This window comes from Aeromonas sp. A600620, assembly GCF_029479985.1.
GTDB classification, from domain to species: Bacteria; Pseudomonadota; Gammaproteobacteria; order Enterobacterales; family Aeromonadaceae; genus Aeromonas; species Aeromonas veronii_A.
Genome location: NZ_JAAKXB010000002.1, coordinates 288,356 through 346,026, shown reverse-complemented (window position 1 = coordinate 346,026; position 57,671 = coordinate 288,356). Strand labels below are relative to the sequence as shown.

The 57,671-nt window shown below is 58.5% G+C and carries 50 protein-coding genes and 1 pseudogene (2 of these 51 running past the window's edge); 27 read left to right on the top strand and 24 right to left on the bottom strand.

What is annotated here, in order from left to right; all coding sequences use genetic code 11:
* The 3 genes in view from G5533_RS04195 to gloA are tightly spaced (at most 56 nt apart) and all read left to right on the top strand, a layout consistent with a single transcriptional unit that may run on beyond the window.
* On the top strand, window positions 1-565 hold the 3' portion of the coding sequence (locus G5533_RS04195) for an electron transport complex subunit E (protein WP_421254901.1). It extends 197 nt beyond the left edge of the window; the window shows 565 of its 762 coding nt (coding positions 198-762); its start codon lies beyond the left edge, outside the window; the stop codon is at window positions 563-565.
* Window positions 566-578: 13 nt separating this feature from the next.
* Entirely contained in the window at window positions 579-1,220 is a 642-nt protein-coding gene (gene nth, locus G5533_RS04190) for an endonuclease III (RefSeq protein ID WP_005337609.1), read from the top strand.
* Between the two features lie 56 nt (window positions 1,221-1,276).
* Entirely contained in the window at window positions 1,277-1,690 is a 414-nt protein-coding gene (gene gloA / locus G5533_RS04185) for a lactoylglutathione lyase (protein ID WP_005347113.1), read from the top strand.
* Window positions 1,691-1,776: 86 nt separating this feature from the next.
* Here the strand turns inward: gloA and G5533_RS04180 are convergent, their stop codons facing one another.
* The gene (locus G5533_RS04180) at window positions 1,777-2,652 is read right to left on the bottom strand and encodes a flagellar protein MotY (protein ID WP_005337611.1); all 876 of its coding nucleotides are present in this window, start codon (window positions 2,650-2,652) and stop codon (window positions 1,777-1,779) included.
* A 68-nt stretch (window positions 2,653-2,720) separates the two neighbouring features.
* Window positions 2,721-4,694, bottom strand: coding sequence for a methyl-accepting chemotaxis protein (locus G5533_RS04175; protein ID WP_421254902.1), 1,974 nt, complete (start codon window positions 4,692-4,694; stop codon window positions 2,721-2,723).
* Window positions 4,695-4,986: 292 nt separating this feature from the next.
* Here G5533_RS04175 and G5533_RS04170 point away from each other — a divergent pair, with 292 nt between their 5' ends.
* On the top strand, window positions 4,987-5,904 hold the full coding sequence (locus G5533_RS04170; protein ID WP_227343024.1) for an autotransporter domain-containing protein: 918 nt from the start codon (window positions 4,987-4,989) through the stop codon (window positions 5,902-5,904).
* Between the two features lie 106 nt (window positions 5,905-6,010).
* On the opposite strand, the gene katG is transcribed toward G5533_RS04170, so the two are convergent.
* The gene (katG, locus tag G5533_RS04165) at window positions 6,011-8,197 is read right to left on the bottom strand and encodes a catalase/peroxidase HPI (protein WP_441254531.1); all 2,187 of its coding nucleotides are present in this window, start codon (window positions 8,195-8,197) and stop codon (window positions 6,011-6,013) included.
* 257 nt (window positions 8,198-8,454) lie between these two features.
* On the opposite strand from katG, the gene G5533_RS04160 reads away from it, so the two are divergent.
* Window positions 8,455-9,312 carry a nuclease-related domain-containing protein gene (locus G5533_RS04160; RefSeq protein WP_421206484.1) on the top strand — a complete coding sequence of 286 codons (858 nt, stop codon included), beginning with the start codon at window positions 8,455-8,457 and terminating at the stop codon, window positions 9,310-9,312.
* A 48-nt stretch (window positions 9,313-9,360) separates the two neighbouring features.
* Here the strand turns inward: G5533_RS04160 and G5533_RS04155 are convergent, their stop codons facing one another.
* Entirely contained in the window at window positions 9,361-10,542 is a 1,182-nt protein-coding gene (locus G5533_RS04155) for a DUF1615 domain-containing protein (RefSeq protein ID WP_421254904.1), read from the bottom strand.
* 257 nt (window positions 10,543-10,799) lie between these two features.
* Between G5533_RS04155 and G5533_RS04150 the strand changes: the two genes are divergently transcribed.
* Complete coding sequence (locus tag G5533_RS04150) at window positions 10,800-11,834, top strand: sterol desaturase family protein (RefSeq protein WP_421206506.1); 1,035 nt, start codon at window positions 10,800-10,802, stop codon at window positions 11,832-11,834.
* Between the two features lie 124 nt (window positions 11,835-11,958).
* Here G5533_RS04150 and carB read toward each other — a convergent pair whose 3' ends face one another.
* From carB to dapB, 3 genes are all read right to left on the bottom strand, one after another.
* Window positions 11,959-15,183 carry a carbamoyl-phosphate synthase large subunit gene (carB, locus tag G5533_RS04145; RefSeq protein WP_033113583.1) on the bottom strand — a complete coding sequence of 1,075 codons (3,225 nt, stop codon included), beginning with the start codon at window positions 15,181-15,183 and terminating at the stop codon, window positions 11,959-11,961.
* A gap of 20 nt (window positions 15,184-15,203) precedes the next feature.
* Window positions 15,204-16,340 (bottom strand): glutamine-hydrolyzing carbamoyl-phosphate synthase small subunit, encoded by a 1,137-nt coding sequence (gene carA, locus G5533_RS04140; protein WP_368157317.1) that lies wholly within the window; start codon window positions 16,338-16,340, stop codon window positions 15,204-15,206.
* 671 nt (window positions 16,341-17,011) lie between these two features.
* Complete coding sequence (dapB, locus tag G5533_RS04135; protein ID WP_005347132.1) at window positions 17,012-17,824, bottom strand: 4-hydroxy-tetrahydrodipicolinate reductase; 813 nt, start codon at window positions 17,822-17,824, stop codon at window positions 17,012-17,014.
* A gap of 273 nt (window positions 17,825-18,097) precedes the next feature.
* Here dapB and G5533_RS04130 point away from each other — a divergent pair, with 273 nt between their 5' ends.
* From G5533_RS04130 to serA, 5 genes are all read left to right on the top strand, one after another.
* A complete protein-coding gene (locus tag G5533_RS04130; protein WP_139407246.1) occupies window positions 18,098-19,078 on the top strand; it encodes an alpha/beta hydrolase in 981 nt (326 codons plus the stop codon).
* A 438-nt stretch (window positions 19,079-19,516) separates the two neighbouring features.
* Complete coding sequence (locus tag G5533_RS04125; RefSeq protein ID WP_129503682.1) at window positions 19,517-20,851, top strand: Na+/H+ antiporter NhaC family protein; 1,335 nt, start codon at window positions 19,517-19,519, stop codon at window positions 20,849-20,851.
* Between the two features lie 211 nt (window positions 20,852-21,062).
* Window positions 21,063-21,659 carry a 5-formyltetrahydrofolate cyclo-ligase gene (locus G5533_RS04120; RefSeq protein WP_005337635.1) on the top strand — a complete coding sequence of 199 codons (597 nt, stop codon included), beginning with the start codon at window positions 21,063-21,065 and terminating at the stop codon, window positions 21,657-21,659.
* Window positions 21,660-21,820: 161 nt separating this feature from the next.
* Window positions 21,821-22,474, top strand: coding sequence for a ribose-5-phosphate isomerase RpiA (rpiA, locus tag G5533_RS04115; protein ID WP_005353106.1), 654 nt, complete (start codon window positions 21,821-21,823; stop codon window positions 22,472-22,474).
* 324 nt (window positions 22,475-22,798) lie between these two features.
* Complete coding sequence (serA, locus tag G5533_RS04110) at window positions 22,799-24,031, top strand: phosphoglycerate dehydrogenase (protein WP_005337639.1); 1,233 nt, start codon at window positions 22,799-22,801, stop codon at window positions 24,029-24,031.
* A gap of 81 nt (window positions 24,032-24,112) precedes the next feature.
* On the opposite strand, the gene G5533_RS04105 is transcribed toward serA, so the two are convergent.
* Window positions 24,113-24,493, bottom strand: coding sequence for a diacylglycerol kinase (locus G5533_RS04105; protein ID WP_005337641.1), 381 nt, complete (start codon window positions 24,491-24,493; stop codon window positions 24,113-24,115).
* 144 nt (window positions 24,494-24,637) lie between these two features.
* On the opposite strand from G5533_RS04105, the gene G5533_RS04100 reads away from it, so the two are divergent.
* The gene (locus G5533_RS04100) at window positions 24,638-25,702 is read left to right on the top strand and encodes a 3-deoxy-7-phosphoheptulonate synthase (protein WP_216953269.1); all 1,065 of its coding nucleotides are present in this window, start codon (window positions 24,638-24,640) and stop codon (window positions 25,700-25,702) included.
* A 6-nt stretch (window positions 25,703-25,708) separates the two neighbouring features.
* Window positions 25,709-26,167, top strand: coding sequence for an aminoglycoside 6'-N-acetyltransferase (gene aac(6'), locus G5533_RS04095; RefSeq protein ID WP_047437493.1), 459 nt, complete (start codon window positions 25,709-25,711; stop codon window positions 26,165-26,167).
* A gap of 22 nt (window positions 26,168-26,189) precedes the next feature.
* Here the strand turns inward: aac(6') and G5533_RS04090 are convergent, their stop codons facing one another.
* From G5533_RS04090 to G5533_RS04080, 3 genes and pseudogenes are all read right to left on the bottom strand, one after another.
* Complete coding sequence (locus tag G5533_RS04090; RefSeq protein ID WP_227342378.1) at window positions 26,190-26,987, bottom strand: ATP-binding cassette domain-containing protein; 798 nt, start codon at window positions 26,985-26,987, stop codon at window positions 26,190-26,192.
* A gap of 53 nt (window positions 26,988-27,040) precedes the next feature.
* The gene (gene btuC, locus G5533_RS04085; protein WP_227342376.1) at window positions 27,041-28,048 is read right to left on the bottom strand and encodes a vitamin B12 ABC transporter permease BtuC; all 1,008 of its coding nucleotides are present in this window, start codon (window positions 28,046-28,048) and stop codon (window positions 27,041-27,043) included.
* 99 nt (window positions 28,049-28,147) lie between these two features.
* Window positions 28,148-28,880: pseudogene (locus G5533_RS04080) on the bottom strand (substrate-binding periplasmic protein).
* Window positions 28,881-28,992: 112 nt separating this feature from the next.
* On the opposite strand from G5533_RS04080, the gene G5533_RS04075 reads away from it, so the two are divergent.
* Together G5533_RS04075 and tapW are read left to right on the top strand one after the other, a co-directional pair.
* The gene (locus tag G5533_RS04075) at window positions 28,993-29,349 is read left to right on the top strand and encodes a DMT family protein (protein ID WP_005353120.1); all 357 of its coding nucleotides are present in this window, start codon (window positions 28,993-28,995) and stop codon (window positions 29,347-29,349) included.
* 58 nt (window positions 29,350-29,407) lie between these two features.
* On the top strand, window positions 29,408-30,547 hold the full coding sequence (gene tapW / locus G5533_RS04070) for a type IVa pilus ATPase TapW (protein WP_139473595.1): 1,140 nt from the start codon (window positions 29,408-29,410) through the stop codon (window positions 30,545-30,547).
* Between the two features lie 94 nt (window positions 30,548-30,641).
* Here tapW and G5533_RS04065 read toward each other — a convergent pair whose 3' ends face one another.
* Window positions 30,642-31,091 (bottom strand): methyltransferase family protein, encoded by a 450-nt coding sequence (locus G5533_RS04065; RefSeq protein WP_421250393.1) that lies wholly within the window; start codon window positions 31,089-31,091, stop codon window positions 30,642-30,644.
* A gap of 173 nt (window positions 31,092-31,264) precedes the next feature.
* On the opposite strand from G5533_RS04065, the gene alr reads away from it, so the two are divergent.
* Complete coding sequence (gene alr, locus G5533_RS04060; RefSeq protein WP_043825627.1) at window positions 31,265-32,494, top strand: alanine racemase; 1,230 nt, start codon at window positions 31,265-31,267, stop codon at window positions 32,492-32,494.
* Window positions 32,495-32,556: 62 nt separating this feature from the next.
* Here the strand turns inward: alr and G5533_RS04055 are convergent, their stop codons facing one another.
* The 7 genes from G5533_RS04055 to G5533_RS04025 form a co-directional block, all read right to left on the bottom strand.
* The gene (locus G5533_RS04055) at window positions 32,557-33,501 is read right to left on the bottom strand and encodes a TerC family protein (RefSeq protein WP_005337664.1); all 945 of its coding nucleotides are present in this window, start codon (window positions 33,499-33,501) and stop codon (window positions 32,557-32,559) included.
* A 302-nt stretch (window positions 33,502-33,803) separates the two neighbouring features.
* Window positions 33,804-34,799, bottom strand: coding sequence for a murein tripeptide/oligopeptide ABC transporter ATP binding protein OppF (oppF, locus tag G5533_RS04050; protein WP_005337666.1), 996 nt, complete (start codon window positions 34,797-34,799; stop codon window positions 33,804-33,806).
* Window positions 34,800-35,780 carry an ABC transporter ATP-binding protein gene (locus G5533_RS04045; RefSeq protein WP_005337668.1) on the bottom strand — a complete coding sequence of 327 codons (981 nt, stop codon included), beginning with the start codon at window positions 35,778-35,780 and terminating at the stop codon, window positions 34,800-34,802.
* Window positions 35,781-35,834: 54 nt separating this feature from the next.
* Window positions 35,835-36,746 (bottom strand): oligopeptide ABC transporter permease OppC, encoded by a 912-nt coding sequence (oppC, locus tag G5533_RS04040; RefSeq protein ID WP_139407229.1) that lies wholly within the window; start codon window positions 36,744-36,746, stop codon window positions 35,835-35,837.
* 14 nt (window positions 36,747-36,760) lie between these two features.
* Window positions 36,761-37,681: an oligopeptide ABC transporter permease OppB gene (oppB, locus tag G5533_RS04035; protein WP_069555437.1), complete on the bottom strand. Its 921-nt coding sequence runs from the start codon at window positions 37,679-37,681 to the stop codon at window positions 36,761-36,763.
* Window positions 37,682-37,779: 98 nt separating this feature from the next.
* On the bottom strand, window positions 37,780-39,399 hold the full coding sequence (locus G5533_RS04030) for an ABC transporter substrate-binding protein (protein ID WP_266135098.1): 1,620 nt from the start codon (window positions 39,397-39,399) through the stop codon (window positions 37,780-37,782).
* Between the two features lie 278 nt (window positions 39,400-39,677).
* The gene (locus tag G5533_RS04025) at window positions 39,678-40,313 is read right to left on the bottom strand and encodes a YchE family NAAT transporter (RefSeq protein WP_005337678.1); all 636 of its coding nucleotides are present in this window, start codon (window positions 40,311-40,313) and stop codon (window positions 39,678-39,680) included.
* 839 nt (window positions 40,314-41,152) lie between these two features.
* On the opposite strand from G5533_RS04025, the gene adhE reads away from it, so the two are divergent.
* Entirely contained in the window at window positions 41,153-43,819 is a 2,667-nt protein-coding gene (gene adhE, locus G5533_RS04020; protein ID WP_441254530.1) for a bifunctional acetaldehyde-CoA/alcohol dehydrogenase, read from the top strand.
* A gap of 549 nt (window positions 43,820-44,368) precedes the next feature.
* Here adhE and G5533_RS04015 read toward each other — a convergent pair.
* From G5533_RS04015 to G5533_RS04005, 3 genes are all read right to left on the bottom strand, one after another.
* Window positions 44,369-45,109 carry a YebC/PmpR family DNA-binding transcriptional regulator gene (locus G5533_RS04015; protein ID WP_005337681.1) on the bottom strand — a complete coding sequence of 247 codons (741 nt, stop codon included), beginning with the start codon at window positions 45,107-45,109 and terminating at the stop codon, window positions 44,369-44,371.
* A gap of 101 nt (window positions 45,110-45,210) precedes the next feature.
* Window positions 45,211-46,977, bottom strand: a complete 1,767-nt coding sequence (aspS, locus tag G5533_RS04010; protein WP_441254529.1) for an aspartate--tRNA ligase — start codon at window positions 46,975-46,977, stop codon at window positions 45,211-45,213.
* 32 nt (window positions 46,978-47,009) lie between these two features.
* Window positions 47,010-47,261 carry an FmdB family zinc ribbon protein gene (locus tag G5533_RS04005; RefSeq protein WP_005337686.1) on the bottom strand — a complete coding sequence of 84 codons (252 nt, stop codon included), beginning with the start codon at window positions 47,259-47,261 and terminating at the stop codon, window positions 47,010-47,012.
* Between the two features lie 162 nt (window positions 47,262-47,423).
* Here G5533_RS04005 and G5533_RS04000 point away from each other — a divergent pair, with 162 nt between their 5' ends.
* The 6 genes from G5533_RS04000 (at window position 47,424) to G5533_RS03975 (ending at window position 53,620) form a co-directional block, all read left to right on the top strand.
* Window positions 47,424-48,272 carry a DUF72 domain-containing protein gene (locus tag G5533_RS04000; RefSeq protein ID WP_441254528.1) on the top strand — a complete coding sequence of 283 codons (849 nt, stop codon included), beginning with the start codon at window positions 47,424-47,426 and terminating at the stop codon, window positions 48,270-48,272.
* 275 nt (window positions 48,273-48,547) lie between these two features.
* The gene (gene cmoA, locus G5533_RS03995) at window positions 48,548-49,294 is read left to right on the top strand and encodes a carboxy-S-adenosyl-L-methionine synthase CmoA (protein ID WP_236768462.1); all 747 of its coding nucleotides are present in this window, start codon (window positions 48,548-48,550) and stop codon (window positions 49,292-49,294) included.
* Window positions 49,291-50,268 carry a tRNA 5-methoxyuridine(34)/uridine 5-oxyacetic acid(34) synthase CmoB gene (gene cmoB / locus G5533_RS03990; protein WP_441254527.1) on the top strand — a complete coding sequence of 326 codons (978 nt, stop codon included), beginning with the start codon at window positions 49,291-49,293 and terminating at the stop codon, window positions 50,266-50,268. The genes cmoA and cmoB overlap by 4 nt, the downstream gene beginning before the upstream one ends.
* A gap of 52 nt (window positions 50,269-50,320) precedes the next feature.
* A complete protein-coding gene (locus G5533_RS03985; protein WP_162895377.1) occupies window positions 50,321-51,109 on the top strand; it encodes an ATP-dependent zinc protease family protein in 789 nt (262 codons plus the stop codon).
* 3 nt (window positions 51,110-51,112) lie between these two features.
* On the top strand, window positions 51,113-52,651 hold the full coding sequence (locus G5533_RS03980) for an inactive transglutaminase family protein (RefSeq protein WP_005337699.1): 1,539 nt from the start codon (window positions 51,113-51,115) through the stop codon (window positions 52,649-52,651).
* A gap of 3 nt (window positions 52,652-52,654) precedes the next feature.
* Complete coding sequence (locus G5533_RS03975; RefSeq protein WP_005353164.1) at window positions 52,655-53,620, top strand: alpha-L-glutamate ligase-like protein; 966 nt, start codon at window positions 52,655-52,657, stop codon at window positions 53,618-53,620.
* A 302-nt stretch (window positions 53,621-53,922) separates the two neighbouring features.
* On the opposite strand, the gene G5533_RS03970 is transcribed toward G5533_RS03975, so the two are convergent.
* On the bottom strand, window positions 53,923-54,525 hold the full coding sequence (locus tag G5533_RS03970) for a peroxiredoxin C (RefSeq protein ID WP_005337701.1): 603 nt from the start codon (window positions 54,523-54,525) through the stop codon (window positions 53,923-53,925).
* A gap of 146 nt (window positions 54,526-54,671) precedes the next feature.
* Between G5533_RS03970 and G5533_RS03965 the strand changes: the two genes are divergently transcribed.
* The 4 genes from G5533_RS03965 to G5533_RS03950 all read left to right on the top strand — a co-directional run bounded on the left by G5533_RS03965 (window position 54,672) and on the right by G5533_RS03950 (window position 57,390).
* Window positions 54,672-55,580, top strand: coding sequence for a hydrogen peroxide-inducible genes activator (locus G5533_RS03965; RefSeq protein WP_005337702.1), 909 nt, complete (start codon window positions 54,672-54,674; stop codon window positions 55,578-55,580).
* Window positions 55,581-55,778: 198 nt separating this feature from the next.
* A complete protein-coding gene (locus G5533_RS03960) occupies window positions 55,779-56,228 on the top strand; it encodes a C40 family peptidase (protein ID WP_421254910.1) in 450 nt (149 codons plus the stop codon).
* A 311-nt stretch (window positions 56,229-56,539) separates the two neighbouring features.
* On the top strand, window positions 56,540-56,716 hold the full coding sequence (locus tag G5533_RS03955; protein ID WP_335862975.1) for a hypothetical protein: 177 nt from the start codon (window positions 56,540-56,542) through the stop codon (window positions 56,714-56,716).
* Between the two features lie 497 nt (window positions 56,717-57,213).
* Window positions 57,214-57,390, top strand: a complete 177-nt coding sequence (locus G5533_RS03950) for a hypothetical protein (RefSeq protein ID WP_005337712.1) — start codon at window positions 57,214-57,216, stop codon at window positions 57,388-57,390.
* Between the two features lie 72 nt (window positions 57,391-57,462).
* Here G5533_RS03950 and icd read toward each other — a convergent pair whose 3' ends face one another.
* A protein-coding gene (gene icd / locus G5533_RS03945; RefSeq protein ID WP_005347179.1) for an NADP-dependent isocitrate dehydrogenase crosses the window boundary here: on the bottom strand, window positions 57,463-57,671 show its final stretch. Its footprint extends 1,045 nt past the window's final position; 209 of the gene's 1,254 nt are visible here — the last part of the coding sequence; the start codon falls outside the window, past its right edge — the gene reads right to left on this strand; the stop codon is at window positions 57,463-57,465.

Genomic DNA, 57,671 nt, shown 5'->3' with positions numbered 1-57,671 from the left:
GGCAGTGCTGGTCTGCTCCAACCTCGCCGTCTCGCTGGTGCGCAAGTGGGTGCCGAAGGATATTCGCATCCCGGTCTATGTGATGATCATCGCCTCGCTTGTGACCAGCGTACAGCTGCTGATGAACGCCTACACCTATGGCCTCTATCAGGCGCTCGGCATCTTTATCGCCCTCATCGTCACCAACTGCGTCATCATCGGCCGCGCCGAGGCCTATGCCTCCAAAAACCCGCCGCTGCTGGCGGCCCTCGACGGCCTGATGATGGGCCTTGGCTTTACCCTGGTGCTGCTGGTACTGGGCGGCATGCGCGAGATCATCGGCATGGGCACCCTGTTTGATGGCGCCGAGCTGCTGCTGGGCGAGTGGGCCAAGTCCCTGCGCGTCGAGCTGTTCCACGCCGATGCCAGCCTGCTGCTGGCGATTTTGCCGCCGGGCGGCTTTATCGGGCTGGGGCTGCTGATCGCCGCCAAGAACGCCATCAACGACTGGCGGGACCGCAAACAGGCAACCACTGTGGCCCACTGCAACGTTGCCCCGGCTCGCGTCCGGGCGACCGAACTATGATCGGACGCAAGGCATGAACAACCAGAAACGCAGAGAAATCCTCGAGCGACTGCGGGAAAACAACCCCCACCCCACCACAGAGCTCAACTTCAACTCGCCGTTCGAGCTACTGATCGCCGTGCTGCTCTCGGCGCAGGCGACCGATGTCAGCGTCAACAAGGCAACCGACAAGCTCTATCCGGTGGCCAACACCCCGCAGGCAATGCTGGATCTCGGGGTGGACGGGCTCAAGGAGTACATCAAGACCATTGGCCTGTTCAACACCAAGGCCGAGAACGTCATCAAGACCTGCGCCATCTTGCTGGAGCGCCACGGTGGCGAGGTGCCGGAGAACCGCGAAGCGCTGGAAGCCCTGCCGGGCGTCGGCCGCAAGACCGCCAACGTGGTCCTCAATACCGCCTTTGGCTGGCCCACCATCGCCGTCGATACCCATATCTTCCGGGTCTCGAACCGCACCGGCTTTGCGGTAGGCAAGAACGTGGATCAGGTGGAGGAGAAGCTGCTCAAAGTGGTGCCCGCCGAGTTCAAGCTGGATGTCCACCACTGGCTCATCCTGCACGGGCGTTACACCTGTCTGGCTCGCAAGCCCCGTTGTGGTTCCTGTATCATTGAGGACTTGTGCGAGTACAAAGAGAAGGTCTATCCAGAAAGCTGATAGCCTCGCAACCGAGATTGAAAGCAGTACACATCACCAACCCGGAGAACTGAGCAATGAGAATTCTGCATACCATGCTGCGTGTCGGCGATCTGCAACGCTCCATCGACTTCTACACCCGCGTCCTTGGCATGAAGCTGCTGCGCAAGAGCGAGAACAGCGAGTACAAGTACACCCTGGCCTTCGTCGGCTACGGTGACGAGAAGGATGAAGCGGTGATCGAGCTGACCTACAACTGGGGGGTGAGCGAGTACGAACTGGGCTCCGCCTACGGCCATATCGCGCTGGAAGCGGACGACATCTATGCCACCTGCGACGCCTTGCGCGCCGCCGGTGCCAAGATCACCCGCGAACCGGGCCCGGTCAAGGGCGGCACCACCGTCATCGCCTTCGTCGAAGATCCGGACGGTTACAAGATTGAACTGATTGCCAAGAAAGATGCCGGTACCGGGCTGGGTGACAGCTTCTAAGCTGCCCTAATCTCACGGCCTAATGGCAGGATCAAAAAAGAGCGCAGATGCGCTCTTTTTTATGCTTCTCTGACCGGGCCGCAAAGCTAGATCTCGCCATTTCGCCCCATGCTGATCACCACCCGCCGGTTCTTGGCACGACCCTGTTCGGTTTCGTTGGAGGCAACGTGCTGCTTCTCGCCATGCCCCTCCACCGAGATCTTGCCGGGATCAATCCCCAGATCGACAAACACCTTCTTGATGGCATCGGCCCGCTTCTCGGAGAGTTTCAGGTTCGGCCAGCGGCCGCCATAGCTGTCGCTGTAGGCATCGATCACCACCACGTCGATGCTCTTGTCCGCCTTGATAAACTCGCTGATCATCGCCAGCCGCCGCTTGGAGGGGATGGAGAGCTGATCGCTGTTCTTGTCGTAGGTAAGCACGCTAAAGGCGATATCGTTGAAGCTGTAGGGCAACAGCCCGCTCAGACAGTCGATAAAAGCCTGATATTTCACCCGAAAGTTGACTGACGAGAGGGACACTCGCACCGCGCGGTTCTGGCGATACCAGTCCCGATACTGGAAGGTCGGCATCCGCCCCCCCTCCAGCTCGTCGAGCATGGTCCAGGCAGTCTGCCCCTCCACCAGTCCATCAAACTGCTGATAGAAGCGCAGTTGACTCACTTCTCGCCCGGCTATTCCCGGGCGCCATACCGGTGGCATGATGCCAAGGCTCACCGTCTGGGTCTGGGCCTGCGGCCGCTTGCCCTTGAGCTCGAAGTCGAGGTTTATCTTGCGCCCGGCGCGGCTGACAAAGGCCCCCGTTCCCCAGTTGGGAATAGGGTGCTCGAGGCGACACTCAATCTGGGTATCGGAGGTCAAACGCCAGACGGATTGATCCAGACCGGCACCAAATTCGGTGACCCCAGCCTGTAACTGCATACTCACGGATATGCTGACCAACCCCAACACCCAAGCGTTCAATTGCTTGCCCTCCACACGATCTCACAAGGGGTATCGGCCAGGGAGGGACAAGCTTTAGCGCAAATGGATCAGTGGGGAGAGGCTCTCTCTATCAACTTGAAGCTGGCAATTCGTCCAGCCAGCTCCCGAGCCAACTGATCCAGTTCGACACTATTCTGCTGCAGGGTGACCGAGTGCTGGCGATGGGCCTCGTACACTTCGCGGATGGTCATTACGTTGTGCTGGATATCGTCCGTTACGTAGCGCTGCTGCTCGGTTGCGGTAGCCACCTGTGCCGTCATGTCACTCACCTTGCGCACCTCATTGACGATGTCGGTCAGCTCGTGACCCGCCCGCTGCGCTTCACTGACACTGAGGCCCGCCTGCTCGCTGCCCGACTGCATGGCCACCACCGCCTGAAGGGCTCCAGCCCGCAAACGGGAGAGCATCTGTTCGATATCATCTGCCGCCTGCTGGGTACGGGCAGCCAGTGAACGAACCTCATCGGCGACCACGGCAAAGCCGCGCCCCGATTCACCGGCACGGGCTGCCTCAATGGCGGCATTGAGGGCCAACAGATTGGTGCGATCGGAGATCTGCTTGATGAGGTTGAGTGCCTCGACGGCGGACTCGGTATCCTGATGCAGGTTGTTGACCAACAGCCGGGTCTCGTCGAGGGTGCCAGCCACCTGCTCGATGGCGGCGATAGTCTGATCCACCTCCTTGTCCCCCTGCCGGGCACGGCCAATGGCCTGCTGGGTCGCCAGTGAGGTCTGGGTCGCATTGCGAGCAATTTCGGCCACCGTCGAAGCCATTTCCGTTGCGGCGGTGGCAACCAGTTCAACCTGACCGACGCCACGCACCACACCTTCATTCACTTCGGCAATCACCTCGCTGGAGTTGCTGGCACTACGGGTCAATATCTCACAGGAGCGGCGCACCTCCAGCAATAAGCCTTCCAGATGCTGCAGAAAGTGGTTGAGATCCCGCGCCAATGCCCCAAGCTCGTCACCCGATTGCCAGTTGACCCTCACCGTCAGATCATTGTCATTGACGAGCCGTGAAAAGGTGCGATGCAGAGCGACGAAGCCCAGATGCACATCCCGCAGCACCTTCCAACTGATGAGGGTAGTCAACAGCAGGCAGCACAGAACCGCCATAGCCCCCCACCAGAAGTTGCGCTGACTCTCTCCCTGCATCTGCTCAACCCGTTCGAACAACTGCTGGAAGAGCTGATCTTCGCCCTGTTTGAGCTGGTCGATCTTCTCGGTGCTCACGGCAAACCAGCGCTCCGGATCGACGCCAAAGCTCCCCTCGGTCATCTTGCCGAGGGCGAGCTGCTCATATTTCGCGACCTCTGCCATCACCGGACTCTTCTCAATTTGCTCAAGCAGGCGTCGCTGCGGCTCGCTTGCCACGGCGCGAAAACGCTCCAGATAGCTCTGCTGGGCAGCGAGCAGGGACATAAATTGCTGCAAGGTAGCCGGGGTGAAACTCCCTTTGGCAAAGACATTGCTGAGTGTCGCCCGCTCCATCCCCATACGCTCCTTGTTTTGCAAAAATGCGGCGTAGGCATTGGTCTGCAAGGCAATAGCGGCATCCTGGCTACGCAGACTAATCTCATCCACGACCTTGAGCAGAGAAGCAATCAACTGGCTATAAAAGGCGACCTGACGGGGGGCCTCTATGGCCAGTTTGTCCACCTGATCGCGGATCCCCATCAACTCGCGCAAAGCCAGATCCACCTGCTCGTGGGCAACCTCCCTCTCCAACCCCTGAAAGCGATGAATGGCTTCATCAACCTGTTGCCGCTGACGTGGCAGGGCATCTGCAAATTTGCGCCCTTCAGAGCCGATAAACCCCGCCGACATGCCACGCTCCTTTTGCAGCTCGTGCACCAACTGGGCGCTGCGTTCGACCACAGTCAGCTGCTGCAGGGCTTGCGTCATCTCATGGGTCACCCGATATCTGTCGTATGCGTAGTGGCTGGCGAAAAACAGCAGCGCCAATAACGGCAGGCAAATTGCCAGCAACATCTTGCCGGCCAATCCGAGTCTGTTCATCCCGCACTCCTGTCATTTTTATCAACGCGTTGATTATATCCGGCCTGCTCGCTTATGCCGCTGACGACATCTGCCATTGGCCAGAACCATGAGCTGCATCAACCATTTTCTGTAGATGGCCACGCAGCCCCCCCATAGCCCAGCCCAATGGTCAGGTCGAGACAGCCAGAGAGAAACTCGCTACAGTAGATCAGGGCGACAGGAGGTCGCTTTTTTGGGGAATCCAGCCATGAAACACCCGCTCTGCCCGCTTTACCGTCTGGGTTGCGCCCTCTTCGCGGCGACCCTGCCCATGGCGTCACTCGCGGCCAGTAACAACCTTGACGATCAGGAGGAGGACTGGGCGCAAAAACGGGCCAATGCGGTGATCTCGCTGATGACTTTCAGCGTGGTGCCGGACATCACCGCCAGCAACCTGGACATCGGTAGCAGCACTGGCCAATCTTCTGCGCTCAACATGGGGCAACTGGGAGGCGGCGCAACCCTGAGCGAAGCCGTGCCCATCTATCTGGAGGGGGCGCTGGGCTACAGCCGCTACGACCCCCAGTTTGTGATAAGCAATGGTACCGAAAGTCGCACCATACCGACCAAGTGGAATAGCCTGACCGCCTCGGGCGGGATCGGCTGGGATGTCACCCTTCACAAAGATCCGCGTGGCGGCCACTGGGTGCTGCGCCCCATAGCCAACGTCTCGCTCGGTACCATGGCCAGTGACCTGCGGATCGGCAACTGGCTGCTGGATCGTACCAAGGGCTACTCGCTGGACTTTCTCGATGGGGGTCAGCTCAATATGTACGGGCTGGGTGGCTCGCTGATGCTCGATTACGAACTCTTTTCACCGGCCCAGGACATAGATGCCGAACTGCGCTACTCCTATCAGCACCTGCAGAGCTTTGGCGGCACCTCGACCAGCGTCCGTGGTCACGCCGAGGCGGAGAACCTCGGCCTCTATCTGCGCCGCCGCGCCCCGCTGTTCCACTGGACCCTGCTCGACAGACCGGTGCGCTATGTACTGGAGGGGGCTCATACCGCATATCTGGGGGAGCAACGGGGGTTGCTTGGCTTTGACTCCCTCAACTCCATCGGCGCCGGTCTGGAGCTGGACAGCAGCAAGTACGACATCATTGTCACCCGTACCCGGCTGGTTGCCCGCTACATGTTCAGCCACAACACCAGCGGTTATTCCATCGGGCTGGCCATGAGCTTCTAACCCGGGCTGCCAGAGGGCCACCCTCCGAGTCGCATCATGCAGCTATCACCGCCACCATAAAAAACGCCAGCCTTGCGGCTGGCGTTCTCATTCAGGTTGAAGTGACTTATTTCAGATCGAAACGGTCATTGTTCATCACCTTGACCCAGGCCTTGACGAAGTCTCGGACGAACTTCTCCTTGCCATCTTGCTGGGCATAGACCTCGGCGTAGGCACGCAGCACCGAGTTGGAGCCAAACACCAGATCAACCCGGGTAGCAGTCCACTTCACCGCACCGCTCTGGCGATCCACGATCTGGTAACTGTTGCGGCCAGTCGGCTGCCAGCTATAGGCCATGTCGGTCAGGTTGACGAAGAAGTCGTTGCTAAGCACCCCGACCCGGTCGGTAAAGACGCCGTGGGCCGACCCGCCATGGTTGGTGCCAAGCACCCGCATACCGCCGACCAGCACAGTCATCTCGCGGGCGGTAAGCCCCAGCAACTGGGCACGGTCGAGCAGCATCTCCTCCGGCTGCACCTTGTAGTGCCCCTTCTGCCAGTTGCGGAAACCGTCGTGCACCGGCTCGAGGAAGGCGAACGACTCGGCATCGGTCTGTTCGGCGCTGGCATCGCCCCTGCCAGGCGCAAAAGGGACGACGATATCGACGCCGGCAAGTCTGGCCGCCTGCTCCACCGCGGCGCTGCCCCCCAGCACAATCAGGTCGGCGATGCTGACCGGCTTGCTCAGGGTGGCCTGCAGGGCGATCAGGGCGTTGAGCACCTTCCCGAGGCGAGCGGGCTCGTTGCCTTCCCACTCTTTCATCGGCGCGAGGCGGATGCGAGCACCGTTGGCTCCGCCGCGATAATCGGAGCCGCGGAAGGTGCGGGCACTGTCCCATGCGGTGGCGATCAAATCGGCTGGCGCCACGCCGCAGGCCAGCAGTTTGGCCTTGATCTCACTCACCTCTTTGTCAGAGAGCTGGTAATCCACCGCCGGAACCGGATCCTGCCACACCATGACTTCGCTCGGCACTTCCGGCCCCAGATAGCGGCTGCGCGGCCCCATGTCGCGGTGAGTCAGCTTGAACCAGGCGCGGGCAAAGGCGTCGGAGAAGAGCGCCTGATCCGCGGCAAAGCGCTCGGAGATCTCCCGGTATACGGGGTCAAAGCGCAGCGCCATGTCCGCATCGGTCATGATGGGGTTGCAGCGGATGGAGGGGTCTTCCACGTCCACCGGACGATCTTCCTCCTTGATGGCGACGGGCTCCCACTGCCAAGCACCGGCCGGGCTCTTCTTGAGCCACCAGTCGTGGCCCAGCAGCATCTTGAAGTAGCCGTTGTCCCAGCGGGTCGGGTTGCTGGTCCAGGCACCTTCGATCCCGCTGGTCACCGTATCACGGCCGATACCGCGGCTCTCGTGGTTGATCCAGCCAAGCCCCTGTTCGTGCACATCCGCCCCTTCGGGGGCTGGTCCCAGTTTGGCTGCGCTGCCGTTGCCGTGGGCCTTGCCGACGGTGTGGCCACCGGCGGTGAGGGCGACGGTCTCTTCGTCATTCATCCCCATACGGGCAAAGGTGACGCGCATGTCGTGGGCGGTTTTCAGGGGATCGGGATTGCCATCCACCCCTTCCGGGTTGACGTAAATCAGCCCCATCATCACCGCGGCCAGCGGGTTCTCCAGATCCCGTTCGCCGCTGTAACGGCTCCCTTCGCTACCGCTCGGTGCCAGCCACTCCTTCTCGGAGCCCCAATAGACATCTTTTTCCGGATGCCAGATATCCTCGCGGCCACCGGCAAAGCCGAAGGTCTTGAGCCCCATGGATTCATAGGCGACGTTGCCCGCCAGGATCATCAGGTCAGCCCAGGAGATCTTGTTGCCGTACTTCTGTTTGATCGGCCACAGCAGACGGCGCGCCTTGTCGAGGTTGCCGTTGTCTGGCCAGCTGTTGAGGGGAGCGAAGCGCTGGTTGCCGGTGTTGGCACCGCCGCGTCCGTCGGTAGCGCGATAGCTGCCGGCGGAGTGCCAGGCCATGCGGATCATCAGGCCGCCATAGTGACCCCAGTCTGCCGGCCACCAGGGCTGGCTGTCGGTCATCAGGGCATGCAGATCGGCTTTGAGGGCATCGTAATCGAGGCTGTTGAAGGCATCGGCATAATCGAAAGTCTCATCCATCGGATTGGTCTTGCTGTCATGCTGGTGCAGGATGTCGAGGTTAAGGGCATTGGGCCACCAGACTTGATGCTCCTGGCTGGCAGAGGTATTGGCACCGTGGGCAAAGGGGCACTGACCGGCCCCGCTAGCGTGTTTGTCCATCTATCAGATCCTCATTGTGGTCATAATGACGGCGAAACCCTTCGCTTCGCAGTAGAGACTAGCCTACCCCCCACCAGTCACTTAAAAAACCGAATAAAAAAGTTCAATTCAATCTGGTTTTGCGATTGAACTATCTCGTCACCGGGTAACAAACAGAACAATGCAGGCGCTGGCAGAGTAGTAGTGGCATAGATCACACACGCTTGTTGAACCCACTGTTAACATGTTGCCATTGCACATCAGACGACAGCGTTGAAATGGACTTCACACCCGTTATTGCGATTCTACTGGGCCAGTTCTGGTATCTGCTGCCCCTGTTGTTGATTGCCACCCTGATCAAAACGCCCAGGTTCAAGGGGATGGTTGGGGAGGCATTTATCAACTTGGGCATCCGGCTTTTTCTCGACCAGCGGGAGTACCACCTGCTCAAGGATGTGACGCTGCCAACCCCGCAGGGCACTACCCAGATCGACCATGTGATCATCTCGCGCTTCGGGCTATTTGTGATCGAAACCAAGAACATCAAGGGGTGGATATTTGGCAATCCAGCCCACAAGAGCTGGACCCAGCAGCTCTATCGCCGCAGACATACCTTTCAAAATCCCCTGCGCCAAAACTATCTGCACCTGATGACGCTCAAATCCTTGCTGGGTCTTGCTGATCATCAGCTCCATTCGATTATTTACTTTACTGGCGACTGCACCTTTAAAACCCCCATGCCGGATAACGTGATGAACCGCGGGCTTATTCGCTATATCAAGAGTAAAACCACGCAGGTGTTGACCTCTGCCGAAGTCACCAGAGTGATCGACACCATCCAGCGGGGACGACTGGCCGCCAATTGGCAGACCCATAAACAGCATGTGGCGCAGCTAAAGGCGCGCCACAACCAACCTGCCATTCCCTCTTCCCCAAGCAATAACGTCAGCATGGTAAAAGAGGAGCTCCCCATCCTTCATGACACGAGTCACGCCCAGCAGCGTTGCCCGAAATGCGGCAACGCCATGGTGCTTCGCACCGCACGTCGTGGCAGCAACAAGGGGGAACAGTTCTGGGGATGCAGCGCTTACCCGAAATGCCGGCAGATAATCACGCGGCAAGCTGAAGAGCGGTAAACATCGGAAACAACAAGGGCGGCCAATTGGCCGCCCTTGTTGTGTTTCTTAGCGAATGGTCGCCATCTGCCGCACGCAGCGCTGCTCCCTGTCATCCACCCGCTTGGCAAACCAGGCGGTGGTGAGGTTGCGGGTGATCTTGGGGCTTTTCAGCTGAATGCCCGGCAGGATGGCGCGGGGCAACCGCTTGCCCGCTTTCTGGTCTGCCAGCGTGAACACGCGATGATAGAGGTCGCTCTGGCCAAATTCGGCGGTATCGCCGAGTTTCAGGCTCTGATGGATCGCCTGCTGACTCATGTTGATCCGGCTGGCAATGGTATAGACCGCGAGTTCCGTCTTGCCCGGCAGGTCGGAGTCATAGCGGATCAGATCGCCATCCAGAGCCAGCGTGGTACCGCTCAAACGGCTGACGGCGGCCTGAAAGGCGGCGTTGCGACTGGCATACCAGCCGGCGTTGAAGTCAGCGAAACGGTAGAGGGTATCGGGGTACTCCGCCTCATAACCGAAGATATGTTTGGTGCCAAACCAGATACCGCCGCGACGGGTAAAGACTTCGTGGCGGATGGACTCCTTGACCGGATAGGGGTAACCACGGGTATTGGCCTCGGCAAAGGCGATGCTCACCTGCATCGGGCCGCCGGTGTGCACCGGGTTCATGTTGCCAAACAGGGTCTTGCCCATCGGCAGCATGCTGATCATGTCTTCGAAAATTTCGCTCATCTCCCGCTCGGTGCGAAGCGCATCGATGCGCTCGGCATAGCTCTTGCCTGTCGGCGAGTTGATGGAGAGCGCGGCCCGCACCATAAACTCGGGGATCAGCAGCTTGGCCGCCCGCGAGTTGATCTCCTTCCAGGCGATCTTGCCAAGGCCCGGCACCACGGGATCGGCCTGATAGGTCGCCTCCTGCTCCGCTACCGCCAGCACGGTACAGACGTTGTGGTCATTGACTGTCACCCCCTGGGTAGTGAGCGCCGTCACCACATCGTTGGCCCACCCCTGCTTGTCGACCACATGGCGGGGCAGAAACCTCACGATGCGGCTCTTCATATCCGCCGGCTTGCGCGGCTGCATGGCTGGCGGGGTCGCCTTTTTGGCGGGCGTAGTTGCGCCCGTTGTGTCGCCAGGCGCCGGGGCAGAAGCGGGATCGCTGGCACAGCCGGCCAGCAGCAAGGGGATCAGCAGCGCCAGCGTGCGCATGGCGGGGGAAACAGAAAAGAGAGAGAGCGTCATCGGATATCCGGTACTGAGGCTGGAGGCAAACCCGCCAGGCGGCGGGCGCACACATGATGGCTCATTGTAGAGAATTGATCCACAAGGCTAAAGTCCCATCACCTCGCCCCTCTTCCTGACCAGACAGGGGTTGCCGCAACAGGAGCGCCCCCAGATATGACCAGATAACAGGTATGACCCGACAACAGACATGGGCTTTTATCGAGAGTTGTTTACATTTAGAATGCTGCCGCCAGGATGCTCACGGTATGGACCCTATGGATACGCTCGCCCATCTCTTTGCTTACGTGCAGCAGTGGCTGCTCACTCCGATCTGGCACTGCCTGACCGGACTGTTTGACTTCAACGGGCGGCTGGGCCTCCCCTTTCTGCTGATATCCGGCCTCATTGCCTACCTCCTCTACCGTGTGCGCCGGCACCAGCAAGGCCCCGCAGCGGGCAGTTTCGCCGGTTTTCTCGGCGGCCGTGCCATCTGGCTGCATCCCTCCGCCCTGCTCGATTATCAGTATTATCTGGTGCGTGCCCTGCTCCATGTGGCCCTGATCGTGCCGCTCCTGACCCTGCTCAACCCCTGGCTTTTGCAGGCAACGGATATTACCTCCGCGCTCACCCGTCTGTGGGGGGAGCGTCCCCGTCTGGCCGAGGCTAGCTGGCTGATGATGCTTTACGGTCTCGGGGTATTTCTGGTCAGCGATTTCGTCCACTACTGGCTGCACCGTCTCTTTCACAGCCGCTGGCTGTGGGAGTTTCACAAGGTGCACCACAGCGCCACCGTGCTGGTACCGCCGACCGCCAGCCGCATTCATCTGGTGGAGAAGCTCGCTGAAATCCTGCTCAAGGGGAGCGCTCTCTCCCTCTACTCCGGTGCCTTCTACTGGCTGTGCGGAGGAACCGTGCGCCCCTACACACTGTTTGGGGTGGGCTATCTGGTGCTGATCTTCAACTCGCTGGCCGCCAATTTGCGCCATAGCCATATCTGGCTGTCGTTTGGCCCGCGGCTGGAGCATATCTTCAACAGCCCGGCCCAGCATCAGATCCACCACAGCCGGGATCCCCGCCACTTCAACCACAACTTCGGGATCAACCTGTCGCTGTGGGATTGGTGGTTCGGCACTCTTTACGTCACCAACCACCAGCCAGAGCCCCTCACCTTCGGGGTCGGCCCGAAAGACAATGTGCGCTACAGCCGCCTGAGCGCGCTGATCCTGCGCCCCTTTCTGGTCACGGCCCGCAAGCTGTGGCATGCCCTGCCCCGTCCACGCAGTCGCAAGCCGCAGCCTGATTTACGGTAGTTACGCTCTTCGCCCCATAAGTCCAGTCCTCGCAGCACCCACCCCGTCGTCATAAAAAAGCCCCCGCCATTACTGGCGGGGGCTTGTCATCTATGCGGAGCGAGCATGGCTCGCGCGCAGAGCGTTAGCGGTTGTTCACCCGCTCGTGCAACTCCTGCACCGAGTTGACGCTGGCAGTGGCATCCACACTGATGGCCATGCAGGTCGCGAATGCCTCGTTCATGGTGGTGGTATACGCCACCTTGTTCTGCAGGGCCGCGCGGCGCAGCTGCTTGGAGTCCTCGATGGCCACCCGCCCTTCGGCGGTGTTGACGATGTAGGTGTACTCGCCATTCTTGATGCGGTCGAGAATGTGCGGGCGACCTTCGTGCACCTTGTTGACCAGACGCGGGTTGATGCTCGCCTCGCCCAGCGCGACAGCGGTGCCGTGGGTGGCGTCGAGCTCGTAACCCAGCTCCAGCAGCTTGGCGGCCAAATCGACCACCTGTGCCTTGTCGCTGTGACGCACTGACAAGAGAGCACGGCCCTCTTTCGGTACGGCGTGGTTGGCACCCAGCTGCGCCTTGGCATAAGCCTCGGCAAAGCTGCTGCCCACCCCCATCACCTCACCGGTGGAGCGCATCTCCGGCCCCAGCAGCGGGTCAACCCCCGGGAACTTGGCGAACGGCAGTACCACCTCTTTCACCGAGTAGTAGGGCGGGATGATCTCTTTGGTAAAGCCCTGCTCTTTCAGGCTCTGACCGGCCATCACGCGGGCGGCAATCTTGGCCAGCGGCGCACCGGTCGCCTTGGAGACGAACGGCACGGTACGGGCGGCACGCGGGTTCACCTCGATGAGGTAGATGTCATTGCCCTTGACCGCGAACTGCACGTTCATCAGGCCGATAACACCGAGCTCCAGCGCCAGCTTGCGCACCTGCTCGCGGATCTCGTCCTGAATCTTCTTGGACAGGGTGTAGGGCGGCAGGGAGCAACCGGAGTCACCGGAGTGGATACCGGCCTGCTCGATGTGCTCCATGATGCCGCCGATAACCACATCGGTACCGTCGCAAATGGCATCCACGTCCAGCTCGGTGGCATCGTCCAGGAAGCGGTCCAGCAGTACCGGCGATTCGTTGGAGACGCTCACCGCCTCGGCGAAGTAGCGACGCAGGTCGGTCTCGTCGTAGACGATCTCCATAGCGCGGCCACCCAGCACGTAGGAGGGGCGAACCACCAGCGGGTAGGTGATGCGCTCGGCCACCACAACCGCCTGCTCCAGCGCGGTGACGGTGCCGTTTTCCGGCTGCTTGAGACCGAGGCGCTCGACGGCAGACTGGAAGCGCTCGCGGTCTTCGGCGCGGTCGATGGCATCCGGGCTGGTACCGATAATCGGCACGCCGTTGGCTTCCAATGCCCGTGCAAGCTTCAGCGGGGTCTGGCCGCCGTACTGGACGATAACGCCCTTGGGTTTCTCGATGCGCACGATTTCCAGCACATCTTCCAGGGTCACCGGCTCGAAGTAGAGGCGATCCGAGGTGTCGTAATCGGTGGAGACGGTCTCCGGGTTGCAGTTGACCATGATGGTCTCGTAACCGTCTTCGCGCAGGGCCAGCGCCGCGTGTACGCAGCAGTAGTCGAACTCGATGCCCTGACCGATGCGGTTCGGGCCGCCACCGATGACCATGATCTTGTCGCGGTCGGTGGGGTTGGCTTCGCACTCCTCGTCATAGCTGGAGTACATGTAGGCGGTGTTGGTAGCGAACTCGGCGGCGCAGGTATCGACCCGCTTGTAGACTGGGAAGATGTTGTGGCGGGCACGCAGCTTGCGCACCTCCCCTTCGGCCACACCGAGGATCTTGGCCAGACGCGCATCGGCAAAGCCCTTGCGCTTGAGGGCGCGCAGGAAGTCGGCATCGAGACCGGCCATGCCACGCTCTTTCACCTCTTCTTCCAGCTTCACCAGCTCTTCAATCTGCACCAGGAACCAGGGGTCAATCTTGGTCAGCTTGAAGATGCCGTCCATGGAGAGGCCGGCGCGGAAGGCGTCGGCGATGTAGAAGATACGCTCGGCACCGGCATCCTGCAGCTCGTGACGGATGCGGGTCAGGGAGTCCGGGGCGTTCAGATCCACCATGGGGTCGAAGCCCGCCTTGCCAGTCTCGAGACCGCGCAGAGCCTTGTGCAGGGACTCCTGGAAGTTGCGGCCGATGGCCATCACTTCGCCGACCGACTTCATCTGGGTCGTCAGACGGTCGTTGGCACCAGCGAACTTCTCGAAGTTGAAGCGCGGCACCTTGGTCACCACGTAGTCGATGGCCGGCTCGAAAGAGGCCGGAGTGCGACCGCCGGTGATGTCGTTCATCAGCTCGTCCAGGGTGTAACCGATGGCGAGCTTGGCGGCGATCTTGGCGATGGGGAAACCGGTCGCCTTGGAGGCCAGCGCAGAGGAGCGCGACACCCGCGGGTTCATCTCGATGATGACCATGCGGCCATCTTTCGGGTTGATACCGAACTGGACGTTGGAGCCGCCGGTCTCGACGCCGATCTCGCGCAGCACCGCCATGGAGGCGTTGCGCATCAGCTGGTACTCCTTGTCGGTCAGCGTCTGGGCTGGCGCGACCGTGATGGAGTCACCGGTGTGGATACCCATGGGGTCGAAGTTTTCGATGGCGCAGACGATGATGCAGTTGTCGTTGCGATCCCGCACCACCTCCATCTCGTACTCTTTCCAGCCAATCAGCGACTCGTCGATGAGCAGCTCTTTGGTCGGAGAGAGATCCAGACCGCGCTCGCAGATCTCGACGAACTCTTCGGTGTTGTAGGCGATGCCGCCACCGGAGCCACCCATGGTAAAGGAGGGACGGATGATGCAGGGGAAGCCAACCATCTGTTGCACGCCCCACGCCTCTTCCATGTTGTGGGCGATGCCGGCACGCGGGCACTCCAGGCCGATGCTGCGCATCGCCTTGTCAAAGCGGGAGCGGTCTTCGGCCTTGTCGATGGCGTCGGCGGTGGCACCGATCATCTCGACACCGAACTCGGCCAGCACGCCATGCTTCTCCAGCGCCAGTGCGCAGTTAAGCGCAGTCTGGCCGCCCATGGTGGGCAGGATGGCGTCCGGGCGCTCTTTCTTGATGATTTCGCGCACTACTTCCCAGGTGATGGGCTCGATGTAGGTGGCGTCTGCCATCTCCGGGTCGGTCATGATGGTGGCCGGGTTGGAGTTGACCAGAATGACGCGGTAGCCCTCCTCGCGCAGGGCTTTGCACGCCTGGGCGCCGGAGTAGTCAAATTCGCAGGCTTGGCCGATGACGATGGGGCCGGCGCCGAGGATCAGGATGCTCTGAAGGTCATTACGTTTTGGCATGAAACTCTTTCCTCTATTTCTTAGGCGCGATACTGCTTAATCAATTCAATAAAGTGGTCAAAAAGACCGGCACAATCGTGCGGGCCCGGGCTCGCTTCGGGGTGTCCCTGGAAGCTGAAGGCCGGACGGTCGGTGCGATGGATACCTTGCAGGGAACCATCGAACAGGGAGACGTGGGTGGCGCGCAGGCAATCCGGCAGGCTGTTCTCGTCTACCGCAAAGCCGTGGTTCTGAGCGGTGATCATGACGGTGTTGTCATCGAGGCTCTTCACCGGATGGTTGGCGCCGTGGTGGCCAAACTTCATCTTGACGGTCTTGGCACCGGAGGCCAGACCCAGCAGCTGGTGGCCCAGACAGATGCCGAACACCGGCGTGTTGGTATTGAGGAAAGCCTTGATGGCCTCGATGGCGTAGTCGCACGGCTCGGGGTCGCCGGGGCCGTTGGAGAGGAAGATGCCATCCGGGTTCATCGCCAGTACCTCGGCGGCCGGGGTCTTGGCCGGTACAACAGTCAGGCGGCAGCCGCGGTCAACCAGCATCCGCAGGATGTTGCGCTTGACGCCAAAGTCATAGGCCACTACGTGATATTTCAGCTGGTCGGAATCCGGGGTGACGTGCCCCTTGCCAAGCTGCCAGCTCCCGGTCGTCCAGTTGTACGCCTCACCAACCGTCACCTCTTTGGCCAAGTCCATTCCCTTCAGACCGGGGAAGGCGCGGGCCTGTTCGAGAGCATAGGCTTCATCGACCTGTTTCCCGGCCAGAATGCAGCCAGCCTGAGCGCCTTTCTCGCGCAGGATGCGGGTCAGTTTACGGGTGTCGATGTCGGCGATGCCAACGATGTTGTGAGACTTAAGGTATTCGGAGAGGGATTGCTGATTGCGGAAATTGGAGGCAAGTATCGGAAGGTCCCGGATGATCAATCCCTGAGCATGGATCTGACTGGACTCTTCATCTTCGCTGTTGGTGCCGGTGTTGCCTATATGGGGGTAAGTGAGGGTGACTATCTGACGGGAATAAGAGGGATCGGTGAGGATTTCCTGATAGCCCGTCATCGACGTATTGAAAACCACTTCACCAACGGAACATCCCTCGGCGCCTATCGACACGCCTTTGAATACAGTTCCATCTTCCAGCACTAGCAATGCAGTGTGATTCAAGACAACCTCCAGTTATTTAGCTTTAAATTCAGCAATTTACCTGGGTGTTGCGGGCTCGGTTCCGGTCTTGGACAGGACTCGAACCCGGCAGATTTCTGGCAAATTGGGCGCATTCTACTTAAAAAAAGTGGCATTTCAACGTCTTTTCTCAGATGAAATGCATCTAAATTCAATAAAAAAGCAACATTACCCATTATCTATGCACTCAACCGCTTTGCAACCCCCTCCCACGAAAGAAAATGAAAAACCACCACCAAAAGATGCCACCAAGCCAGCAATAGCGACAAAAACAAACAAAAAAACTAATTAAAACAATGGCATTTATTTTTACACGAAAAACATTAATCACAAATTTAACGCTTTTATGATGACAAGAGTGAACATGAAAAATGGAAAACGTTTTTCTTCGTTTGAATTTTTAGTCTTTTCTTGTTGGTGTAAAAAAATGGCTTAATCAGCCATAAAGATGCTCAAATCTGTTACCTGGTGATGACATTCAGGAAGGGAAAATCTGGTGGATAACGCAATAGTGTGATTTATAAGGCATTCAGATAAAAAATTGCCGATAGCGCGTCTTTTTACACAAACTCTGGCTGACTGACAGCAAAAACCCCGGCAAGCCGGGGTTTTTCACTGGGGTAGCAGTAGTACGAAAGTGCCGCTCAGAGGCATCACTTGAGATTGAGCACATCCTGCATGTCATAAAGACCGGCCCCCTGCTGACCAAGCCACTTGCCCGCCCGCACAGCACCGTTGGCGAAGGTCAGGCGGCTGGAGGCCTTGTGGCTGATCTCCACCCGCTCGCCGATATCGGCAAACATGACGGTATGCTCCCCCACCAGATCGCCGGCACGAATGGTGGCAAAGCCGATAGTGTTGCGATCCCGCTCGCCAGTGATCCCCTCGCGGCCATAGACGGCGCACTCTTTCAGATCCCGGCCCAGCGTTTTGGCGACCACTTCCCCCATGGAGAGCGCAGTACCGGATGGCGCATCCACCTTGTGGCGATGGTGGCCTTCGATGATCTCGATGTCGGTGTAATCCCCCATCACCTTGGCGGCCTGCTCCAGCAGTTTGAACACCAGGTTGACCCCGACCGAGTAGTTGGAGGCGAACACGATACCAATCTGCTTGCCAGCCTCTTTCAGAGCAGCCTTGCCTGCATCGTCAAAACCGGTGGTGCCGATCACCATCTGCTTGTGGTGGGCCAGCGCAAAAGCCAGATTGGCCAGGGTCACCTCGGGGCGGGTGAAGTCGATGATAAGATCAAACTCATCGCGCACCTTGTCCAGACTATCGCTGATGGCCACACCCAGATGGCCCAGCCCATTGAGCTCACCGGCATCAAGGCCGATCACCGCCGAACCCGGCCGCTCCAGCGCGGCACCGACCACTACGCCATCGGTGTTGGTGATGGCCTCCAGCAGCACCTTGCCCATACGACCATTACAGCCCATCACGGCCACACGGATCGGATTGTCCATCTCCACCCTCTCATCTCTTTTAATTATGGAAAGAGACCGTTTTACCAGCCCGCGCCGGGTTTGAAAAGCCATGATGCCACCACTCCTTGCTGCACTCGCCAACGGCAGCGCCCACTGGCTGGCCAAGAACTTCCTTTTGGTCACAGGCCGCTTTTCATCGTCTCACTCCATCATTTGGCAGACCGGGTGCCATCTGATAGGTTCGAACGAGTGAAATGCCAGCATAAGCAAAATCAGGGCAACGCCCGTGTCGATATCAAATGAGGTGCAAAGATGAGCGCAGGATTGCTGTTTGCTGTGGGGTTGATATCACTGACCCTGGTCATGCTGGCCGCGGCTCTGCTGTTTGGCGGGCCGAGTCCGGCACCGGCGATGGCCAGCATCAACGACCCTTTCAAGGGGAGTGACTGGAGCAACATGCCACCCCTCTCAAGATACCCGGCGCGTGACGGCACGCAGTTGGCCTATCGGCACTATGGCGCAGAGGAGAATACGAAGAACAACAAGGTCAAGGGCAGCGTGGTACTGGTTCATGGCTCTTCTGCCAGCAGCCAGAGCATGCACAAGATGGCGAGCGCCTTTTCGCAAGCGGGATACGACGCCTACGCCCTCGATATTCGCGGCCATGGCGCATCGGGCAACAAAGGCACCATTGCCTACATCGGTCAGCTTGAGGACGATCTGGAAGATTTCATCAAGTCGGTAGCCCCCGACAAGCCTGCAACACTCGTCGGTTTCTCGTCAGGGGGTGGCTTTGTGCTGCGCGTTGCTGGCAGCACGCGACAAACCCTGTTCGAGAGCTATCTGCTGCTCTCCCCCTATCTCGGCCCCACCGCCGCCAACTACCGGCCCAACAGCGGTGGCTGGGTGCGTGTCGGCTTGCCTCGCCTCATCGCCCTGAGCATCCTCAACGGTTTCCATATTTCCGCACTCAACCATCTGACCGTGCTGAATTTTGCCCTTAATGATGAGGCGAAATCCCTGCTGACCCCATCCTACTCCTTCAACCTTGCTTCGAACTTTCAGCCGGAGCGTGACTACCAGCAAAACATACGCAATGTGCAACGCCCCTGCGCCGTGATCGCTGGCACAAATGACGAAGCCTTCCAAACTGATCAACTTGAACCTGAGTTAAGACGCCTCGGCATCCCCTGGCCTGTCACCCTGCTGCCGGGTATTGGCCACATTCCGCTGACGCTGGAACAGGATGCCATTGCGACAGCCGTTCAGGCGGTAGAGAAACTGACACAGTAACCACACAGCCCAGGTCTTGTGTCCAAGCGTTCTGGAAATATCCGCACCATGCTCACGTAGAGATAGAGAGAGGTGCGGCTGACGTTTGGCAGCGGGAGAAATCCCCAAGATGGCATGCAGAGATCTTATCGTTTCCCTCTTTCCTTATTAAAGGCACGCGATACCCCCAGATACCCGCGGACTGTGTCAGAACAGTAATGAACAATAAACAGCGCTAACTTCTTTTTCCGAATATTCTTTGGATATCTCAATAACACCAGAATCATCAAACAAAAACACCTATCCATCTGGACGTCTATCTTGACCAAGCGAGGTTGACTCACTACTGTGGGCACCCCAATGCGGCAGGATGCCCGCCCTGTTTTCCCCCTATCCCTATCCGATACAGGTACAAAGCAGTTTATGACAGGAGGTCATTGTTCAATTTCAGAGGAACACATGATCCAGACTCAACCCAGTGCCAGGGCCTTGTTGCCACTTCTGGTTTTTCTCGCACTCTTTATCGGTACCGGTACCTGGCTGACCCTGCAGGGGGTCGAATTCGCCTTCTATCAGCTGCCTGCTCCGGTTGCGGCCCTGCCTGCGGTGATGCTGGCCCTGCTGCTTGGCAAAGAGAGCTTCAACAGCAATCTGGAGACCTTCTTCAAGGGAGTCGGCCACAGCAATATCATGGCGATGTGCCTTATCTATCTGCTGGCGGGCGCCTTTGCCAGCGTGGCCAAGGCCACCGGCGGGGTTGATGCTACTGTGGCGCTGGGCCTCTCCCTCATCCCTGGCTGGGCGCTGTTGCCCGGGCTGTTCCTCATCTCTGCCTTTATTGCTACCGCCATGGGCACCTCCATGGGCACCATAGGTGCCGTGGCGCCGGTCGCGCTGGGCGTGGCACAGGCGGCCGGTATTGATCCGGTGCTGATGGCGGGAACCATTCTCTCCGGCGCCATGTTTGGCGATAACCTCTCCATCATCTCCGACACCACCATCGCGGCCACCCGCAGCCAGGGGTGCGAGATGAAGGACAAGTTCCGCGAGAACTTCAAGATTGCGGCCCCAGCTGCCATCGCGGTGATCCTGCTCTATCTGACCCTGGGCTCAGTGGGTGAATCCCCTGCCAACGGCAGCGCCATCGAGCTGTTCAAGGTGATGCCTTATCTGCTGATCCTGGGGCTGGCGCTCGCCGGGGTGAATGTGTTTGTGGTGCTGGGGATCGGTATTCTGGCCGCCGGAGCAGTGGGCATGATCAACGGCTACGCCATCGGTCAGTTCAGCAAGGATATCTATCAGGGCTTTACCGGCATGCAGGAGATCTTCCTGCTCTCCATGCTGATCGGCGGTCTCGGCGCCCTGATGGAACGTCAGGGTGGACTGGCATGGATCAGCGAGCGCATCAGCGCCCTGATTGCCCGTTTCACTCGCGAGCACAATGGTGAACAGAACGAGAAAGCCGCCGAGCTCGGCATCGCCGGGGTGGTGAGCCTCACCAACCTCTGCACCGCCAACAACACGGTGGCTATTATCGTCGCCAGCAAGGTAGCCCGGGATCTGGCCGAACACCACGGTGTCACCCCGCGCCGCGCCGCCTCCATGCTCGATATTTTCTCCTGCGTGGTACAGGGTCTGATCCCCTGGGGCGCACAGGCGCTGCTGCTGGGCTCCATCTTCGCCCTGTCACCGCTGGCGGTAGTGAGCATGAGTTTCTACCCGATGGCGCTCGCGGTGGCGGCACTGATTGCCGTGTTCGTGAAGCACCAGATGCGCGGCAAAGCTGACAAGTAACAGACCAGACGCTGGCGCGCCGACATGCCATCAACAGGGGCCACACCCTGGCCCTTGTTGACTCACTATCGGATCCGCCAGCATTTATCCCACCGTTCCGGGCATCAGCCGTCCGGGACGGGGTTTCCCTGCCCCCCTTAACGTCAAGAGTGAATGTGCTAAGGTAGAGCGCGTTCAAGCCATCGATGCGCAGCTATACCAGAGGTTCCCCATGCATGAGTCCCAACCCGAACGTCAATCCCTGCGCCAACTGGTTCGTCAACGCCGCAAAAATCTGAGTCCGGCCGAGCAGCAGGCGGCGGCCCAACAGCTGCTGGCCCAGTTCAAGCAACACCCCGAGATCCTCGCCGCCAAACGCATTGCCCTCTATCTGGCCAATGACGGGGAGATCAATCCCTTGCCCACCATCCATTGGCTGTGGGCCCAGCACAAAGAGGTCTACCTGCCGGTGCTCCACCCCTTTACTCCGGGTCACCTGCTCTTTTTGCGCTATACCGCTACCAGTCCCATGGTGCGCAACCGCTACGGCATCGAAGAGCCGGAGCTGGATATCCTGCAGGTGGTGCCCCACAGCACGCTCGATCTTATCTGCACCCCGCTGGTCGCCTTCGATGCCCAGGGTAATCGCCTTGGCATGGGGGGCGGCTACTACGATCGCACTCTCGCCATCTGGCATGAGCACAAACTGGGCCCCAAGCCACTCGGCATTGCCCACGACTGCCAGCAGGTGGATGCGGTCCCGCAAGAGGAGTGGGATGTGCCGCTGCCCCAGATCATCACCCCGAGCCACTGCTGGCGCTTTGAATAGGCTGTTTTTGGCAGGCAGCCCCTGCTTTGTGCGCGCAAACGCAGAATAAACAGGCAAACGATTTACAAAGTCCCTCTTTTTGCCCCGGAACGTGAGCAACAAGGTCGCGACGGGGTACCGGGTTGGATATAATGCGCCCGCTTTTTTCTTAAGGAACGATCATGACTCAAGATGAAATGAAGAAGGCGGCCGGTTGGGCTGCGCTCAAGTATGTGGTTCCCGGCACCATCGTCGGGGTGGGCACCGGCTCTACCGTCAACCACTTTATCGACGCGCTGGCGACCATGAAGGACGAGATCAAGGGCGCGGTATCCAGCTCCGTGGCCTCTACCGAGCGCCTCAAGGGCTTCGGCATCACCGTATATGATCTCAACGAGATCGACGCCCTCTCCGTCTATGTGGATGGCGCCGACGAGATCAACGCAACCCGCGACATGATCAAGGGCGGTGGCGCAGCCCTGACCCGCGAGAAGATCGTTGCCGCCGTCGCTGACAAGTTCATCTGCATCATCGACAACACCAAGACCGTCGACGTGCTGGGCCAGTTCCCGCTGCCGGTGGAAGTGATCCCGATGGCCCGCGAATACGTGGCCCGCGAAATCCGCAAACTGGGTGGCAACCCGGTCTGGCGTGAAGGTGTGGTCACCGACAACGGCAACCACATTCTGGATGTAAAAGGGATGGCCATTACCGACGCCAAGGCGCTGGAAGTACGACTGAACGCCATTGTTGGTGTGGTCACCAACGGCCTGTTCGCCGCCCGCGGCGCCGACGTGGTCCTGATCGGTACGCCGGACGGCGTGATTACCCAGTAATCCCGACACCGGTAGCACAGTGCAGCGGCATCCTCCCTCCCTCGCCAGCGCCACTCTGCAACCTCTGACGCAGCAGCGGCGTTGATTGAGCACCGGGATAGGATATGACCCAAACATTGCACTGTGAATAAATGACGGCGCCTGATGGCGCCGTTTTTATTTATCCCTCAACAAGTTGCATACGGATGTTTACAACATTCGTTGATAACTTCAAAGAATTTGACTTTCGTCACAAATATTCCCTCTCCCAAACGTTTTTGCTACTTTACGGTTTTCTTCGCACACCAAATCTGCACTTACGTTTGCACATACAGAGGGATCGTCATGACTGCCAAGTTTTCGTTGGACAAGGATAAAATCAAGGTTCTGCTGCTGGAGGGGGTTCACCCCAACACCGTAGAGACCTTTCGTGCCGCAGGTTACACCAGTGTGGAGTATCTCAAGACCTCGCTCTCCGAAGAGGAGCTGATCGAGCAGATCCGCGACGTCCATTTCATCGGGCTGCGCTCCCGCACCCAGATCACCGAGAAAGTCCTCGACGCCGCCAACAAGCTGGTCGCCATCGGCTGCTTCTGCATCGGTACCAACCAGGTCGAGCTGGAAGCGGCCCAGATCCGCGGTATTCCGGTCTTCAACGCCCCCTTCTCCAACACCCGTTCGGTCGCCGAGCTGGTACTGGGCGAGATCCTGCTGCTGCTGCGCGGCATCCCCGAGAAAAACGCCAAGTGCCATCGCGGCGTGTGGGAAAAACTGGCCAACCGCTCGGTGGAAGCGCGCGGCAAGAAGCTCGGCATCATTGGCTACGGCCATATCGGCACCCAGCTTGGCATCATCGCCGAGAGCATCGGCATGAAGGTTTATTACTACGATATCGAGAACAAGCTCTCGCTGGGCAACGCCATCCAGGTGCCAAGCATGGTCGAGCTGCTCAATATGTCTGACGTCATCAGCCTGCATGTGCCGGAGACCGCCTCCACCAAGAACATGATCGGTGCCGAGCAGCTGCGGATGATGAAACCGGGCGCCATCTTCATCAACGCCGCCCGCGGTACCGTGGTGGATATCGATGCGCTGGCTGACGTCATCAAGAGCGGGCATATCGCCGGCGCTGCCATCGACGTCTTCCCGGTCGAGCCCAAGTCCAATGACGAAGAGTTCCAAAGCCCGCTGCGTGGGCTGGAAAACGTCATCCTGACCCCGCACATCGGTGGCACCACCCATGAAGCGCAGGAGAACATCGGGCTGGAAGTGGCCAACAAGCTGGTCAAATACTCCGACAACGGCTCCACCCTCTCCGCCGTCAACTTCCCGGAAGTGTCGCTGCCGGGCCATAAGGGCTCCAGCCGCCTGCTGCACATTCACCGCAACCAGCCGGGCGTGATGAACCAGATCAACCAGATCTTCGCCGAAGAGGGGATCAACATCGCCGGTCAATACCTGCAGACCAGCAGCCATATAGGTTACGTGGTGATCGACGTGGAGACCGAGCACAGCGAGAAAGCGCTCGCCAAGCTCAAGGAGATCAACGGCACCATCCGTGCCCGCATCCTCCACTGATAGACCCTTATCTGCGCAGCAAAAAGCCCGTCGTGATGACGGGCTTTTTTACGTTGTGGAGCCTGATAGCTGCGTGATGGCTTACCACCATCCCAACAGGTTGCGGCCCACCAGCGCACCCCACACTAGGGCGTTCAGGGCCAACGCGATAAAGACGGCGGCAGAGCCCAAATCCTTGGCACGACCGGAGAGCTCATGATGCTCGGAGCCAACCCTGTCTACCACAGCTTCAATGGCAGAGTTGAGGATCTCGACAATTACCACCAGCCAGCTGATGACGATAAGCAGCAGGATCTGGTTGAGAGAATCCCCCAGCCAGAAGGCCAGCGGCATCAGCAACAGGATCAGCATCAGCTCCTGCCGAAACGCCGCCTCGTTAATCCAGGCTGACTTGAGCCCCTTCATGCTGTAACCGGTTGCGTTGATGATGCGGGTGACCCCGGTTGCCCCTGGCTTTGCCACGCTAACTACCTCATTTGGAATCGATTTTGGCCTCACATCCTATCAGAGCCCCCCAAGGTTTCAATCAGGGGACTTTTGCTTTATTTTATCTCTTTGCTTTTTCGCCCCTTGCGGCTGACACCACCCACTCGAGACTTGAGTTGTATGTCCATTCACACAGATGAATTGCGCACCCGTCGCCTGGAGTCACTGATCACTCCGAGCGAGCTTGCACACGCGTTTCCGATCACCGATACCATTGCCCAGAATCTGCTGGATGCCCGTCGCGAAGTGGAAGCCATTCTGGCCGGAGACGATCAGCGCCTGCTGGTCATTGTCGGCCCCTGCTCTATCCATGATCCCGCTGCTGCTCGCGAGTATGCCCAGCGCCTCAACGCCCTGCGCGAGCAGTATAAAGAGAGCCTCTGCATCGTGATGCGCACCTATTTCGAGAAACCACGCACCATCGTCGGCTGGAAGGGACTGATCAACGATCCGCGCCTCGATGGCAGCTTCGATGTCAACGAAGGGCTGAAACTGGCGCGCAAACTGCTGGTCGACATCAACGAGATCGGCATGCCCACCGCCACCGAATTCCTCGATATGGTGACCGGCCAGTATATTGCCGACCTCATCACCTGGGGCGCCATCGGCGCACGCACCACCGAATCCCAGGTACACCGCGAGATGGCTTCGGCCCTCTCCTGCCCGGTTGGCTTCAAGAACGGCACCGACGGCAATACCCGCATCGCCATCGATGCGGTGCGTGCCGCCCGTCACAGCCACATCTTCTATTCGCCGGACAAGGACGGCAAGATGACCATCTACCGCACCGCCGGTAACCCCTTTGGTCATGTGATCCTGCGTGGCGGCCACCGACCCAACTACGACACCGCCAGTGTCGATGAAGCGTGCGAGGCGCTGGCCGATGTGGGCCTGCCGGAGCGGCTGGTGGTCGATTTCAGCCACGGCAACAGCATGAAGGATCACCGTCGCCAGCTGCTGGTCGCGCAAGATATCTGCGATCAGCTGCGCCGCGGCCGCACCGGCATCGCCGGTATCATGGCCGAGAGCTTCCTGGTGGAAGGGCGTCAGGATGTGGAGAACGGCTGCGCCGCCACCTTTGGCCAGAGCATCACCGATGCCTGCCTGTCATGGAGCGACACCGAAACCCTGCTGGCGATGCTGGCAGAGGCTGCGCAGGTGCGCCTTGCCAAGCGGCAAGCCTGAGCCCCGATGACAAATATCGGCTGGCAGATAGTCCCCCTCGATGAGACGCTGCTGGCGCAGTGGGCAACCCTGCGCCAGCAGCTGTGGCCGCATCACGCACTTTCGGCCCACCTGCAGGAAGGGGTTGAGATGTTGGCCAATGCACATCTCAACGCCTTTCTGGCGCTGGATGAGCAGAGTCAGGCGGTAGGCTTTGCCGATGCAGCCCTGCGCCACGATTACGTGAATGGCTGCAACAGCAGCCCTGTGATGTATCTGGAAGGGGTCTATGTGCAACCGGCCTCGCGCCAGCGTGGGGTGGCCCAAGCCTTGATCGCTCAGGTGGCGCAGTGGGGCCGCGAGCTGGGTTGCCGGGAACTGGCCTCCGATGCCGCCATCGACAATCTTGCCTCGCAGCAGATGCACCAGCGACTCGGCTTTGCCGAAACGGAGCGAGTCGTATTCTTCAAAAAGGCCCTCGGCTGACGCCAAGGGCCTTTCTTGTTTCTCACAAACTGGGCATAAACCAGACCCGACCCGCCGCTTCGATGCGGTCGGTGCGGATCTGGAATACCTGCGCCAGCAGCGTCTCATCCACCAGCTCGACACCCCCTTCGCGCACCACCGCGCCCCCTTGCAGGCAGAGAATGCGGTCGGCCCAGTCGATGGCCAGATTGATATCGTGGATGGCGAGCACCACCAGCAAGCCCTGCCCGGCCAGGGTTTTCAGCAACCGCAATAGCGCCAGCTGGTGATGCAGGTCGAGCCCCGCCAGCGGCTCGTCCAGCAGCAGCACCTTGCCGGTCGGATTGAGGCTCGGCCACACCTGCAGCAGGGTGCGGGCAATCAGCACCCGCTGCTGCTCGCCCCCCGACAACCGGCTGAAGTCACGAGCCAGCAAAGCTTCCAGCTCCAATGCCTCGCACAATGCATTTATCGCCTCGTTCTGTCTGGCGGGTGCAACCATCTCATCGAGCCCCAGGCTCAACACCTGAAACACCGGAATATGAAACAGCTGGGGCTGACGCTGGGGCAGCATGGCGCGCCGTTTGGCAAGCTCGGGCCAAGTCATGTCAGTAAGCACTCCCCCCCCCAGCAACACTGTGCCATCGGCGGGTAAAATCCCCGCCAGCGCCCCGAGCAGGGTCGACTTGCCACTGCCATTGGGGCCAAGCAGCGCCACCAGCTGGCCGCCATGCCAGCGGATATCCAGGGGAGAGAGCCGTCCGGCAATGGCGAGTGCGCGCGCCTCCAGCAGCGGCGCAGTAGCACCAGAAGAAACCGGCATGTGATCAGCGGGCGACATCGGCATCTTGCCTCAACAACGGGTAAATAAGCTGAATGCGCGCCCCGACCAAATCATGCAGAACCATCAGCAGTTTGCCTCAATAGCAGATAGATAAAGAGCGGCGCCCCCACCGAGGCGGTGATGACCCCGATAGGCAACTCCCCCGCGCTCAGGGTGGATCGAGCAACCAGATCGGCTGCCAGCAGCAGGGCCCCGCCACCGAGCGCCGACGCAGGCAGCAGGAAACGCTGATCGCTACCGCCACAGAGCCGCAGCAGATGGGGCACCACCAGCCCGACAAAACCGATCACCCCGCACAGGGATACCGCCACCCCGGTCAGCAGACAGACCGCCAGCACCAGCCGTACTCGCATCCTGTCGACATCCATCCCCATCAGGCGGGCCTGGGTCTCCCCCAGCAGCAACTGTTGCAGCGCCTTGCCCTGCCAGCAGAGCCAGCCCAGGGTGAGCGGCAGCACCAGCCACCACCAGGCAAACTGCTGGCTGCCGTAAGAGAGGCTGCCCATCATCCAGAACATGAATTCACGCAAGGAGCCGTCGTCGGCAAAGTACATCAGCCAGGTCATGGCGGCATTGGTGAGAATACCGATAGCCACCCCAAACAGTAGCAAGCGGGCATGGCCGAGACGCGCCCGGCGAGCCAGCCGAATGAGCAGCATGGTCACCAGCAGGGCGCCACCGAAGGCCGCCAGTGACAGCCCCCAGCCGGGCAGATAGACACCGAGGGATTTGGCTACCGCCATCGCTACCATGGCAGCCAGTCCTGCCCCGCTTGAGACACCAAGCAGCCCGGGCTCCGCCACCGGGTTGTGCAGCATCACCTGCAGCACGGCACCGCCACAGGCAAGCGCTGCACCAGCCAAGAGGGCCAGCAAGGCGCGCGGCAGACGCAGCTCCAGCAGGATGCGCTGTTCGAGATCGCCAAGGGGCTGCCAGGGCAGCAGCACAAACTCGCCCCAGACGAGGGATAAGAGAAACAGCAGCAGGGTCAGCAGCGTCAGGCCACCGAGCCAGCGCCGCTGCCAGCGCTGCTGGCGGGCGATAAGGGAGAGGTACAAGGATGATCCCCAACAATAACAAGGCTACATCCCCAGCCCTGTCGCAGCGCCTGGGGGAAGCAGGAAAAGGGCATGATAACAGTGGCTTGCCACCCAAGGTCAAGGCTGGTAACGCTTTGCCATCACGCTTATCTCGCCGCTGGCCACCAGATTTTGCAGCGCTACCAGCAAGGGCTGGCGCAACGACTGATGAGGTGAGTGCTTGCTCATCCCCAGATAGAGGGTCACCGGCGTGGCGGGGCGGTAGTCCGCCTTGCCTATCCGGCTGGCATTTCCCTGACTTAGGGGCATAGTCCACCTGACAGTCGGTGCCAATCATCAGCGGCAGGTGACCGCGCTGCACCATGCGCAGCAGCTGATCTTCGGTGGGTACTCCGTGCTTGTCGAGGCGACTGTCAGAGTTGAAGGGCTCAAAGTAGGCGGAATTGAGCACATAGCCCACCTTCACCCCCTGCAGATCGCGGTATTGGTGGATCCGGGCCACATTGATCGGCTGACCATAAAACGCGGGCCAGCACTTGTAGTAGGCAGGCTGCAGATAGTCGATGAACTGCGCCCGCTCGGCGGTATAGGCGAGGCCAATCATCAGATCGACCTGACCGGTCTGCATCTGCTTGAGCGCCCTGCCCCACGGCATCCGCCGTACCTGCAACTCAATGCCGCTCGCCTGTTGCAACCGGCGCAGGATGTCCATGTCGAGCCCCTGCAACCGGCCATCCGCTTGCAGGATGCGAAATGGCGGCCACAGATCAGTGGCCACCGTCAGCGTCGGGGTCGCTCGCACCGGCATGGCAAATAACAGTAACAACACAATCCCGCATAACTTGCCCATCCCATCGCATACCTCGCACGGCTTATCCTGTTGGTTAAAAATACCCTCCCGCACCACGTATGAAAACCGGTGGTTCAGGGATAAAATGCGCCTGATTTTAAAGGAGAACCCCATGAACCCGATTTTCGCCAGTATCGGTCTGCTGCTCTGCAGCAACGTCTTTATGACCTTCGCCTGGTACGCTCATCTCAAGAGCATGAACCACAAACCCTGGATCATTGCCGCCCTGGTGAGCTGGGGTATCGCCTTGTTCGAATACCTGCTGCAAGTGCCAGCCAACCGCATCGGCCACACCGTGATGAGTGTGGGGCAACTGAAAATCCTGCAAGAAGTGATCACCCTCACCGTATTCGTCCCCTTCTCTATCTTCTATCTCAAGGAAGATCTGAAATGGGACTATCTCTGGGCAGGGCTCTGCATTCTCGGTGCGGTCTTTTTTGTCTTTCGCGAGAAACTGACCGGCGCCTGAGGCTGTACACTCAATATCATCCCGCTCATGGCATCTCATTGATCGACGAGGCAAAAAAATGGAATTGCGAGACATGTTACAGATCCTGGCCAAGCAGGATGGCTCAGACCTCTATCTGTCGACCGGCGCGCCCCCCTGCGCCAAGTTTAACGGCGGCCTGCGCCCCCTCAACGAAACGCCGCTGGAGCCGGGTGAAGTGGCGCGGATCGCCGCCGAGATCATGGATGGCGAGCAGAAACTGCAATTTGACAAGGATCTGGAGATGAACCTCGCCATCTCCCTGCCCCAGATCGGCCGCTTTCGGGTCAACATCTTCAAGCAGCGCAACGAAGTCTCTCTGGTGGCCCGCAACATCAAGACCGAAATCCCCCGCTTTGAAGATCTCAAACTCCCGCCTGTGCTGCTCGACACCATCATGGAAAAACGCGGTCTGGTACTGTTTGTCGGCGGTACCGGGTCGGGTAAATCTACCTCGCTGGCAGCGCTTATCGACCACCGCAACCGCAACAGCGGCGGCCACATCATCACCATCGAGGATCCGGTAGAGTTCGTTCATCGCCACCGCAAGAGCATCATCAACCAGCGGGAGGTTGGCGTGGATACCCGCAGCTTCCACGCCGCCCTGAAAAACACCCTGCGTCAGGCGCCGGACGTCATCCTTATCGGTGAAATTCGCGATCGCGAGACCATGGAACATGCGCTGGCCTTCTCCGAAACCGGCCACCTTGCCATCTCCACCCTGCACGCCAACAACGCCAACCAGGCGCTGGATCGCATCATCAACTTCTTCCCCGAGGAGCGCCGCCCCCAGCTGCTCAACGATCTGGGCAACAACCTCAAGGCTTTTGTCTCCCAGCGGCTGGTGAAAACCACTGATGGCGGCCGCCGGGCCGCAGTGGAGATCATGCTCGGCACCCACACCATCCGCGACATGATCAAACGCGGCGAATTTGGCGGCCTCAAAGAGGTGATGGAAAAATCGAAGGCCCTCGGCATGGTTACCTTCGACAGTGCCCTGTTCGACCTGGTGGTGGAAGGGGTGATTGAGGAAGAAGAGGCGGTGAAAAACGCCGACTCGGCCAACAACCTGCGCCTCAAGATCAAGCTGTGGAAGGAGAAGGGGCAGATCGCCAGCAGCAGCGATGCCACCGGCTGGAGCCTCGAACCCACCAAGGACGAGAAGGGCGATTTTTTCTAACCAGTTCCTCGAGAACCCCGGGCCCGCCCGGGGTTCTCTTTATCCAGCACGGCTGACCCGAATTATCCGCTCAGCCCACGCAGGTCACTGCCAATCAGCACCAACGGCGAACACGCTGGCAATACGCCACATACTCGTTGCCGAAGCGGGCGCGCAGCAGCCGCTCCTCCGGCACGATCTGGAAACGGGTCAACCAGGCCACCAGCACGATCGGCCCAGCCCAAACCCAGACACCCCCGAGATAACAACCCCAGGCGGCCAGCCAGCAGAGCAAGCCCAGATACATGGGATTGCGACTGAGGCGATAGACGCCACAGGTGACCAGACGGCTGGTGTGCTGAGGCTTGGTGGGGCTGACCGTAGTCTGGTGGTGGCGAAACCGTTGCAGGGCACCAAACCCCATGATGGCCCCCGCCACGATCAGCACAGTCATCGGCACCATTACCCACACCCCGGGCTGCTCTGCGCCCCTCAGCCACCACATGGCCCCCGCACAGAACAGAAAGATCAGTGGTGGCGGCAAACGTAACTCAAGATTGACCATTTTCTTCCCCTGACGAGTGTCGGCCGAACCCGTGTTGCGGTAGACTCCCAACCAGTCAGCGCCTGTTGAGAGTGACAAAGATCATAATAATAACAACAAGTTGTGGTTAAACCACCACCAATGTGGCCGACCCCGTCCAAACTATCCAACGCGAACAACAAAAAGGAATCACCATGCACAAGAAAACTCTGCTGGCTACCCTGATCTTCGGCCTGCTCGCGGGCCAAGCCGTTGCGGCTCCCTATCTGCCCCTTGCGACGGATCATCGCAACGGCCAGGAGCAAACCGCCAGCAACGCCTGGTTGGAAGTGGATCTGGGCGCCTTTGAGCACAATATCCAGACCCTCAAGGATCGCCTCGGCGACAAGGGCCCGCAGATCTGCGCCATCATGAAGGCCGACGCTTACGGTCATGGCATCGACCTGCTGGTCCCCTCCGTGGTCAAGGCCAATATCCCCTGCATCGGCATCGCCAGCAACGAAGAGGCGCGCGTCGCCCGCGAGAAGGGCTTTACCGGCCGTCTGATGCGGGTGCGTGCAGCCACCCCGGATGAAGTAGAGCAGGCCCTGCCCTACAAGATGGAGGAGCTGATCGGCAGTCTGGTGAGTGCCCAGGGTATCGCCGATATCGCCCAGCGCCACCACACCACCATTCCGGTGCATATCGCGCTCAACTCCGCCGGCATGAGCCGCAACGGCATCGACCTGCGTCTGGCCGATGCCAAGCAGGATGCGCTGGCCATGCTCAAGCTCAAGGGGATCACCCCGGTCGGCATCATGACCCACTTCCCGGTTGAGGAGAAAGAGGACGTCAAGATGGGGCTGGCCCAGTTCAAACTGGACTCCCAGTGGCTGCTGGAAGCAGGCAAGCTGGATCGCAGCAAGATCACCATCCACGCCGCCAACTCCTTCGCCACCCTGGCCGTGCCGGACGCCTACTTCGACATGGTGCGCCCGGGCGGCCTGCTCTACGGTGACTCCATCCCCTCCCACACCGAGTACAAGCGGGTGATGGCATTCAAGACCCAGGTCGCCTCGGTCAACCACTATGCAGCGGGCAACACCGTCGGTTATGACCGCACCTTTACTCTCAAGCGTGACTCCTGGCTCGCCAACTTGCCGCTGGGCTACTCCGACGGTTATCGCCGCTCCCTGAGCAACAAGGCCTATGTGCTGATCCAGGGTCAGAAGGTGCCGGTGGTCGGCAAGACTTCCATGAACACCATCATGGTGGATGTGACTGATCTGAAAGGGGTGAAACCCGGCGACGAGGTGGTGCTGTTTGGCCGTCAGGGTGACGCCGAAGTGAAACAGGCGGATCTGGAGGAGTACAACGGCGCCCTGCTGGCGGACATGTACACCATCTGGGGCTACACCAACCCCAAGAAGATCAAACGCGGATAACACGATATGAAAAAGGGCTCCCGCGGGAGCCCTTGTTGTTATTGCTTAATTGTCTGCCGCGCTCAAGCGGCCTTTTTACGGGTCACAAACAGACTCAGCCCCATGGATGCCAGCAGGATCAACGCGACTACGCCCAGTGCTATGCCGGTCGGGATCTTGAAGATATCCAGCAGCAGCATCTTGACCCCGATAAACATCAGGATCAGCGCCAGACCGTATTTGAGCAGGGCGAAGCGATCAGCCACACCCGCCAGTAGGAAGTACATGGCGCGCAGACCCATGATGGCGAAGATGTTGGAGGTCAGCACGATGAAGGGATCCGTGGTCACCGCGAAGATGGCCGGGATACTGTCCACCGCGAAGATGAGATCGCTCACCTCCACCAACACCAGAATGAGCAGCAGCGGGGTGGCATAGCGCACACCGTCACGCCAGACGAAGAACTTCTCCCCTTCCAGGGTCTCGGTCACCTTGAAACGACGGCGCATCCAGCCCAGCAACGGGTTGTTGGCGAGATCAGGCTCCTTGTCGGCCGCCCACAGCATCTTGGCACCGGTCAGCAGCAGGAAAGCGCCAAACAGATAGAGGATCCAGTGGAACTGCTCGATGAGCCAGCTACCCGCGAACACCATACCGGCACGCATCACGATGGCACCCAGTACTCCATAGAGCAGCACCCGGCGCTGCAGCTCGGCCGGAATGGCAAAGTAACCGAACAGCATCAGCCAGACGAATACGTTGTCCACTGCCAGCGCTTTCTCGATGAGGTAGCCAGTGAGGAACTCCAGTCCCTTCTGGTTGGCAATCTCACGGCCCGCGCTGTGATCCAGCCAGAGCCAGATGGCCAGGTTGAAGAGCAGCGCCACGCTGACCCAGATGAGGGACCAGACACCCGCCTCTTTGAGGGACACCTTGTGTGACTTGCCGCCACCGACAAAGCGTATGTCTATCCATAACAGGACCAGCACTATGCTGAAGAAACCGGTCCACATCCACCATTCACCCATTTTCACTTCTCCCAAAAACGACAAAACCCACGACCGAGAGGCGTGGGTTTGCGTTTGGAGCATATACACCTTGCCTCTCGGCAAGGTCTCACTTACAGCTGATTTGCATCGACTGCCCGGCTGCCGGGTGCACTGCAGGATATGGGTGCACCGTAATGACGACAAACCGGCGAGAAGTTACTCCCCTTGTTGCGCGGATAGTAGCAGCGGTAAAAGATAACGCCAAGAGGCATCTTCACTGCCGTCAAAAATAAATCGGGGCCCCATCAAGGAGCCCCGCAAGCAGGTTCAACACATCCCCATCAGAGCGGGTCGACCTTGAGGCAGGAGACCGCGTGATCGAAGTTCCCCTCCAGCACGGGGCGGGTCTTGGCGCACTCGGGGCCAGCCACCGGGCAGCGGGTGCGGAACACGCAACCGGACGGCGGGTTCATCGGTGAGGGCAAGTCCCCCTCCAGGATCTGGATCACCTTGTTGCGCTCCAGCTCAGGGTCCGGGATTGGCACCGCGGACATCAGCGCCTTGGTGTAGGGATGCAACGGGTTGGCAAAGATCTCCTTGCGAGTCCCCAGCTCAACGGCGTTGCCCAGATACATCACCAGCACCCGATCGGAGATATGTTTGACAACCGACAGATCGTGGGCGATGAAGATGAGCGACAGCCCCATCTCCTTTTGCAGGGATTTGAGCAGGTTGACCACCTGTGCCTGGATAGAGACATCAAGCGCTGACACCGGCTCATCGCAGATGATCATCTTGGGCTCGAGGATCAGCGCCCGGGCAATCCCGATCCGCTGGCACTGGCCGCCGGAGAACTCGTGCGGATAGCGGTTGACCAGGTTGGGCAACAACCCCACCTTGCTCATCATGGCGCGCACCTTCTCCTTCACCTCTTCCCGTGGCAGGTTGGGATAGAAGGTGATGAGCGGCTCGGCGATGATGTCGCCGATGGTCATGCGTGGGTTCAGAGAAGCCAGCGGATCCTGGAAGATCATCTGGATCTCTTTGCGCTTCTCGCGCAGGGCATTCTGATCGAGCTTGGTGAGATCGTCACCCAGCCACACCACCTTGCCATCGGTGGCCGGTACCAGACCGATGATGGCGCGGGCAAAGGTCGATTTGCCGCAGCCGGATTCACCCACCACGCCGAGGGTTTCCCCTTCGTAGAGGCGCAGGGTAACGCCATCGACCGCCTTCAAATCGGATGGCTTGGCCCAAGGCCACGCCTTGCCACTCTTGATACTGAAGTGGACCTTGAGGTCAGACACTTCCAACAGCAATTTTTTGTCGGCACCCATTTAGTTGGCCCCCTTGTTCATGGCATCCGAAACCCAGTGGCAAGCACGCTCCCGACCGTCGTTGAACGGGGTCAGGATCGGTGACTGCTGGCCGCAAATCTCGCTCACACGGTGGCAACGCTCCTGGAAGGGGCAACCGGTCGGCAGACGCAGCAGGTTGGGCGGATTGCCCGGGATGGTGGGCAACACTTCCCCTTCGGTATCGAGACGAGGAATGGCGCGCAGCAGGCCTTCGGTGTAGGGGTGGCTCGGGCGATAGAAGATATCGTCTACCTTGCCGTACTCCATGGTACGACCGGCATACATCACCAGCACCTTGTTGCAGATACCGGCGACCACGCCAAGGTCATGGGTGATCATGATGATGGCGGTGTTGAACTCGCGCTTGAGCTCATTCATCAGAGTCATGATCTGGGCCTGTACGGTCACGTCGAGTGCGGTAGTCGGTTCGTCGGCGATCAGCAGTTGCGGCCGGCAGAGCAGTGCCATGGCGATCATCACCCGCTGACGCATGCCGCCGGAGAACTCGTGGGGATACATCCCCATCCGCTTGCGCGCTTCGGGAATTTTCACCGCATCGAGCATCCGCACCGACTCTTCGAACGCTTCCGCCTTGCTGACGCCCTTATGCAACATCAGCACTTCCATCAGCTGATCCTGCACCTTCATGTAGGGGTTGAGCGAGGTCATGGGGTCCTGGAAGATCATGGCGATCTTCTCGGAGCGGATCTTGTTGAGCTTGGACTCCGGCAGGTTGAGGATCTCCTCCCCCTGAAACTTGGCGGAACCGGTAATAATGCCGTTCTTGGCCAGCAGCCCCATGATGGCAAAGGCCGTCTGGGATTTACCGGAGCCGGACTCGCCGACGATCCCCAGGGTTTCACCCGCAGAGAGAGAAAAATTGAGGTCGTTGACCGCCACCACATTGCCATCCGGGGTCTTGAACTCGACCCGCAGATCTTTCACATCCAGTAACTTCATATAAAAACTCCTTATCGATCTTTCGTGATGCTTTCCTGTCGACCCGATGCTCGATTAACGATCTTTCGGATCAAGGGCGTCACGCAGACCATCCCCGAGGAAGTTGAAGCAAAACAGGGTCACCACCATAAAACCGGCGGGGAACAGCAGTTGCCAGATGGCCACTTCCATCGACTTGGAGCCTTCATCCAGCAGGGCACCCCAGCTGGTCATCGGTTCCTGAACCCCAAGGCCCAGGAAACTCAGGAAGGATTCAAACATGATCATCCCCGGCACCAGCAAGGTGGCGTAAACGGCCACGATACCGAGTACGTTCGGTACGATGTGACGGGTGATGATCTTCCACTTGGAGACGCCACAGACGTGGGCCGCCTCGATAAACTCCTTGCTCTTGAGGCTGAGAGTCTGGCCGCGCACGATACGCGCCATGTCGAGCCAGCTCACCGCCCCGATAGCGATAAAGATGAGTGCCAGATTGCGGCCAAAGAAGGTGACCAGCATGATGACAAAGAACATGAAGGGGAAGGCGTTGAGGATCTCCAGTACCCGCATCATCAGGCTGTCGACCCGCCCGCCGATAAAGCCGGAGGCCGCGCCATACAGGGTGCCGATGATGACCGCCACCATGGCGCCCATGATGCCGACCATCAGGGAGATGCGACCGCCCAGCAGGGTGCGCACGAACAGATCGCGCCCCAGACTGTCGGTTCCGAAGTAGTGACCTGCTTCCATATCCGGCGGCGACTGCATGGCGCCCCAGTCCGGATCGTCAAAGGTGTATTGGGACAAATGGGGGCCAAAGATGACCGCCAGACCGATGATGGTCAGAATGATCAGGCTGGTCAGGGCCGCCTTGTTGCGCAGGAAACGGCGACGGGCATCCTTCCACAGGGAGCGCCCCTCCACCACTTCCACTTTTTGCGCGAACGCCTCGACGGCATCGCGTTTTTCAGTTGAAACAACCATGATGAACTCCCGAATTAGTAACGGATCTTGGGATCGATAAAGGCGTAGAGAATATCGACCACTGCGTTAAAGGTGATGGTGAGGGCGCCGACCAGAATGGTCAGACCGAGCACCATGGAGTAATCACGGTTAAGGGCACCGTTGACGAACAGCTGACCGATCCCCGGCAGGCCGAAGATGGTCTCGATCACCACGGAACCTGTGATGATGCCGACAAAGGCCGGGCCCAGATAGGAGACCACCGGCAGCATGGCCGGACGCAGCGCGTGTTTCAGGATGATGTGGCGCAGCGGCAAGCCCTTGGCACGGGCGGTACGGATGAAGTTGGAGTTCATGGTCTCGATCATGCTGCCCCGCATGATCCGCGAGATGGCAGAGATGTAGTACATCATCATGCCGAACACCGGCAGCACCATAAACTGGATGCCACCGCCCTGCCAGCCACCGGCAGGGAACCAGCCCAGATGAATACTGAAAAACAGCACCAGCAAGGGCGCCAGCACAAAGCCCGGGATCACCACCCCGGCCATAGCCGACGACATCAGCAGATAATCGATGATGGTGTTCTGTTTCAGTGCCGCTATGGTGCCGAAGGTGACCCCCAGCAACACGGCGAAGAAGAAGGCCGTGGTCCCGATCTTGGCGGATACAGGCAACGCCTGGCTCACCAGATCATTGACGGTGAAATCCTTGTATTTGAAAGAGGGACCCAAATCACCCTGCACCAGGTTGCCCAGGTAGGTGAGATATTGCATGCCAATGGGTTTGTCGAGCCCATATTTGGCCTCGATATTGGCCATCACTTCAGGGGGAAGTGAACGTTCGCTGGTAAAGGGGTTACCCGGGGCGAAACGCATCATGAAGAAAGAGACAGTGATCAAGACCAACAGAGTCGGGATCGCTTCCAATAGCCGTTTAAAAATGAATTTCAACATAGACATTTCCTGTCCTGTACTGCTTCCAAAGGGTCGCGATTGTAATAAAGGCCCGCCGTCCGGCGGGCCCTGCTTGTTATGCGACTTGTTGCTTTAAATCAGTGAGCAATGATGTACATATCTTTGCTGTAGAGGTTATCCAGCGGGTTGCTTGGGTAACCCCCAACATAAGCTTTGACCATCCGAGGTTGAACATATTGGTATATCGGGATGATCGGCATGTCCTTGGCCAGGATCTCTTCCGCCTGGACATAGAGCTTGTTGCGAGCGTCCGCATCAACCTGATCACGAGAGTCGGTCATCAACTTGTCAAACGCTGGATTGGAGTACTTGCCATCGTTGTTGCCGTGAGTGGTCTGCATCAGATCCAGCATGGATGAGGCTTCGTTGTAGTCGGCGCTCCAGCCGGCACGACCCACGTCAAACTGGCCCTGCTTCTTGGTTTCCAGGTAAGTTTTCCACTCCTGGTTCACTAAACTGACCTCTGCACCCAGTTTTTTCCACATGGAAGCAACGGCCACAGCCACTTTCTTGTGGTTGTCATCGGTGTTGTAGAGCAGCTCGAACTTCAACGGCTTGCTGGCATCGAAACCTGCCTCTTCAAGCAGCGCCTTGGCCTTGGCATCACGCTCGGCCTGGGTCATTTTTGACCACTCTGGGGCAACCGGTTTAAAACCATCGACATAGTCAGGCGTCAACCCATATGCGGGTTTTTGCCCTTGCCCCATGACTTTATCTGCAATCACGTCACGATTGACCGCATAAGAAAGAGCAGTTCGCACTCGCACGTCATCAAACGGCTTTTTCTTGATGTTGAACTGGTAGTAATAAGTAGAAACCAGACCTTCAACCTTCAAATCAGCCGGGTAATCTTTCTTGAGTTGCTTGAAACGTTCGATAGGCACGTTCCATGTCATATCAATTTCACCAGCCAAGAAGCGATTTAGCTCCGCGTTGGTGGACTGGATCGGAAGATAGGTAACCTTGTTGATCACCGTTTTCGCATCATTCCAGTAGTTTTTATTACGCTCCAAGCCAATTCGCTCATTAACAACCCACTCCTTCAATACGTAGGCACCATTACCTACCATATTGCCCGGCTGGGTCCATTTTTCACCATACTTCTCGATGACCTTCTTCGGTACCGGGTAGGTGGTGGTGTGAGAGAGCATGGTTACGAAATAAGGGATAGCCTTCTCGAGCTGCACTTCGAAGGTGTAGTCGTCGGTCGCCTTCACGCCCAGCGTATCAGCCGGCTTCTTGCCAGCAATGATCTCTGTAGCATTGGCAATAGTTGGCATCTCCAGATACCAGGAGTAAGGAGAGGCTGTCTTGGGGTCAACTGCACGCTGGAAGGCATATACAAAATCATGTGCGGTGACAGGTTCACCGTTGGACCACTTGGCATCTTTGCGCAGGTGGAAGACGTAGTGCTTGTTATCCTTGGTTTCCCAAGACTCTGCGACACCAGGAACAACTTCCCCTTTCGAACCGGATGTCACGAGACCTTCAAAGAGGTCGCGCAAAATTGCAGACTCAGGCGTTCCTTCAACTTTCTGTGGGTCCAAGGTCGCAGGCTCGGAACCGTTGCCTTTTACCAGTTGCTGGACTTCAGCCAGCTTGGTTCCCGCCGGGACATCGGCAGCCTGAGCCACATTGACGCCACCAAACAGTGCAGCCATCAGCAATGTGTTAATCATTGTTTTTTTATGAGTCATTTCCCTACTCCAACAAGAACATTCCATGCGTTTTTAAAGTGACGGGGTTAAAACCCGCTCCCAGCATAATTCCCTGCCAATTCCGATAATGCAACAGATATTGTCAGGGTAACCGTCATTTTCTGGTTAAAAAATCAGCTGACACGCGCTTTTTCAGTATTAAAACACCGACAAAACGCTCATTTTTCACACAAACGCCCGATTCTAGAAAAGACCGGGCAAAAAGCAACCAATAAAAAGCCGGTCACGAGGACCGGCTTTCATAAAGCGGAGCTGGCTCACATCAAGCTGGGGAAAACCCCCTTGATGCCGGCCACCATGATCTCGATACCCAGCGACATCATGATAAGACCCATGATACGGGTCACCACGTTGATACCGGTGTTGCCCATGATCTTGAACAGCAGCGGCGCGGCGCGGAAGATGAGCCAGGAGCAGAAAGAGAAGACAACGACAACCACTGACATGCCGAGCAGCTGCTGCCAGTGGCTCTGGCTGGCATAGACAATCACCGAGGAGATGGCACCGGGGCCCGCCATAAGCGGCAGCGCCAGCGGTACCACGGCGATAGACTCGCGCACAGCCAGTTCGCCCTTTTCCTGTTTGTTGTGCTTCACCTCGCCCAGCTTGCCCTGCAGCATCGACCAGGCAATCAGGGTAATCAGCGACCCACCGGCGATCCGGAACGACGCCAGCGAGATACCAAACCCATCGAGGATCAGCTGCCCCATATACATGGAGACCAGCAGGATCACCATCACCGCGATATTGGCGGTGGTATTGGTTTTCATCCGCTCGGCCTGGGTATGGTGGCTGGTCAGACTGACAAACACCGGCAACAAACCAAGCGGGTTGATAATTGCGAACAAACCGACAAAAAACTTCAGATACAACGAGACGTCAATTGCTGCCATAGGCGCCTTCCAATAGAGTTTCGGGCCCAGCGGGCCAGTCCATTAATTTCGTGCGTAAATTTACATCATAGCCAGAGCGGGCACCAATCAAATAATCTCACCATTTTGAGGGTTTTTTAGTTAGTTCATCTAATGCATCCGCGCTAACTGGCATAAACCGATGCCAAAAGCCCTTTCTACCGCCCGACACGCGCCAGAAAAGTGAGCGCAAGCCTGCTTAATCATGCCCAGAGAGTCAGACGGTGGCTGACCGAATTACCTAGCGACTCGAGAGAATCTATGCTTTGCCTTTCCACTATTTCAGGCCAGACATCACTTCATTGACTCGGCAAGAGAGCCACAACGCAAAAATCGCGAAGCGGGCAGAAATAGCGCCCTCGGGGAATAAAGCGGATTAGTCATGGATTAAAACAACAATCATTTTTGCAACAAACGCTGGAATAAAGTGCGTTTGTCGGTGATTTTGAAACCAATTCACTCATATTTGCTAACCTATACCGCCAAAATAGCTCTGTAATACTATGGCTGAGTGCAATTAACCACTTGATAAATGTGGTTTATTACCCTGCGTTAACAAGTATCTCGCCTTTCCCTTTGATGCACATTCCGATAACATCAGTCAAACAAGGATTGTGAAATAAAATTTCTTTTGTTCTTTTGTTACACATGATCCAGATCAAGTTTTTCTGAGTCAGCCCCGCTCTATAATCGACTCAGAAAGCGATTTAGTAAGGCATGTGAAAAAGCTGTTGCAACGATACCCTCTTGACAGGGCGACTATAATTGCCGGGCATTGCCAACGTCTTACTAAACAGTTTTCAAATAATCAGGAGATAAACATGGCAGTAACCAATTTGGCTGAACTGGATGCACTGGTCGCCCGCGTTAAGGAAGCCCAGCGTGAATTCGCCAGCTTCTCTCAAGAGCAGGTAGACAAGATCTTCCGTGCCGCCGCCCTGGCCGCCAACAACGCCCGTATCCCCCTGGCCCAGATGGCCGTGGAAGAGTCCGGTATGGGTATCATCGAAGACAAGGTTATCAAGAACCACTTCGCCTCCGAATACATCTACAACAAGTACAAAGACGAGAAGACCTGCGGCATTCTGAGCGAAGACGATCAGATGGGTACCATCACCATCGCCGAGCCGGTAGGTATCATCTGTGGTATCGTTCCGACCACCAACCCGACCTCCACTGCGATCTTCAAATCCATGATCGCGCTCAAGACCCGCAACGCCATCATCTTCTCCCCGCACCCCCGCGCCAAGAAATCCACCAATACCGCTGCCAAGCTGGTACTGGATGCAGCTGTTGCCGCCGGTGCACCGAAAGACATCATCGGCTGGATCGACCAACCGTCTGTTGAGCTCTCCAACGCCCTGATGAAGCACGAAGACATCAACCTGATCCTGGCCACCGGTGGCCCGGGTATGGTCAAAGCAGCCTACTCCTCCGGTAAGCCTGCTATCGGTGTGGGTGCCGGTAACGTACCTATCGTTATCGACGAAACCGCCGACGTGAAGCGTGCCGTTGCCTCCATCCTGATGTCCAAAACTTTCGATAACGGCGTGGTCTGTGCTTCCGAGCAGGCAGTCATCGTTGTTGATGCCATCTACGACCAGGTTAAAGAGCGCTTTGCATCCCACAAGGGCCACGTGCTCTCCAAAGAAGATGCTGACAAGGTACGTAAAGTCATCCTGATCAACGGTGCCCTGAACGCCAACATCGTTGGCCAACCAGCCACCAAGATTGCCGAGATGGCAGGCGTGACTGTACCGGCTGATACCAAGATCCTAATCGGTGAAGGCGTCAAGCTGTGTGCAGAAGATGAGTTTGCTCACGAGAAATTGTCCCCGCTGCTCGGTATGTTCCGTGCAAGCAGCTTCGAAAACGCCGTTGATATGGCCTGTGACATGGTCAACATCGGTGGTATCGGCCACACCTCAGGTCTGTACACCGACCAGGACCGCAACGCTGACCGCATCAAGTACTTCGGCGACAAGATGAAGACCGCGCGTATCCTGATCAACACTCCGTCTACCCAAGGCGGTATCGGTGACCTGTACAACTTCGCAATGGCTCCGTCCCTGACCCTGGGTTGCGGCTCCTGGAGCGGTAACTCCATCTCCGAAAACGTGGGTCCGAAGCACCTGATCAACAAGAAGACAGTCGCAAAACGGGCAGAAAACATGCTGTGGCACAAACTTCCGAAATCCATCTACTTCCGTCGTGGTTCCCTGCCGATCGCTCTGAGCGACCTGGAAGGTAAAAAGCGTGCCATGGTCGTGACCGACCGCTTCCTGTTCAACAACGGCTACGCCGATGAACTGGTCAGCCTGCTGAAAGCACAGAATATGGAAGTGGAAGTGTTCTACGAAGTAGAAGCTGACCCGACCCTGGCTGTGGTTCGCAAGGGTGCCGAGATGGCCAACTCCTTCAAACCGGACGTTATCCTGGCGCTGGGCGGTGGTTCACCAATGGATGCGGCCAAGATCATGTGGGTAATGTACGAGCACCCGAACACCGCGTTCGAAGATCTGGCCATGCGCTTTATGGATATCCGCAAGCGTATCTACAAGTTCCCGAAAATGGGCGTGAAGGCCGAACTGGTCTGTATCACCACCACTTCCGGTACCGGCTCTGAAGTCACTCCGTTTGCGGTAGTAACCGATGAAGTGTCTGGTCAGAAGTATCCGCTGGCTGACTACGAGCTGACCCCGAACATGGCCATCGTTGATGCCAACCTGGTCATGGGCATGCCGAAGTCCCTGTGTGCCTTCGGTGGTATCGATGCCGTGACTCACGCCATGGAAGCCTATGTTTCCGTACTGGCTAACGAGTACTCCGACGGCCAGGCGCTGCAAGCCCTGAAAATGCTGAAAGAGTACCTGCCGTCCAGCTACCAGAACGGTGCCAACGACCCGATCGCTCGTGAGAAGGTGCACAATGCTGCCACCATCGCCGGTATCGCGTTCGCCAACGCCTTCCTGGGTGTGTGCCACTCCATGGCTCACAAACTGGGTGCCGAGTTCCACATTCCGCACGGTCTGGCTAACGCCCTGCTGATCAGCAACGTCATCCGCTACAACGCGAACGACAACCCGACCAAGCAGACTGCGTTCTCCCAGTACGACCGTCCGCAGGCTCGTCGTCGTTACGCCGAAGTCGCTGACCACCTGGGTCTGACTGCTGCCGGTGACCGCACCGCAGCCAAGATCGAGAAGCTGCTGACCTGGCTGGACGAGCTGAAGGCGACCCTGGGTATCCCGGCCTCTATCCGCGAAGCTGGCGTGACTGAAGCTGACTTCCTGGCCAAGGTTGACCAGCTGGCTATCGAAGCTTTCGATGACCAGTGCACCGGCGCCAACCCGCGCTACCCGCTGATCAGCGAGCTGAAGCAGGTTCTGCTGGACTCCTACTACGGTCGTCCGTTCACCGAAGCCGCTCCGGTAACTGCTGCCCCGGTTGAAGCCAAGGTTGAAGGCAAGAAGAAATCCAAGGCCTGATAACCAGTCCTGAGATAACAAGCCCGCGCACTGCGCGGGCTTTTTTTATCTGCCACTTATCACAGAGCTCCTCTCTCCAGCCGATTGCGGTAGTGCAGCCCCTAACTTCCCAACCAACCAACCAACCAACCAACCAACCAACCAACTCGCCCCAGCCAATCCGCTATCAACATCCCAACCTGTCACTCTGTATTGATGGGCACCTGTGATAACAAGAGCACGCTCCATCACCTCCTATCCCCTACCCTCAACGAATTACCCTGACGGGCAGATGTGAGCAGTCAACGCCATCTCAAGAGCTAAAGGTGTGATAAACAGGATAAGCGGAACCTCGCTAACGCAACGCAGCAGAACTGCCGACTGGCGTACGTGCAGGGCCAACCGACTGGCATGAATAGAGCAATGATAATGCGCAGAGAAAGCGGGAAAGATTGTCAGTGAAGAGAATTGTTGCGCCGATTGCTCAACCGACACATCAACAGTTGCCACGATGCAAAGATAAAAAAATGGCAGCCATCAGGCTGCCATCGGGAGAGCACGATTCAGCGATCAGAGGGTCGCAGCGACTTCATCGGAGATGGAGCCGTTGTGGTAAACCTCTTGCACGTCGTCCAGATCTTCCAGCATGTCGATGAGGCGCATCAGTTTGGGTGCAGTTTCTGCATCCAGCTCAGCTTCGGTGGAGGGGATCATGGTCACTTCGGCGCTCTGGGCCTTGAAGCCGGCAGCTTCCAGACCATCCAGCACGGTACCGAAGTCGTTCGGGGTGGTATACACCTCGATGGTGCCATCCTCTTCGGTGACCACATCATCGGCGCCCGCTTCCAGCGCAGCATCCATCAGGGCATCTTCGTCTACGCCTACGAAAGTCAGCAGACCTTTCTTGCTGAACAGATAGGCAACGGAGCCGTCGGTGCCCAGGTTGCCACCGCACTTGCTGAAGGCGTGGCGCACTTCGGCTACGGTACGGTTACGGTTGTCGGTCAGGCACTCTACCATCACCGCAGAGCCAGCCGGGCCGTAACCTTCGTACACGATGGTCTCGAGCTGTTCGCCATCGCCACCACCGGCGCCACGCTGAATGGCGCGGTTGATGGTGTCGCGGGTCATGTTGTTGGTCAGGGCGGCAGTCACCGCAGCACGCAGACGCGGGTTGTTGGCCGGATCGGCATCACCCAGACGCGCGGAGGTAGTGATTTCGCGGATCAGTTTGGTGAAGATCTTGCCACGCTTGGCGTCCTGAGCGGCCTTGCGGTGTTTGATGTTGGCCCATTTACTGTGACCTGCCATAGAGACTCTCCGTTATTTTTAAATGTCAGTAACACTGATCATGACTAACCCAAGGGAAACACAGAGGCCGCACGGCGGCGGCCTCCGGTGCCGGTATCGGCTTACTCGTCGCCCTTGACGGTGGTTGCAATCGCCAGCTCACCCAGTTGGGCGGCATTGGCAAGGCTGGGGGCGTCTGTCATCAGACAGGCGGCCGCGGTCGTTTTCGGGAAGGCGATGACGTCCCGAATGTTTTCGGTGCCGGTCAGCAGCATGCTGAGACGATCCAGACCGAAGGCCAGACCGGCGTGCGGCGGGGTGCCGTACTTCAGGGCATCCAGCAGGAAGCCAAACTTCAGACGCTGCTCGGCCGGGGTGATACCCAGGATATCGAACACGGTGGATTGCATCTCGCTGTTGTGGATACGGACAGAGCCGCCACCCACTTCGTAGCCGTTGATCACCATGTCGTAGGCGTTGGCGTAAGCACCCACAGGGTTGGCTTTCAGCTCGGCCGGGCTCATGTTGCTCGGCGCGGTGAACGGGTGGTGCATGGCGGCCAGACCACCTTCACCATCTTCCTCGAACATCGGGAAGTCGATGACCCACAGCGGTTTCCAGCTGTTCTCCAGCAGGCCCAGATCGCGACCCACTTTCAGACGCAGGGCGCCCATGGCATCGCAGACCACTTTCTTGCTGTCAGCGCCAAAGAAGATGATGTCGCCGTCGGCAGCGCCGGTACGAGTCAGGATCTCGCGCACGATGGCGTCAGAGAGGAACTTGGCAACCGGAGACTGCACGCCTTCGATACCATTGGCCGCTTCGTTGACCTTCATCCAGGCCAGGCCCTTGGCACCGTAGATGCCGACAAACTTGGTGTATTCGTCGATCTGCTTGCGAGAGAGCTCGGAACCACCCGGGACTTTCAGGGCAGCCACACGGCCTTTCGGATCGTTGGCGGGGCCAGCGAACACGGCGAACTCGACAGTAGTCAGCAGATCAGCCACATCGACCAGCTCCATTGGCAGACGCAGATCCGGCTTGTCGGAGCCGTAGCGACGCATGGCTTCGTCGAAGGTCATGATCGGGAAGTCGCCCAGATCCACGTTCAGGATGTGCAGCCACAGTTTGCGGATCATCTCTTCCATCACTTCACGCACTTGCGGCGCGGTCATGAAGGAGGTCTCCACGTCGATCTGGGTGAATTCCGGCTGGCGGTCGGCACGCAGGTCTTCGTCACGGAAGCACTTGACGATCTGGTAGTAGCGATCGAAGCCGGACATCATCAGCAGCTGCTTGAACAGCTGGGGAGATTGCGGCAGAGCGTAGAACTTACCCTTGTGCACACGGCTCGGCACCAGATAGTCACGGGCACCTTCCGGGGTGGCCTTGGTCAGCATCGGGGTCTCGATATCGAGGAAACCGTGCTCGTCCATGAAGCGGCGTACGAAGGCGCTGGCCTTGGCACGGGTCTTCAGGTACTTGGCCATCTCGGGGCGACGCAGATCCAGGTAGCGATACTTGAGGCTGATCTCTTCGCTGTTGACCTGATTGAAGTCCAGCGGCAGCGGCTCGGCACGGTTGATGATGTTGAGTTCGTGGGCGAACACTTCGATGGCGCCAGTGGCCATGTCGCTGTTGCGCTGGGACTCGGGACGGGTGCGCACCACGCCGGTCACCTGGATGCAGAACTCGCCGCGCAGCTCGGAGGCCAGCGCGAACGCGTCCGGCTTGTCCGGATCGAAGAACACCTGAACGATCCCTTCGCGGTCGCGCATATCGATAAAGATCAGACCGCCGAGATCACGACGACGATGAACCCAACCGCACAATGTAATGGTCTGCCCTGCATGGGCCTCATTGACCTGTCCGCAATAGATAGAGCGCATGGACTTCTTCCTTCGAAATTGTAGAGAGACGGTTAACCTTGGGCCGCCGGGCACGACTGGCAAGCACCGTCTGTCTCACAGCTGGCCAGATTCTTTTTCTTACCCGGTTTGAAATCAGTCTCGTACCATCCGGTTCCCTTGAGCCGGAAGCCTGCCGCCGATATCAGCTTGACCAGATTCGGCTTGCTACAGGCCGGACAGTCGGTCAGGGGGGCATCGGAAAGCTTTTGCAGTTTTGCCAATTCATGGCCACAGACGTCGCAACGATATTCGTAGATAGGCATGGGTCACAAGAAATTGAAAAACAAAAGGGCTGGCATTATAGAGGAAAACCCCCTTTTGGGTAAAATGGCCAGCAGCCTCCTTTCGCCAGTTTTTTGCACTCGATGGCAAAAAGCGGGCAAAAAATCGGCACGAATGCACCAAGAGCGAAGAGATTAGCCACCATGAGCCTCTATTTGGGCCTGCCGCAGTGGTCCCACCCCAGCTGGCCCGGCCAGTTGCTGGGCCTTGGCGCCAAGCCTGCCGAACACCTCGCCCACTACGCCACCGTCTTCAACTCGGTGGAGGGTAACACCACCTTCTACGCCCTGCCGACACCGGACACGGTACAGCGCTGGGCCGATGCGGTGCCCGATCACTTTCGTTTCAACTTCAAATTTCCGCAAACCATCAGCCACCAGAGCGATCTGGTGAGCGCAGACAAACAAGTCGCCGACTTTATTCGCCTGCTCGCCCCGCTGCACGACAAGCTGGGGCTGCTCACCCTGCAGTTGCCCGCCCGTTTCGGGCCACAGGGGCTGGCCAGACTGGCGGCCTTTATCGAGCGGCTGCCACGGGCGTTTCGCTACGCCCTCGAGGTGCGTCACCCCGACTTTTTCGCCAAGGGGGAGGCCGAGCGGGCATTAAACCGGCTGCTGATGGAACAGAGTGTGAACCGGGTGATGCTCGACAGCCGGCCACTCTTCTCGGTGCAAGCAACCACGCCAGCCCTTGTCGATGCCCAGGGCAAGAAACCGCACCTACCGGTGCATCTGCTGGCCACCGCCAACGCCCCCATGGTGCGCTTTATCGGCCTGCCGGATCCGGCGGCCAATCACCCCTTCCTGCCCAGCTGGCTCCCCCACTGGCGCCAGTGGCTTTCCGAGGGCAAGGATCTCTACCTCTATATACATACTGCCGACAACGCCCAGGCACCTGAGCTGGCCCGCCAGATCACCCGCTTGCTGGAGCAGGAGATGGCCCCCTGGCCGGGGGAAAACGATCGCGCACGGCAGGGAGTGCTGCGCTTTTAGCCAACCCATTCTGCGGCCATCGTTTCGCTGCAAAAAAAGTGCTTTTTTGTGGCGTGGCAAGCCCTGGCGTCAAGACAAACGGCCATCAATCCTCTACACTACCGCCCCAAGTAAGGGTCCGGAACATGGCCCGTACGAGCAGGAGCGGTCCAAAGGATTTCACGACCAGCCACCCCGTTCGTAAACAGATGATTGACCTACTCTGATGGGTATCATCCAACGACTCAATTGAACAATACAGCCGGGTGATGTCCCGACTGTCAGGTTGCGCCAGCATGCAGACCAAAGACCAAATTTTTGCCGCCCCGATCGCCCGATTGGGCGACTTCTGTTTTGACGAACAGGTCGTCGACGTATTCCCCGATATGATCCAGCGCTCGGTGCCGGGTTACAGCAACATCATCTCTGCCATCGGCATGATGGCCGCCCGTTACGCCCAACCCGAGAGCCGACTCTATGATCTCGGCTGCTCACTGGGCGCCGCGACCCAGGCGATGCGTCGCCATGTCAGCCAGCCCGGCTGCCGCATTACCGCGGTGGATCTCTCCCACCCGATGATCGAACGCGCCCGCGCCCACCTCTCCGGTTTCAAATCCGAGGTGCCGGTGGAGCTGGTAGAGGCGGATATCTGCGACATCGAGATCGAGAACGCCTCCGTGGTGGTGCTCAACTTCACCCTGCAGTTTGTCGAGCCAGAGAAACGGGCCGCCCTGATCCAGCGTATTCACGATGGGCTGCGCCCGGGCGGGATCCTGATCCTGAGCGAAAAGTTCCGCTTCGAAGATGAACCGGTCAACGAGCTGCTTATCGATCTGCATCTCGACTTCAAGCGGGCCAATGGCTACAGCGAGCTGGAGATCAGCCAGAAACGCACTGCCCTTGAGAACGTGATGCGCACCGACAGCCTGCCGGTGCATCAGGCACGCCTGCGGGATGCCGGTTTCGTCCATCAGGATCTCTGGTTCCAGTGCTTCAACTTCGGCTCCATGATTGCCATCAAATCCAGCGACGCCCAGCCATGATCGACTTTGCCAATTTCTATCAACTGATTGCCAAAAACCGGCTGAGCCACTGGCTGCATACCCTGCCCGCCCAGCTGCACACCTGGCAACATGACAACCAGCATGGCGATCTGCCGCGCTGGAACCGCGCCCTCAACAAGCTGCCGGTGGTCTCCCCCGGCAACGTCGAGCTGAAAAGCCGGGTCGAGATTGGCTCGGCCGAGAGCCTTGGCGAAGGGGAGCGCAAGAAGGTCGAGAGCCTGCTGCGCCACTTCATGCCCTGGCGCAAGGGGCCGTTCACCGTGCACGGCATCCATATCGATACCGAGTGGCGCTCTGACTGGAAGTGGGATCGGGTGCTGCCCCATATCAGCCCGCTCGAAGGCCGTTACGTGCTGGATGTGGGCTGCGGCAGCGGTTACCACCTCTGGCGCATGGTGGGTGAAGGGGCCAAGCTGGCGGTCGGCATCGATCCGAGTCCGCTGTTCCTCTGCCAGTTCGAGGCCATTCGTCACTTCGCGGGCAATGATCAGCGGGCCCACCTGTTGCCGCTCGGCATTCAGGAGCTACCGGAACTGCGTGCCTTTGACACCGTCTTCTCCATGGGGGTGCTCTATCACCGCAAATCCCCCATCGAGCACATCGAGCAGCTGCGCAATCAATTGAAAGATGATGGCGAGCTGGTGCTGGAGACGCTGGTGATTGACGGCGGGGTCAACGACGTGCTGATGCCCACCGATCGTTACGGCAAGATGCGCAACGTCTGGTTTATTCCCTCAAGCCGCGCCCTCAAGCTGTGGGTCGAGCGCTGCGGCTTCACCGACGTGCGGATAGTAGACGAGAATATGACCAGCACCGACGAACAGCGTCGTACCGACTGGATGATTAATGAATCCCTGAGTGACTATCTGGATCCAGACAATCCGGCACTCACGGTAGAAGGACACCCGGCGCCTAAACGTGCCGTACTGATTGCCCGCAAGGCCAAAGACTAGCCGGTGGCGCTTGTGGAAGTTACACTGACCCAATTCCAGGAAGCACAGTTAAATGAATGACATGAAAAGCAAATTAAAAGGAATGACCCTGCTCTCCCTGCTTAGTCTCGGCGGGTGTGTCAATATGGAAAAAGCGCCTCAGGTCCCTGCTCTGACGCTGGCCGAGCTTCGTAACGAGCTGAGCCAGAGCGAGCAGCGCCTGCAAACATCCATGGAACAGCAACAGAAGCAGTATGTGCAGCAACAGCACCTGCTGGTTCAGCTCAACACAGATGTCACCAATATGAAAGAGTCCGTCAAGCAAGTAGACCACAAGCTCGCCACCCTCCCCTCCGAGCCGCCCAAGCCGATGGCCATCCCCACCGAGAAGTGCCCGGCCCCCAATCAGGGTCACACCATCGATGGCAAGCTAATGGTCGGTGAAGCCGAGTGGATCTGGGTTGATGCGGCCAACGACGCCTTCCAGGCGCGGGTCGATACCGGTGCGACCACCTCCTCCATCAGTGCGCAGGAGATCACCATTTTCGAGCGCAACGGCAAAAACTGGGTACGCTTCTTCCTGAGCCATCAGGAAGTGGACGACAAGATCCAGATCGAAGCGCCGCTGGTACGTCATGTACGGGTGCGTCAGGCCTCTGCCGACGATCTGGACCGCCGTCCGGTGGTGCGTCTGGCCGTGCGCATTGGCGACATGACCGAGAAAGCCGAATTTACCCTGAAAGACCGTAGCGACATGACCTTCCCTGTGCTGCTGGGTCGCGAATTTTTGAAAGACATCGCCGTGGTTGATGTGGCCCGCGAATATATCCAACCCAAACCCAAGCTCAAGGATGTGAAATAATCCATGGTTTCCCGTAAGCCGTTCTATTTGCTGGTAGCCCTGCTGTACATTGTCGGCCTGGGGATGACGATCTATCACCATATCGCGTTGGATGTACCCCTGACGCCCGGTGAAAAGCGCCAGATCTGGTCCATCGAAGCCAAGCTGGAGTTTGAGGCGACCGGTGAGCCGGTGATCGCCTCTCTGGCCATTCCGGGCACCCAGCCCGGTTTCACCCTGATGAACGAGAACGCCGCCAGCCCAGGTTACGGCCTCTCGTTTGTCGAGAAAGATGGCGATGCCCGCGCCGAGTGGTCCATCCGCACCGCCTCCGGCCGTCAGGAGCTCTACTACCGCGTCGACATGATGGCGGATGCCCATGCCAAACCGGCCGCCAATCCGCAGCCGCCTGCCATCGAGAAGCAGATCGAGAGTGAGCCTTACGCCACCGCGATGAAGCAGATCCTCGAGCGGGCCCAGGAGCGCTCTGCCGACGGCTACACCCTGACTCGCGAGATCATCAAAGAGATCGAGAAGCAGGAGCAGAACGCCGAGCTGCTGAAAAAGCACAAGAGCCGCGCCAACCTGATCGCCGAGCTGCTCAACAATGCTGACGTCCCCACCCGCGTGGTGCATGCCCTGAATCTGGAAGATGGCCGCCGTCGTCAGGAGCTGGTGGATTACCTGCAGGTATTCAACAGCCCGACCGACTACAAGCTGTTCAACCCGCAAACCGGTGAACAGGGCCGTCCGGCCAACCTGCTGCTGTGGGAATACAACTCCGGCGCCCTGCTGGACGTGACCGGTGGTCACAACTCCCGTGTCAGCTTCTCGATGATCGAGCAGGAGCAGCCGGTCAGCGTTGCTCTGGCCCAGAAGTTCGAAAAATCAGAGATGATGAACTTCTCCATCCACAGCCTACCACTGGAAGAGCAGACCCTGTTCAAGGGCTTGCTGCTGATCCCGATCGGCGTGCTGATGGTGGTGTTCCTGCGGGTTCTGGTGGGGATCAAGACCTCCGGTACCTTCATGCCGGTGCTGATCGCGGTCGCCTTTATCCAGACCTCGCTGGTCACCGGCCTCATCGGCTTCCTGCTTATCGTCGGCACCGGTCTCATCATCCGCTCCTATCTGTCTCGGCTTAACCTGCTGCTGGTCGCCCGAATATCGGCCATCATCATCATGGTTATCTCGATGATCGGTATCTTCTCGGCGTTCGCCTTCAAGCTGGGGCTGACCGACGGCATGAAGATCACCTTCTTCCCGATGATCATCCTCTCCTGGACCATCGAACGGATGTCCATCCTGTGGGAAGAAGAGGGCCCGAAAGAGGTGTTCCGCCAGGGCGGCGGCTCTCTGCTGGTGGCTGTCATCGCCTATCTGGCCATGGATAACGAGCTTATTCGTCACCTCACCTTCAACTTCCTCGGCCTGCAGCTGGTGCTGATGGCGACCGTGCTGTTGATGGGTAACTACACCGGCTACAAGCTGAGCGAACTGAAGCGCTTCAAGCCGCTGGTGGACGAGATGAAATCTGGCGTCACCCCGGGTAAGGACAAGTAACCGATGTGGTTCTGGGAAAAATACACAACCCCGTGGAGCCTGTCCCAATCAGGCATCCTCGGCATGAACAAGCGCAACCACTCCTACATCAGCCGCTACAATCCGCGCAGCCTATATCCGCTGGTGGATGACAAGCTGCAGACCAAGCAAATTGCGCTGGATGCAGGGGTTACCGTGCCTGAGCTGATCGGTACCATCCGTGCCCAGCACGATGTGGGTCGCATCACCGAGCTGGTAAAAGATTGGCCGGGCTTCTGCATCAAGCCAGCCCGTGGCTCGGGCGGCAAGGGGATCCTGGTGATCCTGCGTCAGGAAGATGGCCTCTTCTATAAACCCAACGGCAGCGCCTCTACCGGTCAGGATCTGGAGCGCCATGTCTCCAACATTCTGGCGGGGCTCTATTCGCTTGGCGGCAAGCCAGACGTGGCACTGGTCGAAGGCCTCATCAACTTTGATGATGTGTTCGACGGCTACTCCTTCGAAGGGGTACCCGATGCCCGAGTCATCATCTTCAAGGGGTTCCCGGTGATGGCGATGATGCGCCTCTCCACCGCCGCCTCCGATGGTAAGGCGAACCTACACCAGGGCGCCGTGGGGGTGGGTCTGTGCCTGCGTACCGGTCGTGCCCTGCGGGCAGTGCAGTTTGGCAATCCGCTGCGCCACCATCCGGATACCGGCCTCGACCTCTATGAGCTCAAGGTGCCCCACTGGGATACCCTGCTCACCCTCGCCGCCTCCTGCTACGAGATGTCGGGTCTGGGCTACATTGGTACCGATATGGTGCTGGACAAGTTCCGCGGCCCCATGCTGCTGGAGCTCAACGCCCGTCCTGGTCTTGCCATCCAGATCGCCAACGGTCGCGGCCTGGTGCCCAATCTCAAGACCATCGAGAAGCTGGGGCAGGTGAAGATGAACGTGGAGCAGCGGGTCAATTTCGCCAAGGATCACTTCGGGATCTTTGAGGAATAACACCTCCGCTTGTGAACTGAGCGCGCCTATGGCGCGCTTTTTTATGGCTATTGTCTGTCGGCATATCCCCCACCCAGCCATACGGATCAGCACCTCATTTCGAAACGACGAGTACGCCAGCGAACGGCAGCTTGGAATAGCGAGAAGAGCGATGGAACGATGGAACGATGGAACGATGGAACGATGGAACGATGGAACGATGGAACGAGAAGAGTGTGGCCACTATGTCAGAGGATGGATAAATCTCAGGTATAAAAAAACCGGCGCCAAGACGCCGGTTCTTCAAGGAGAGTGCAGCCCGATTACAGGGAGTCAGCATTCTCGGACAGGTACTTGGCAACGCCGTCCGGAGAGGCTTGCATACCTTTTTTGCCTTTTTCCCACTGAGCAGGGCACACTTCGCCGTGCTCTTCGTGGAATTGCAGGGCATCGACCATGCGCAGCATCTCGTCAATGTTGCGGCCCAGCGGCAGATCGTTGACAACCTGGTGACGAACGACACCGTTCTTGTCGATCAGGAAGGAGCCACGGAACGCCACGCCGGCTTCCGGATGCTCAACGTCATAGGCTTTGCAGATTTCGTGTTTCACGTCGGCGATCAGCGGGTACTTGACCTGACCAATACCGCCATCTTCCACTTTGGTGTTGCGCCATGCGTTGTGGGAGAACTGGGAATCGATGGAAACACCGATCACTTCCACACCACGCTTCTGGAACTCTTCATAACGGTGATCGAAGGCAATCAGCTCAGACGGGCAGACGAAGGTGAAATCGAGCGGATAAAAGAAGACGACAGCAGCTTTGCCTTTGATGTGGGATGACAGGTTGAATGAATCAACGATCTCGCCATTACCCAGAACAGCTGCGGCGGTAAAATCGGGTGCGGGACGGCCTACCAATACCATATTCAATTCCTCTTTATGTGAAGTGAACAATCCGGTGAGGATTGGGCTACCTAGAGCCAAGTCCATCTAATTCAAGCGACAAACTATAGACCCGGTGGTAGATTAGTTAAATCAAATTAAATAGATAGCATTAATCGGGTTTTTCTATGCAACGTTGGCCCAGCCTCAAACAGCTGCAATATCTGGTCGCTCTCGATGAGCACAAGAACTTCAACCGCGCCGCCAAGGCCTGTCATGTCAGCCAGTCGACCCTGAGTACCGGGATCCAGACGCTGGAGGACATGATGAACCTGCAACTGGTGGAGCGGGACCACAAGAGCTTCATTATGACCCCGGTCGGCATGGAAATCGTCGAGCGCGCTCGCAATTTGCTCTCCGATGCACGGGATCTGATGGAGCTCGGGCAACATCAGGGCGGCGTGATGCAGGGGACGGTACGTCTGGGTTGCATTCCCACCATCGCACCCTTCCTGCTCAGCAAGCTGCTGAAAGAGTGCAGCAAAACCTATCCTGACCTCGAATTGTTGCTGCGTGAAGACACCACCAGCAATCTGCTCAAGCAGCTGGAACAGGGTCAGCTCGACTTGCTGATCCTCGCCCTGCCCATCGAGATCGGGGGATTTCACTGCAAGACCGTCGGCCAGGATCCGTTCCACATGGTGATGCCCGCCAGCATGGCGGCCGGTCTGCATACCCCGTTCGACTACAAGGAGCTGCCCAACCAGAGCATCTTCCTGCTGGAGCGGGAGCACTGCCTCACCGAGCACGCAGTGAGCGCCTGTCGCCTGCGGGACAAGAGCAAGATCAACCCGTTCGCCGCCACCAGCCTGCACACCCTGGTACAGATGGTGGAAGCGGGTCTTGGCACCACCTTCCTGCCGCAGATGGCCATCGATGCAGGCATTCTTGCCAACTCCGATCTGGTGGCCATCCCGCTGCCGGGAGAGACCTCCTATCGCGAGATTGGGCTGGTCTGGCGCCCCAGCACCACCCGGGTACAGACCTTCTACAAGCTGGCCGAGCTGCTTAAACCGCTGATCAGCCACAACGAGTGACAACAAACGCCAGCCCTCCCGCGGGTTGGCGTTTTTCAGTTCACCGCCACATTTTTCCTCTCGGAGACTAGGTCTGGAGCCAGATCCCTGTTTATGATGGAAAAGTTGTCGCGTGCCCTCCTGCCGCCAGAACGATTTGGCAGGATATGGCGTTCGATCAATGTCTCGTTTGGTAGACCCGTCCGTGGAGAGAGCCCGATGTATCGCAAGCTGCTGCTATCCCTGCTGACTCTGCTGCTGGCCGCCTGCTCCAGCACGCAGGAGCCACCTCCGGCCCCCCGGCAGAGCAGTGCCTTCGATGGCTTCTACCAACAATGGCGCGGTGTCCCCTACCGCATGGGCGGCGCCAGCCGCGCCGGGCTAGACTGCTCCGCCTTCACCCAGCTCGCCTACAGCCAGGTGCTGGGCTTCAACCTGCCAAGAACCACCGAATCTCAGGCCAGCATTGGCAAACCGGTGGATCGCTACCGGCTGCAACACGGCGACCTGGTCTTCTTCAAGACCGGCTGGCAGCAATACCATGTGGGGGTCTACACAGGTGCCGGCGAGTTTATTCACGCCTCCACCAGCAAGGGAGTGATCCGCTCCCGCCTCGACAACGTCTACTGGAACAGTCGCTACTGGCAGGCGCGTCGGGTGACCCAGTAACCGGCCACACGCCTGCTCGCGACACAAGTTGCGTGCCGATACTCTCCGTCAATCCCTGTCGCGATATCGGGACACACAACCCACGCTTATAACTCAATTGGCCCCAAAGCCTGCATATCACACCATTTTGTGATAAGGTGGTGGCCAATTTTTAACACTTTCGCCTTTTTCTCATACGCTCTCTGTCCTGATTGACAACAAGCGAGGCGATAACAAGCAGCGTGCGGCGAAAGTGGAGTGTGGCGCAACACTGCCGGACGAGTGGCCCACAGCTGCAGTATCAAGGGTTAAATAGATAAGGAGATCGTGCAATGAAACAGTATCAAAGCTGGCTGGGGCAATACCTGATGAGTCGCCGTGACGGTGACCACGCCATGGCATGCGAGATGGCGAGTTCCATCTGCGAGTTCTGGCAACAACAGGGAGATGAAACCGAACTGGACAAGTGGCAGCAGATTTACCAAAACCATCTGGAAAAGACCACCTGATCCCGACCGTCACCTTGCTGCCAGCCATCTGTTGGCAGCAAGGCTGCCCCCTATTGCTTCGCGCATAGCAAGTTCCCGCATAACGCCCTTTTGCATGCCCCCTCTACCATTTCTTGAGTCCATGACACTGCTCATCCAGAACCAAGTGTCGAGCTCGTCGATGCAACCGGACACAACAGGGTTCCCCACCCTGTTTCCCCGGGTTTCATCCAAACCAACCGCGTCCTCACGGCGGGTTTTCTGTTTTGAGAACAAGGGGATGGGGCTGTTCTGTCGCAGTCCATGGCGACAATTTCCCCAAGTTGGTCAGTTTGTGCTAAAATGGCGCTCATTTTTTGACATCTCGCGTCACGTTCGCCGCCAGATTGCCCATCGGGCTCTCTGCCCGGGTCGTGACTTTGCACCATCATGCCTGATGATGTTCCCCCCAGGATGAGCCGACAGGCTCCCGTCAAGGTGGGCACCCTCAAGGGCACATGAGATAAGGAGATCGGGTAATGAAACAATATCAAAGCTGGCTGGGAGATTATCTGATGAGTCGACGTGACGGAGATCATGCGATGGCTTCGGAACTTGCCAACACCATCTGCGCCTTCTGGAAGGCCCAGGGTGATGAAGCAGAAACCAGCAAATGGCAGCAACGCTATCAGCAACACGTAGAGCAGGCGCAATAAGCCCCTGCACTCTTTCGCGATAAAAAAACCGGCGCACATGGCGCCGGTTTTGCGTTTCTGGCAAGCAGCAGATTACATCTGGTCGATCATGTCCTGAGCAAACTGGGAGCAGGAGCGCAGGGTGGCTCCTTCCATCAGACGCTCGAAGTCATAGGTGACGGTCTTGTTGCGGATCGCCGCTTCCATCCCCTTGATGATGAGATCGGCCGCTTCAACCCAGCCCATGTGGCGCAGCATCATCTCGGCGGAGAGGATCAGCGAGCCCGGGTTGACCTTGTCCT

Bases quoted from the DNA above. Each gene is read 5' to 3' on its own strand.
- nth (WP_005337609.1), top strand. From the start codon at position 579: ATGAACAACCAGAAACGCAGAGAAATCCTCGAGCGACTGCGGGAAAAC.
- gloA (WP_005347113.1), top strand. From the start codon at position 1,277: ATGAGAATTCTGCATACCATGCTGCGTGTCGGCGATCTGCAACGCTCC.
- G5533_RS04175 (WP_421254902.1), bottom strand. From the start codon at position 4,694: ATGAACAGACTCGGATTGGCCGGCAAGATGTTGCTGGCAATTTGCCTG.
- G5533_RS04170 (WP_227343024.1), top strand. From the start codon at position 4,987: ATGGCGTCACTCGCGGCCAGTAACAACCTTGACGATCAGGAGGAGGAC.
- katG (WP_441254531.1), bottom strand. From the start codon at position 8,197: ATGGACAAACACGCTAGCGGGGCCGGTCAGTGCCCCTTTGCCCACGGT.
- G5533_RS04160 (WP_421206484.1), top strand. From the start codon at position 8,455: ATGGACTTCACACCCGTTATTGCGATTCTACTGGGCCAGTTCTGGTAT.
- G5533_RS04155 (WP_421254904.1), bottom strand. From the start codon at position 10,542: ATGACGCTCTCTCTCTTTTCTGTTTCCCCCGCCATGCGCACGCTGGCG.
- G5533_RS04150 (WP_421206506.1), top strand. From the start codon at position 10,800: ATGGATACGCTCGCCCATCTCTTTGCTTACGTGCAGCAGTGGCTGCTC.
- carB (WP_033113583.1), bottom strand. From the start codon at position 15,183: ATGCCAAAACGTAATGACCTTCAGAGCATCCTGATCCTCGGCGCCGGC.
- dapB (WP_005347132.1), bottom strand. From the start codon at position 17,824: ATGGACAATCCGATCCGTGTGGCCGTGATGGGCTGTAATGGTCGTATG.
- G5533_RS04130 (WP_139407246.1), top strand. From the start codon at position 18,098: ATGAGCGCAGGATTGCTGTTTGCTGTGGGGTTGATATCACTGACCCTG.
- G5533_RS04125 (WP_129503682.1), top strand. From the start codon at position 19,517: ATGATCCAGACTCAACCCAGTGCCAGGGCCTTGTTGCCACTTCTGGTT.
- G5533_RS04120 (WP_005337635.1), top strand. From the start codon at position 21,063: ATGCATGAGTCCCAACCCGAACGTCAATCCCTGCGCCAACTGGTTCGT.
- rpiA (WP_005353106.1), top strand. From the start codon at position 21,821: ATGACTCAAGATGAAATGAAGAAGGCGGCCGGTTGGGCTGCGCTCAAG.
- serA (WP_005337639.1), top strand. From the start codon at position 22,799: ATGACTGCCAAGTTTTCGTTGGACAAGGATAAAATCAAGGTTCTGCTG.
- G5533_RS04100 (WP_216953269.1), top strand. From the start codon at position 24,638: ATGTCCATTCACACAGATGAATTGCGCACCCGTCGCCTGGAGTCACTG.
- G5533_RS04090 (WP_227342378.1), bottom strand. From the start codon at position 26,987: ATGTCGCCCGCTGATCACATGCCGGTTTCTTCTGGTGCTACTGCGCCG.
- G5533_RS04075 (WP_005353120.1), top strand. From the start codon at position 28,993: ATGAACCCGATTTTCGCCAGTATCGGTCTGCTGCTCTGCAGCAACGTC.
- tapW (WP_139473595.1), top strand. From the start codon at position 29,408: ATGGAATTGCGAGACATGTTACAGATCCTGGCCAAGCAGGATGGCTCA.
- G5533_RS04065 (WP_421250393.1), bottom strand. From the start codon at position 31,091: ATGGTCAATCTTGAGTTACGTTTGCCGCCACCACTGATCTTTCTGTTC.
- alr (WP_043825627.1), top strand. From the start codon at position 31,265: ATGCACAAGAAAACTCTGCTGGCTACCCTGATCTTCGGCCTGCTCGCG.
- G5533_RS04055 (WP_005337664.1), bottom strand. From the start codon at position 33,501: ATGGGTGAATGGTGGATGTGGACCGGTTTCTTCAGCATAGTGCTGGTC.
- oppF (WP_005337666.1), bottom strand. From the start codon at position 34,799: ATGGGTGCCGACAAAAAATTGCTGTTGGAAGTGTCTGACCTCAAGGTC.
- G5533_RS04045 (WP_005337668.1), bottom strand. From the start codon at position 35,780: ATGAAGTTACTGGATGTGAAAGATCTGCGGGTCGAGTTCAAGACCCCG.
- oppC (WP_139407229.1), bottom strand. From the start codon at position 36,746: ATGGTTGTTTCAACTGAAAAACGCGATGCCGTCGAGGCGTTCGCGCAA.
- oppB (WP_069555437.1), bottom strand. From the start codon at position 37,681: ATGTTGAAATTCATTTTTAAACGGCTATTGGAAGCGATCCCGACTCTG.
- G5533_RS04030 (WP_266135098.1), bottom strand. From the start codon at position 39,399: ATGACTCATAAAAAAACAATGATTAACACATTGCTGATGGCTGCACTG.
- G5533_RS04025 (WP_005337678.1), bottom strand. From the start codon at position 40,313: ATGGCAGCAATTGACGTCTCGTTGTATCTGAAGTTTTTTGTCGGTTTG.
- adhE (WP_441254530.1), top strand. From the start codon at position 41,153: ATGGCAGTAACCAATTTGGCTGAACTGGATGCACTGGTCGCCCGCGTT.
- G5533_RS04015 (WP_005337681.1), bottom strand. From the start codon at position 45,109: ATGGCAGGTCACAGTAAATGGGCCAACATCAAACACCGCAAGGCCGCT.
- aspS (WP_441254529.1), bottom strand. From the start codon at position 46,977: ATGCGCTCTATCTATTGCGGACAGGTCAATGAGGCCCATGCAGGGCAG.
- G5533_RS04005 (WP_005337686.1), bottom strand. From the start codon at position 47,261: ATGCCTATCTACGAATATCGTTGCGACGTCTGTGGCCATGAATTGGCA.
- G5533_RS04000 (WP_441254528.1), top strand. From the start codon at position 47,424: ATGAGCCTCTATTTGGGCCTGCCGCAGTGGTCCCACCCCAGCTGGCCC.
- cmoA (WP_236768462.1), top strand. From the start codon at position 48,548: ATGCAGACCAAAGACCAAATTTTTGCCGCCCCGATCGCCCGATTGGGC.
- cmoB (WP_441254527.1), top strand. From the start codon at position 49,291: ATGATCGACTTTGCCAATTTCTATCAACTGATTGCCAAAAACCGGCTG.
- G5533_RS03985 (WP_162895377.1), top strand. From the start codon at position 50,321: ATGAATGACATGAAAAGCAAATTAAAAGGAATGACCCTGCTCTCCCTG.
- G5533_RS03980 (WP_005337699.1), top strand. From the start codon at position 51,113: ATGGTTTCCCGTAAGCCGTTCTATTTGCTGGTAGCCCTGCTGTACATT.
- G5533_RS03975 (WP_005353164.1), top strand. From the start codon at position 52,655: ATGTGGTTCTGGGAAAAATACACAACCCCGTGGAGCCTGTCCCAATCA.
- G5533_RS03970 (WP_005337701.1), bottom strand. From the start codon at position 54,525: ATGGTATTGGTAGGCCGTCCCGCACCCGATTTTACCGCCGCAGCTGTT.
- G5533_RS03965 (WP_005337702.1), top strand. From the start codon at position 54,672: ATGCAACGTTGGCCCAGCCTCAAACAGCTGCAATATCTGGTCGCTCTC.
- G5533_RS03960 (WP_421254910.1), top strand. From the start codon at position 55,779: ATGTATCGCAAGCTGCTGCTATCCCTGCTGACTCTGCTGCTGGCCGCC.
- G5533_RS03955 (WP_335862975.1), top strand. From the start codon at position 56,540: ATGAAACAGTATCAAAGCTGGCTGGGGCAATACCTGATGAGTCGCCGT.
- G5533_RS03950 (WP_005337712.1), top strand. From the start codon at position 57,214: ATGAAACAATATCAAAGCTGGCTGGGAGATTATCTGATGAGTCGACGT.